This is a genomic window from Microcoleus sp. Pol11C3 (assembly GCF_036701485.1).
In the GTDB taxonomy this organism is placed as follows: Bacteria; Cyanobacteriota; Cyanobacteriia; order Cyanobacteriales; family Microcoleaceae; genus Microcoleus.
In genome coordinates this window covers 1-57,671 of record NZ_JAUBQW010000021.1, presented here as the reverse complement: position 1 = coordinate 57,671, position 57,671 = coordinate 1, and the positions used below count along the sequence as shown (strand labels likewise).

Below are 57,671 nucleotides of genomic sequence, written 5' to 3'. Positions count from 1 at the left end.
CTAGCTAATGACCGATGGCCTCCGATTTTTATATGCAATCCCTAAATTTAAGCTCGAAATCCGCGTCGCAGCAGCAAAGAATTTGTAACCACGCTAACAGAACTAAACGCCATAAATGCTCCGGCCGCTGCAGGACTGAGTAGAATTCCGGTTGCAGGCAGCAAGATACCCGCTGCCACCGGAATTCCCAGAGTATTGTAAGCAAAAGCCCAAAATAAATTTTGGCGAATCTTATTAAAAGTAGCGCGCCCCAGCTCGATCGACTCAACAACATCCATCAAAGCATTTCGCATCAGCACAATTTGAGCAGTCTCAACTGCGACATCCGTGCCGCAGTGCAAACCGATACCGACATCAGCTTGAGCCAAAGCCGGCGCGTCATTGATACCATCACCCACCACAGCCACTTTACAGCCTTGGGCTTGCAAAGTCGCGATCGCCCTCGCCTTCCCCTCCGGCCGCACCCCGGCCAAAACATCAGCCGCCGCCAAATCTAGCTGCTGCGCCGTCGTCGCCGCCGCAGACGCCGTATCCCCCGTCAGCATCATCACCCGCAATCCCATGCCCCGCAAACGTTCCACCGCCGCCTTAGCATCCAGCCTCAGAGTATCTTTTAGCCCAATTACCCCCAGCAAAACGCCCCCAGAAGCCACGTAAACCGCCGTTTTGCCTTTGCAAGACCCCGACAATTCCGTCGCCACTGCGACCCCCTGCTCCTTCATCCACTCAGCATTCCCCGCGAACACCCGCCGGCCATCCACCAAAGCAGAAACCCCGAAGCCCGGTTCCGTGCAAAAATCCTCAGCAGCTAGCAGCGGCAAACCTTGCTGTTGAGCTTCCAGCAAAATCGCTGCGGCGATGGGATGACAAGCGCCCCTTTCCACCGCCGCCGCAATTTGCAGCAGTTTTGAGTCAACTCTGCCAAAAACTCCATCAATTGTGGAACAGGCGTCTTGCCTGTTTCCACCATTAATATCTAAGTTCAAATCCAACTCCGAATTCTGGAAAATCGGCAAATAATCTGTGAGTGTGAGATTTCCGGTTGTCAGAGTGCCAGTCTTGTCAAAAACCACCGTATCTAATTGATGCACCCGTTCTAAAACATCACCACCGCGAATTAAAAGTCCGCGCTCCGCCCCGATGCCAGAACCGACTAAAATTGCTGTTGGGGTAGCCAGTCCCAAAGCGCAAGGACAAGCAATGACTAAAACTGCGATCGCCAATTTCAAACTTAACAGCAAAGGCGATTGATAATGGATAATTGGCAATTCATTTCCCATATTCATTGCCCCGTGTCCCATATCCATTGCCCCGTGTCCTAAAAGCACAGAAGGCCAAATATGAGTGCCGGCAAAATACCAAAATAGGAAAGTTAAAACCGATATCCCCATTACCCCATACACAAAATATCCCGCCACAGTATCAGCTAAATTTTGAATCGGCGCTTTGCGAGTTTGGGCTGCCTGCACCAAAGCCACCATTTGAGCTACAGTTGTTTCCTTACCGGTACGAGTTGCCCGCATCACAACTGCCCCGGATTTATTGATAGTTCCGGCGGCAACTGTATCTCCTGGTTGCTTCAAAACCGGCATTGATTCGCCAGTCAGCATCGACTCATCTATGGTTGTTTTGCCTTCGCAGACTTCACCGTCTACCGGAATTTTTTCCCCGGGAAAAACTTGCAGCCATTCTCCGACTCGGACGCGATCGGCGGGAATTTCAATGTATTGTGGATCGTAGACCGCAGATGTCGAATTTAAAGGCAATTCTTCCGATCGCAAATCTAAACTCGGGAGTTTAAAATCAACTAAGCGGGCTTTCGCCGGTTGCAATGCGATTAAAGCTTGCAAAGCTGATGCAGCGCGCCGTCTGGCTTGCTGTTCCAGAGTTTTCCCCAACAAAATAAAGCCCAGCAGCATCACCGGTTCGTCAAAAAAACATTCCCATCCCATCCGTGGAAACAGCAGCGCCGCGTTGCTAGCCGTGTAAGCTGTGACAGCGCCTAAAGCTACCAAAGTATTCATGTTGGGTGCATTTCGCCACAAACTGCGGCACCCGTCAACGATAATCGGGCGGCCCGGTAGCAGCAAAGCTAGGGTGGCGAGTCCCCAGTGAAACCAAATATTGCTGAGAATGGGGGCTTTTGTGCCGAGTACGTGACCTAAACCGGATAGAATAATTAGGATAAGGGCGATCGTCAATTGCTTGATTTGCTGTCGAATTTCTTGTCGCCGCCGTTCAATTGTTGCGGCTTCTGCTTCCTGCTGATTTTCACCTAAACGAGACTGAGAGGGAAATCCATTATCAGTCAACTTTTTCGCTAAAGCCTCTGCATCGACAGCCCCCGGTTGACACTCAACCGTCGCGACTTCTACGGCCAAGTTAACGCAAGCTGAAATTACGCCTGAATACTGCATGAGTTGGCGTTCCACAGCTTTCGCGCAGCCGGCACATTTCATCCCGCCGACATCGAAAGTAACAAGTTCTGGCGGTGATTCTTTAACTGGTAGGATTTCTGGTTGGATTTCGCGGATTGTTTTGGGGACAAATTGCATGGTTTTTTTGGTATTGATTAGAATATTTCGGTGTTTGTGAAATGGTTTAATTCACGGTTTAGACAAACGTCTATATTTTTATCATAAATAAATATTGTGGCATCTTCCGAAAGTGTTAGTTTTTTTTAATTCTTATTAATTCCCGGCGGTTAAATCTGCAGTCCGGCAGCGGTTGAAACAACTGTCGGACTGCGGGTTTAATGCTAAGACACGCTTGGGACAACGCATTGCCGTTTCCTTATTTGATATAATTATCCCCTTGCCTAGTTAGTCTCCAGCTTTTATTTGACGAATTTAGCTATGACAGAAACATCAAAATTTTATATTGTTAAACGTCCTGCCGGTAATTGCGAGATTTTGCCGTTGGCGGAGCCCTCGCAGAGGATCGCCCAACTCGAAGAACCAAACCCCAGTATTATTGAAAAGTGGGGCCCTTACGATTCTGCCGAAGATGCCATTGCCCGCCGCATCGGATTAATTCGCGCCGGCAAATGCCAGCCGCAATGACGGATTACTATTACTTTCCTCCGAATCGCGAAAGCTAACGTGATATCAAATCTGTTAGCCTCGGAATTCTGCATATCTCTCTTGTTTTCATCTGCGTGAATCTGCGTGAATCCATTGTCATTTGCGGTTAACACATTCTCTTTTTTTAACCGCAGATGAGGACAGATAAACACAGATTAACGCAGATTAATTATATAAATTTCGGTTGCACCGGACGCATTGCCAAAAATAGCGAAGCATTCGAGTTTAAAATCTTGGCTTTTAGCCGTAATTCTTCCCCCGAATGCTTTTTTTTACTGAAACCCTACACAGGTTTTCTACTTGGATTTAGAAGGTGCTGCACTCGGTTTTGCCTGCGCCGCAGTCGGCTTAGGTGGCGCTGCATTCGGTTTCGACTCCGCCTTCTTGTTCCCTGTTTTACCAGTAACTTGCTGTGTCAAAACTTCCATAGCTTTCGCGTACTGCGGATCTGCTGCCGTAGCAATTTTAGCGCGATCGCGCCTCAACTCCTGTTTTTGAGCGTCAGTGAGTTCAACCTGAAAATCCGGTTTAATTCCCATGTGGTTGATATCAGTGCCGTTGGGAGTAAAATACTTGGCAATTGTCACCGCCAAACCGGAACCATTTCCTACGCCGCGTACTGACTGAACTAAACCTTTCCCAAAGGTCTTTGTTCCCACCAAAACCGCGCGTTTGTTGTCTTGCAAAGCACCGGATAGAATCTCGCTAGCACTTGCTGAACCGCCGTCTACCAGTACAACTAACGGTTTGTCTGTGAGCTCTGCCTTATTTGCCGTTTGTTTATCGGCCTCACCGACTCGATCGACTGTCGAGACGATCGTACCTTCTTTGAGCCACATCCGAGCAATTTCAATACTTCCGTACAGCAACCCGCCGGGATTGGAACGCAAGTCTAAAATATAGCCCGTCACCTTCTTCTGTTCCAAATCCTTAATTGCCGATCGCATTTCCGATGCAGCATTCGCACTGAACTGATTTAAGCGAATATAGCCGACTTCTCCGATCGGGGTTTTCTGCACCGACTTCCGCACTGGATGAATTTCAATTTTAGCGCGTTTCAGCTTGAATGCTAATTCCTTGCTGTTCCGCAAAATCGTCAGCGTCACCTCAGTATTCGCCTGGCCGCGAATCAAACTTACCGCTTGATTTGTATCCATGCCTTCTGTCGTTTTGCCGTCAATCTTAGTAATGATATCTTTTGCCAAAATACCAGCAGTAAAAGCAGGGGTATCTTCGATCGGCGAAATCACTACCAACTTCTTAGTTTTCTCATCTTGAGTCAACTGAATCCCAACTCCTGTCAGTTCCCCAGAAGTCTCAACCTGCATATTTTTGAACTCTTCAGGGTCCATAAACCGCGTATAAGGATCGTCCAGCTTTTTCAGCATTTCCCGAATTGCTTTGTAAGCTTCCTCGTCGCTGGTATAAGTCCGATTCAAATAATCATTCCGCACCGCTTTCCAGTCAACCTGGTTAAAAGTGCCATCTACATAACTTTTGTCAATAATTTGCCAAACTTCATCAACCAACTCTTTAGGGCTTCCCCGAAAAGAAGCTAGAGATTTAGAACTGCAACCAGTGTTCGCAAGAGTTACAGCAGTGAGTACCACCGCTGCTGCACTTAGAACAAGACCTCGTTTTGTTATAACCATTTGTCTGACGCGCGGGAGGAAAAGAGTTCAGAATAATTACGCTCAATCTAACACAGGCAAGGCCGGCTCGCGTTTGGCCTACAGATATTATTCCACTTTGCCGAGTTTTGTTCCCTTTCGCCACAGGGAAGATGCCTGTGCCAACACAATAGTTGTGGGGTGGGCATGGAGACCCAAAAGCCACAGGCAAGATGCCTGTGCCACAAAAAACTCTTGTGGGGTGGGCATCTTGCCCGCCCCCAAACTTCAAAACTAAATCCAGCAAAGCCTACTCAGGCTCAACCCAGCGATCGTCCGATTTAATCAAGTCTATCAATTCTGCCACTCCTCGGTCTTCCGGCACTTTCTTAATTTCTTCCCGGCCGCGGTACAGCGAAATATAACCCGGTTGCTTCCCGACGTAGCCGTAATCAGCATCAGCCATTTCTCCTGGCCCATTGACAATACAGCCCATTACTGCAATATCCAAACCCGTGAGATGCTTCGTCGCCTCTCTCACTTGATGTAGCACTTCCTCTAAATTAAACAAAGTGCGACCGCAGGAAGGACAAGCGACATACTCAACCATCGTTTTCCGCAGTCCCAAGGCTTGCAGAATGCTGTAGCAAACGGGAATCTCCTTTTCTGGGGCCTCTGTCAGCGAGACGCGGATGGTGTCGCCGATGCCGTCAGTCAGCAGCGGTGCGAGCCCTGCGGTGGATTTGATGCGGCCGTATTCGCCGTCTCCTGCTTCCGTGACGCCGAGATGCAGCGGGTAATCCATGCCGAGTTCGTCCATCCGGTGCACCATCAAGCGGTAAGCAGCCACCATCACGGGCGCGCGGGAGGCTTTCAGGGAAAGTACGATATTTCGGAAGTCGAGGGATTCGCAAATTTTGATGAATTCCAGGGCCGATTCCACCATGCCTTCGGGGGTGTCGCCGTAGGTAAACAGCATCCGTTCGGCGAGGGAACCGTGATTAACGCCGATTCGCAAAGCTTTACCTTGATCGCGCAGGGAAATCACCAGAGGTTCCAGGGTTTCGCGGATTTTTTCGCCAATTTCGGCGAATTCGGAGTCAGTGTATTCGCTTCTGTCGGCTTTCGGCTTCTCGAACACGTAAAGTCCGGGATTGATTCTCACTTTGTCTACGTGTTTGGCGACTTCCAGGGCAATTTTCATGCCGTTGTGGTGGACATCGGCGACGAGGGGCACGGGTTGGTAGGTGGCGTGCAATTTTTGCTTGATTTCGGCTAAAGCTTTGGCGTGGGCCATGCTGGGCACTGTGACGCGGACGATTTCGCAGCCAATCTCGTGCAAGCGGCGAATTCCTGCGACTGAACCGTCGATGTCGAGGGTGTCTTCGTTAATCATCGATTGAACTACGACGGGATAGCCGCCGCCGATCGTGACGCTACCGACTTGGACGGGTCGGGTTTTGCGGCGTTTGATGGTGGTGTCGAAGATTGGTTCGGTGGTGGGGGTTTTAGTGGGGTTCGGCAGAGTTTGCATAACTGGTTGCTAGGGTTCTGTAATTAGAGTTTATAAAATTGTGTCTGCTGTTTTTTAGGTTTGCACAGAAAGGGTCTGTTTGGGCAAAGAGGTTTTGCAATTTATGATTCTTAATGAGATTGCTGCGAATTTGTCGATCGAATTATGTCGGAAAAGGGCGATCGAACTAAAGGCCAACCATCACCGGGAAAGCGCAATGAAGTTGGGCCCGTGGAACTAAACCCAACTTACAAAATATAGTTAAAATACAGGCTAGGCCGAGATAAAAATTAATATTGGTTGGCGGTGAGGAGAATGGTTTGGACACCGGGGCAGCGGTTAAATGGCGATCGGTATATCATTGAAGCCAAGTTAGGTGAGGGCGGCTTTGGGGTCACGTACCTAGCGCAGAAGGCGCAAAACAGGCAGCGGGTTGTCATCAAAACGCTGAAAGATGAATTATTGAGCCATCCAAATTTTTCCAGGTATCGGGACAAATTTCGCGATGAGGCGCTACTACTAGCTGTGTGCAAGCATCCCAATATTGTGCAAATATACACCTACTTCACTCACGATGATTTCCCTTGCATTGCGATGGAATATGTGGCAGGAGAAGATTTGTGGAAATGGGTGAAAAGGCGCGGTATTCTGTCAGAAACAGAAGCTTTAAACTACGTCCGTCAAGTAGGAGAAGCCGTAATAGTAGTTCACGACAAAGGTTTGCTCCATCGGGATATCAAGCCACAAAACATTATGGTGCGTGACAATCAAGATGCAGTTTTGATTGACTTTGGTTTGGCGCGTGGTTTTATTCCCAATCGCACTCAGGAAATCACTGTTGAACTGACACAGGGTTTTGCTCCTCCTGAACAGTACGGCCGAATTGGAAAATTTGCTCAGTACACAGATGTTTATGCTCTGGCGGCAACGCTATACTATCTGCTAACGAAAACATCGCCAACTGGTGCGGACTTGAGAGGCTTGAAGCATCCTTTAAAGTCGCCTCTTCAGATTAATTCCTGCATCAGCGATGAAGTGAATGAGGCAATTCTTCAAGGGATGGAAATGGATGCGATAAAGCGCCCTCAGTCGGTTCAAGAATGGTTGGCTATGCTTCCCCAACCTCCTATTCGCGAGACGCAAACAGGGGGTGTTTTGCCAACGATTCCTAGCCCGCAGCCCGCGTCACAACCTGTAAAATTGATTTCAGCACAAGGAGTCGATTATCGTCAACTCGATCGGCTGTTGGCTAGCGAAAAATGGAAAGAGGCTGATCGGGAAACGGCTAGAGTGATGTTGAAGGTGGCGGGTGAGAAGGAAGACGGATGCCTGAATAATGAACATATTGATAATTTTCCCTGCGAAGACTTGCGAACGATTGACCAACTTTGGGTAAAATACAGTAATGAGCGCTTCGGCTTTTCGGTGCAGAAGCGCATTTATCAAAGTCTGGGGGGAACCAGGGAATTTGATAGTAAAATATGGGAAGCATTCAAAGATAGGTTAGGTTGGCGTGTGAATAGTAACCAGTTGCATTATATAGATATCAAATTCAACACCAAAGCACCAGAAGGTCACCTCCCAGCCCGAGGACGTAAGGGGTTAGCTTGTGGCTTGTTAAGTCTCTTCTCTCGCGTCGAGACTTGCAAGGTGTAACATCTAAAAGTTTCAGAACTTTGTTAACTGCGGATAGATTAAAGCCACTCGCATAAAATGATAGAAAAAGGTGCAAAAAGTGGCAGACCCTTCAATCCCTCGAAAGCTAGTGGAAACCTCCTCAACTTATCTTATCAAAATGTTAAAATTACTGATAAAGGCGTTGCCTTAGTTGAAGCTCATGTTCGCAGATTTAATCCAGTTGGTGAACCTGAGCTAAGAATGGTTGAAAGGTTAAGAGGTATGACCACCCAAACCCTTGTAGCTGAGCCTCTTGATTTACGCTTTTATACTCACGAGTTACGCGAGTATCTCAGGTATAAAAAGCTTGGCTACCCAACTGGACAACCCGCTGACCCGGATGAGGCTTATGAACTTTGGAACAATGCTCACACAGCTACTCTTGAAGAATATAAATTAAAAGAAGGATTCGGCGTTTTATTTCATCCGAGCGTAGAGGAATTTTGATGAAAAACCTAACTCAATTAACCCAGCTTGAATTAGTGCTGCTGGAATTAGTAGCTAAAGGTCAAGGAAAGTGGAGTTGGTACGAACTCGCGAATGCACTTTCCCGTCGAGATGTACCGCGAGAACCTGACATGATGGTTGTCTTAAAAAAACTGGCTGCTGAGGGCTTGGTTAAACGATATGTAGAAACAAATTCGCCTCGCGACAGATGGGAATTGACGCCAGAAGGGTCTATTGTGTTGGCAAACCCAAAAGCAGATAGTCAAAGCAGAATTAGAATTTATGCAATTGGCATCCAGAAATCAGAAAGCAATTCTTCGACTTATTTTACCAGAGTTCCCGGGATGCCTAGCAAAATGAATTCTTCTGCTTATGGTCCCAGAGTTCCCCGGCTGCCTAGGAACAGGAAGAACAATCGAGGAAGTAGAACCGCAAATTAAAGCAGCCATAGTTTTTCATTTAGAAGAGTTGCGTCAATCTGGTTCGTCTATTCCTGAAGCCAGGACTTTATGCAAATATGTTGAGGTTTAATGTAATTAAAACTATCAATTAGTATGTGGATGGTGTTGTAGAAGTTATTGCAGGCAAGATTCGATCGCACTTTCCAATCATCCATCAAAAATCAAGGCGCGATCGCACTTCACTCAATAAATCTATCTCGCGGGTGATGCGATCGCCCCTCATCCCCAGCAAAACTAAAAAATGTACTGGCAAATCCCTTCACAAACCCAGGCTCAGCAATTAAATAATCTGAGGTTTTCCATTGGACGATCGCACCAACCCATCAACCACCGCAGCTAACAACCGCCGACCTCTCATTATCGCAGGAATTCTCCTCGGTATCGGTCAAGCCGGGTTTTTTGACGGCATTGTGCTGCACCAACTCCTCCAGTGGCACCATATGTTTAGCAGCCTTAAAACCGATGCTACTGTTGCCGGTTTAGAATTAAATACCCTCGGAGATGGATTGTTTCACGCTGCGGATTGGTTGGTAACAGTGGCGGGAATCTTCTGTTTGTGGAGTGCGGTGAAGCGCAAAGATGTTTTTCTGTCAACTCAAACTTTTTTGGGTTCAATATTAATCGGTGCTGGATTATTTGACTTTGTTGAAGGCATTGTTGACCATCAAATTTTGGGAATCCACCACGTCAAACCCGGTATCAACGAGTTAGCTTGGGATTTAGGATTTCTCGCTCTCGGTCTTATTTTAGCGTTGTTAGGTTGGATGGTGCTACAGAGTGAAGTTCCAGCAGATAGTAAAGTTTAAATGAATGCAAAGATTGGGAATTATACAAAATCCGCCTTAAAAATCCCTGACTCTCTGTTTAACTCCTCAGTTCATCCCGCCGCGAATCCAACCACGCGCTCAAATCCTCTTGACTCCTAAAATCTAACAAAGCCTCTCCTAAATCATCTAACTGTTCCCCAGATAATCCCTGAATGCGAGTTTGAACTTCCACTGTAACATCACCCACCCGCCGCACGAGGAGACGCATAATTAATCCTATTTCCCCCTCAATTTTACCCCTTTCGATTCCTTGTTCGATTCCTTGTTCGATTCCTTGTTGTATTCCCTGTTCAATCCCCTGTTGTATACCAATTTCTATCCCTTTCATCACAGACCCGATTTGGTCTTGGATAAACATTTCTCGTTTGTCTACATCATTCAATTCGTCTAGTGTCAAATTTGCTCGGTTGGCAATTCCCAGCGCGCTATTAATCTCTTCAATAGACCCCAATGTATCTGGTACTGCTTCCAAAGAGGGCGCGTTTTTCATAAAGTAAATCCATTTTTCCGGCAGAGTTTCGAGTTCATTCAATTCTTTTTTGAATTTCGGCAACTCGACAAACACTAACTTTAACTCGCAGTTAGGATAGACGAATTTCTCTTCGGTTTCTGTGAATTCAAAGTTAGAGATGAGTTTTTCGCAGTTTTCAAATAAGATAAAGTCGGTAATAGTTAAAGCAATGACCGGATTTAACTTTAAATAACCTTCTCCAGCTTTGAGTTGAGTAGAATAGGTTTTGGCTGCGTTGTACACGACTCGTTTTTCAAAGGCGGCGACGTTGAGTACCTGCATTTCCACAATCACGGTTTTGTTTCCGGTAATCTTGGCTTTGACATCCAGGTAAGTGTCTTTCAATCCTGTAACGCTTCCGGCTGAATAAGGGTCAATTATTTCTAATTCTTGGATGGTTGGTTCTCCGTTATACAGCATTGCATTTAGGAAGCTGATGAGAATTTCGGGATGTTCGGAAGAAGCGAATATTTTTTTGAATGCAAAGTCTGTTTTGGGACTGATGAAGCGCATATATTTTATAGGATTTTTTGATTAACCGCAGAGGGCGCTGAGGACACAGAGGAGGAGAAAAGAGAGGAAGATGGATATTGGCAAATATTGGAAGGGTTGGGTTTTGTTGTCTCAACCCAACCTGTTATCTGAATGCTTTTATCAGCCTGTGGCTTGAGTAGTAGTTGCAGCGGATATCACTAGCTTTCCAGTTATATCCATTGTTGCTAGCTTCAGCACTTCATTAAAAGCTAAACCCCGAATTTTGAGTTCCCACCGAATGCCTTTTGCTTTCATTCGCTTGGCTTTCCGCATATCGACATCAGCAGCTTTTTGATTCAAGAGCAAATATTTCATTGCTGCTGTAGCTTCTACTTTGGTGGAAAATGCAATATAAGTGATAAATCCGCCGTCCCAGTGATTGGCGTTGCGGACACTGCTGATAGTCGCGACTCTCGGACTAAAGCGGTTCCAGTAAAAGTCGCTGTAGCCGATCGAATGTGTATTAACTTGGAGTTTATTTGCCATCTGACTTAACTCCTATAACCTTGTGTGTGGGGTTAGCAGTACCAATTTGCTGCTGTTACTATTATAGCAAATTACTTAGAAATTGGTAACTGTTGGCTGCTAGCTTTTTGCTGATGCCTAAAACCTCAATTCATATTCAGCAGTGACGCGATTGTCTCCTTGAAAATTACTCGAACTCCTGAGTAAAATTTTATCGCTCAATCGATAGCGCACAGTAAATTCAGTTGGTTGATTTGCTGACAAAATTCGAATGATTGATGCTGAAATATTGCGCGTGATGTCAAACCCAACTTCTAAACCTAAACCGAGAGAACCCGCACCAGAACTGGAACTAGCAGTTTTTGCTTCGTTCCCTCTAACCCGAGTGGGAAATAAGCGAAATTCGCTCAATCCTGTGGCGTTAGTAATGGCAGATTGAAGGTTGTTCAATAAACCCGCACCCGCTAAATTTGCGATCGCCAGTGTACTGTCTCCCTGTCCCAAAGTCTGCACGAAACTGCCGCCTAATAGCGCTACAATCTCTGTTTCCGATCGACTCGGAGAGCTCCTTAACTCCAGACTTTCAGCCAACTGAGAAGCCCTTCCCTGCACTAACGCTTGAATTCGGACACTCCGCACATTGCCGAAACTTGTCGGTTGGTCTGCGATTTCAGAGGTTACAGATGTGCCGGGAGTGCGGAACCGCGTTACTTCCTGCACCGAAGTTGCTAATCTTACATCCAGCGTCGGATCGAGTCCTTGTGTTGGTATAAAGGTAGCAGTCTGCGGGTATCCTCGATCGAGTCTAAACTCTGTCGTAAACAAATTCACCGACCCGGAAGTCAACCGAATCGTACCCTCCGGGCGAAGGTCATCTAAAGTTCCATTCACCGTCAAGCCCCCAGTCGCCTGAAAACTCAATATCGGCGCACTTGTTACCCGAATTCCCCGCCCCAAATTCAGCCGCAAATCGTTCAATCCCACTTCAAAGGAAGGGGAAGGAGAAGGGGAAGTCGGAGTCTCTGCAGAAGGAGAAACGTCAGTTGTAGGGGAAGCAGAAACCTCAGTCGCAGGGGAAGCAGAAGGAGAAGATGTGGAAGGAGAATCAGAAGCAGAAGAGGAAGAAGCTAACTGAGTTGTGCCACCGCCGGGACTCCTGAGAAATACTTCACCGTTGTACAGTTCAATATTACCGCTCAACTGCGGACGCCTAGCCGTGCCCCTTGCCTGCACTTGACCAACAACGCCGCCGCTGTACAATCCTCTGAGGTTTACTGCCAACTTGTCGAGATTCACAGCCAAAGGATTAGCCGCATCGACATCGCCCTCCGCGAAGGGCACAGACAGCGGAATTACACCCTGGGCCACAACTTGTCCCTGACTCAACTTTCCCCGAATTCCTTCTACCCGAATACGATCGCCCTCAAAGCGCACCGTCCCAGTTAGCCCTGTCAGCGGTTCTGGGAAGGCTTGCGCGCGGACAGTTGCATTTTCAAAATTCGCAATTCCTTGCGCTACAGGCTGTTCCAGCGTTCCTCCCACGCGAATTTGCACCTGTCCCTTGCCACTGACCCACGCAACTTGCGGAGTCAATACATTAATAATTGCCAAACCTTCATTTTGCAAATTCGCCCTCAAATCAATTTGATTGCTATCAGCTTTTACCGCTGCAAACGGCAACTCAAAAGGCAAACTTCCCTGCACTTCAATCGGTTCGGTTTGAGTTACCAAAGCGCTGCCGCCAAAATTCAGGCGGGCGTTGCTGTAACTGAAACTGCCGTCGGCTTGTTTAATCGGTTCTCCGTTTAGCGTACCCTCAACCAAACTCAATTCTCCGGTGGCTTGCGGGTTTTCCAAACTGCCGGCCAAATTCGCCCGCAAATTCAAATTTCCGGTGACATCCACAAAAGGCAATTCCACCAGTTTTGCCAACTCTTCCACCGGGACATTTTCTACCCGCAACTGCCCGGATTGAGCTTTTTGCCCGAGTTGTCCCGAAAAGCCGATCGCACTTTTTCCCGATCGAATTTCAAGAGGCAAAACAGTTAAAATCCCGTCCTGAAAACTACCTTCAAGGCTGAACTGTTCGGCGACATATTTTCCCCACTGCCAGTTATCGCCTTTCACGTTAAATTGAGCTTGCACACCAGTTCGCAAAGAACCTGCGACAGCAATTTCCGCGCCAAAAGTGCCTTGCAATTGAGATAAGGGAGGCAATTTTTCTGATGCTTTTACTGCCTGCTGCTGCTGCAAAATAGTTTCAATTTCTGCCAAGCGGCGCAACTGTTCGATTAGCGGGGCTTCTGGTTCTCCCACTGCTACAGTTTGCACGTCGCCACTGTCACCGTAAACGGGAGGTTTTAGGCCTCTGGCCAAGTCGCCTAAATTGAAATATTGCAAAGCGGTTAAAATCTGCTGCAAATTGCCTTGCTGGACGCTAACTTTCCCGGCAAATTGCGGGTTGGCGCCTGTTTGAACATTACCGGAAATTAAGTATTGACCGCTGCCTTGGCGGAATATGCCATTTGTGAGAGAGGCGCTGCCGTTAGCGTAGCTAAATTCGCCTTGGAAACTGTCACCTTTAATGTAGCCGATCGCCGGTTGGGCGATCGCAATTTGTCCGCTTGCTTGCAAAGTCGCCGGATTTAACGGCATCTTCCAACCGGGCACATTTACTTGTCCCGAAACCGTACCTGTTATCGGCCCCAAACCAGCATCTTTACCGGGTGATAGATTCAAAGCAGCGAGGGGAAAATCGCTTAAATTGACTCGCAAAGTTTCTCCCTCGGTTTGGCCGCTAGCCACAGATTCCCCGCGTTGAATTAAGAAAGATGTCGGCAGAAAAGATTGATTTAAAGCTACTTGAATTTTGTCTTGGCGACCGGCCAAACGCAAATCTACACTTTTCCCAGCATCCGCATTCACACTCCCCGCCAGTACCCGGTCAAAAGCGACTTGATTTACTGCTAAATCCCGCACTTCCACGTCGCCAACTAAGCTGAGGGCGGCGAGGGTTCCGGTGAGGCTGCCGGTAAAATCGACATTGCCCCGCAGGGGCTGGTTTTTCTCTGAAGCATTTTTGACACCCATGGGTGTCAAAAATCCTAGTTGTTCTGCTGGTAAGGCTGCCAGGTTAAAGTTGGCGAGTCTGACATCCAAATCTAAGTTGGAAATTGAGGGCCCTCCTTTACCTGCGAGTTCTACGTTAACAAAGCCGTTTGCCGTCAAACCGGGAGTTGTGGCGTTCTCAATTTCCACCCGTTTGCCGTCCCAATTAAATACTGCCTCAAAAGGTTGTTTCAAAAACGGCAATTCCGAGATGCGGAAACTACCGCCGGCGCGAACATTTTGTAGGGGCGGTGCCCCCGTGCCCGCCCCAATCGGGCCGGACAAATTGACATTGCCGTTAAACAGTCCTGCAAGCTGGGGGAGATTTTGGGCACCAGAGACGACACCTTGGGCTTGCAAGCTTTGTCGCTGCGAGTCAAAAGCTTGCTGGAAGCGACTTAGAGCAATTTGCTGACCCTCAATGGACGCGCGCCAAGTCCCCGATGCGGCGCGGCCTTTAGCATTGACAATTCCTCCGCCGTTGGCGAGTCGAATTTGTCCGTCGCCGTTGGCGGTGATGCCGTTGGCGGTTAAATTATCTACTGTTCCCAAAATGCGGACTTGGCCGTCGAGGGTTCCGTTAATTTCTGGGGGTAAATTGGCTGTCAGCAAACCTGTTTGTTTGAGGGTTTGTTCTAAATTGCTGACGGCAATTCCGTTCGTTTCCAGCAATGCTTGCAAGTTGCCGTTTTCTAATTTGGCCGTAGTATCGATCGCCCCGAGTCGATCGACCAAAATCCGTCCTTCTCCACTAGCACTAATTCCCTTCGCTGTCAAGTTATCCAAACTACCCGCTGCTTGGAATTGACCGTTAACTCTGCCGTCAAATCCTTTAGGCAAAGTCGCCGTCAGCGGAAACAGTTGGAGATTGCGAACAGTTTGTTCTAAGCGGCTGAGAATAACTCGATCGGCATCGGCGAAAGCTTGCCAGCGTCTGTCTTCTAATTTACTTCTAAAAGCAAGAGTACCGTCCCCTATATTGAGTTTGCCACTGCTGCTGACGCCTATGTCGGCGACGGTTGAATTATCAAGGCTGCCACTGGCTTGAATTTGATTCGATATTTGTCCGTCAAGCGATTTGAGATTTTGGATTTTGGATTTTAGATTGTTGATGTTGGCGACTGTTTGGGGATTGTCAGCAGCGAAAGCTAAGCCAACATCTAACAGCGGCAATCCTAAATCTCCTAAGCGCCTGATGGAAGTGCGATCGGTTTCTGCCGTTCCCCGCCACTTTCCTGCTGCCAATTCTCCTTTTAAATTAACATTGCTGCCGGCAAGATTGAGTCTGCCACTGCCGCTGACATTAATGCTGCTAGCAGTCAAATTGTCAAGACTTCCCGATGCTGTAAATTGACTCGATAGCAGTCCGTCAATCGATTTGAGATTTTGGATTTTGGATTTGAAATTTGCAGATTGCTGATTTTCGGGATTGAATGCTGAAGCCACATCTAATATCGGCAATCCTAAATCTACCAAGCGGCTGATGGAAGTGCGATCTGTTTGGGCTGTTGCTTGCCAGTTTCCCGCTACCAATTCTCCCTTTAAATTGACATTGCTGTCGGCAAAATTGAGCCTGCCGTTGGCATTAACATTAATTCCGCCAGCAGTCAAATTGTCAACATTTCCCGCAGCTTTAAATTCACCTGCTAACTGTCCGCCGAGCGATTTGAGATTTTGGACTTTGGATTTTAGATTGTCGATATTGGCGGTCGTTTGCCGCGTTAAAAACGGTAAGCCAATATCAATCAATTGATTAACAGCTACTTTATCAGTGTTGCCAATAACTTGCCAGTTACCCGATTCTAGTTCCCCATTAACATCAACAATACTGTCAGCAATATTCAGCGTTCCTTTGCCAGTCGCAGCGATCGCATTTAAACTCAAATCGTCTAGAGTTCCCGCCGCTTCGGCGGTTCCGCTGAAAAAACCTGCTAGTTTAGGAGGCAAATTAAGCCCCGGCAGGACTTGCTGCAAACTGTTGAGGGCTACGCGATCGCCCTCCATCAAAGCTTGCCACTGACGGTCTTTTATCGCAGCATCCACCTTAACAGAAGCGTCGCCAATCTTCACAACAGTATTTTGCAAATCCGCCGAATTCCTTGCGGCTCTAATTTCGCCGGCAGCCGGGAAAGTCCCTTGCGGTGCTTGCCATTGAACTCTAGCTTGAATGTTGTCTAACGGGCCGAAAATTTGAGCTTTTGCGGAGACACTGCCAATTGTAACAGTAGCAGGAATCGGGAGAGCGTAAATTTGGGCGATCGCGTCTCCGGGTACATTTTCAACTTGGAAATCAAACACCAAACCCGATCGCGAATTCTCCTTAGATAAAGCAATATCAACTTGACCTTTGCCGCCAATTTTACCCCCCGCCGCCGGCACTACCAACATATCGCTCAAAGTCAAACCTAAAGAGGAAAACGGGGGAATAGAAGATTGAGAATTGGGAGTTGGGGTTTGAGCCATTCTCCCGCGTTGCAATTTGAAATTAGTGCTGATATTGTTTAATTGCAGTCGATCGACCGTAGCGGGTTTTGTCGAGGCGATCGTACCTGTCAGCACCGGCATTGCAAGTGTTCCAGTCAGCTTGGCATCCGCCTTCACTTCCCCGGCAACAGCAACGGGTAATACTACTTTCTGCCCTAACTCTGTTTCCACCGCACTGACAACACTTGCAAAAGCCACTGGTTGCACGTTAGTTGTCAGATTGAAGTTAGCTTGTTGGAGATTAAAATTAGTTCCTGTTGCCACTGTTCCTGCTATTTTAAGCGGAATTAGACCGTAATTAGCCGCCAGACTATCAACAATCACATTAGTTCCCTGGAACCGCAACTGACCGCTGCTATTTTGTACGATTTGTTTCAAGGGATAAATACTCGCTTGCACTCCTCCAAAACTAGCCGCTCCGGTAATTCCAGATAGTTTATTGTCTCGCAATTGCACGGTCAAATTCCCATTAGCAAGACCTTTTTGTAAATAAATGCCGGGAAGCTTCAGCAAGCGAGCCAGGTCGGGTAAAGGCAAATTTTGACCTTGCAACTGCACGTTAGTTTGAGCCGCCGGCAAGAGAGAATCCGCTTTTACTATAAAATTATCACTGTTAGTAAACTGACCGTTTAGTTCGTAAAGAACACGCTGATTTTGCTCGCGAAATAGAACACTGCCCTTTTGCAAATTTACCGAAATCGGAGCCGAAGTTTGCTGTCCGACTGCGGGACTCGGCACCAAAACAGCAGCGACATTTTCAGCTCGAATTGCCTCAACTTCAGTTTTAAATAAACCTGGAGATTTCTGCTCCGCAGTTGGAATATTAACCCAGCGCCCTGTAGCATCCTGTTCGATATAAGCGCTGGGTTTAACTAAGGTAATATCTAATTTGAGAGTGCGGGTGAACAGCAGTTGCAAAACCGAAAACTTTACTTCCACTGCTTCTGTAGAAGCGTAATCCGGATCGGTAGGAGTTGCAGGTAAAGTCGATCGGCCAAACCGCAAACTTGTCGGAGAAAATCTCTCCAAACTTCCGAGTTGCACAGGCCGCTTCAGCAACTGACTGACTTCAGTTTCCACCAAAGGAGCTAACTTTTCCCGCACCCACTGGTATCCTAGCGCCGCCCCCACCAAGGCGATAATGCCCAATCCCGTACCGCTAAGCAGCAGCAGACGCCACCAGCGGCGGTGGGGACGGGGTGCGAGTTGATTTTTCTTATCGTCCGAGTTAGTCATGGGTGTTTCTCAGAAATCAGAGAATTCAGTAATTAAGGGAATCAGCCGATTTTAGACAGGTAGAATTTCTGTGATTCGCCAGGGTGCCTTCTGCCTTTGGTAGACTCAGAAGTGAGGCGGGAAGTGCCGATCGGGCCCAACGAAGGCCGAAGGCACGCCCCTACTCCAGGGTAGACTCCAGAAACCTTTACCGAACTTAATCCAAACACGCAACATCACCTAAAACCAAGTCCTCCAACTCCCCCAAATCCTCTAGGTTTCGCCCGCTGTGCAGGATCGGTGGTCAATCTAAAATCTAAAATATCAAACCAAGTCGTCCAAATGCCCCAACTCCTTTCGATCGCGCCAGTGCCGGATCGGTGGTCAATCTAAAATGTAAAATATAAAATTTAAAATCGGTTGCCCGATCGCTTCTAAGATAAAAAAACGGTGGTTAAGAAGGTCTTTAAAACTTATGCGAGTGTTCGTCTTACTCTTCAATGCCCGCACCGAGAATGAGGGAATTCATACCATTCAACTCGGCGATCGCAACAAAGTTCTGATGTTTGAGTCAGAAGACGACGCCACCCGCTTTGGCGTGATGTTGGAAGCCCAGGATTTCCCTGAACCCGCTGTCGAGGCGATCGACGATGAGGAAATTAAGGAGTTCTGCGAGAGTGTTGATTATGATTGGGAACTGGTACCGGCGGGCGCGCTGGCGATCCCGCCAGAAGACAATGTAACACAGACTCAGTGGCAGGCGGAGCTTGACCCAGAGCCGGAGCCGGATTCTGACGTTTCCCAAAATGAACTGGATTCTATTCGCCGCCGACTCGAAGGACTTTTGTGAGAGTCAGCAGTCATTAGTCAGCAGTCATTAGTAGACTCCAATTGCAAAAATTGCTCTCCAATCTTGAAAAGCATCTGCGTTTATCTGCGTTTATCTGCCGTTTCCCTCTAAATCAATGACCAATGACCAATGACCAATGACCAATGACCAATGACCAATAACGCAGAAAAAATCATGAAGAATTTGGAAGAACGGGGGCATCTGCTGACTGAACAGGTGAATGCCAACAGCGAGAATTTAGACCAACTCAGTTCGATCGAATTAGTGGACTTGTTCAACCGGGAAGACGCCCAAACCTTAAGCGCGATCGCCCGCGCCCGCGAAGATTTAGCCCAAGCGATCGACATTGCAGCCGAGGCTCTGCGTCAAGGAGGCCGCCTGTTTTACGTCGGTGCGGGTACTTCTGGGCGTTTGGGGGTGCTGGATGCGGCCGAGTGTCCCCCCACCTTCTGCACGCCGCCAGAACTCGTACAGGGCATAATTGCCGGGGGTGCGGGGGCTTTGGTGCGGAGTTCGGAGGATTTGGAGGATCGGGCTGAGGATGGGGCTGAGGCGATCGCCCACCGTCACATTACCAACTTAGATGTGGTTGTCGGGATTACGGCTGGAGGTACGACGCCGTTTGTCGCGGGCGCTTTGCAGGCGGCGCGCCAGCGGGGGGCGAAGACTGTGTTTATGGCCTGCGTACCCGTCGAACAAGTGAATTTTGAGGCTGATGTTGATATTCGGTTGTTGGTTGGCCCGGAGGTAGTGGCGGGTTCGACGCGCTTGAAAGCCGGTACAGTAACAAAAATGGCTTTAAATATCATTTCGACTGGGGTAATGGTGAAGCTGGGGAAGGTTTACGGCAATCGAATGGTTGATGTAGCAGTGACTAATAAGAAATTGCGTGATCGGGCTGTGCGGATGTTGCAGGATTTGACTGATTTGAGCCGGGAGGATGCGGGTTTTTTGCTGGAAAAAAGTGGCAAGTCTGTAAAGCTGGCTTTGATGATGCACTGGACTGGTTTGGAGAAGGAAGAGTGCGATCGAATTTTGGGAGAGTTTAAAGGGAATTTGCGATCGGCTGTGGCATCAATTAGTCAGTAGTCTGCACCGTCAGCAGTCATTAGTCATCAGTCATTAGTTATTAGTGAGTGGTGATTTGTTAGCACAATGCCTTTCGGCGATGATGCCCCATGCCCCATGCCCCATGCCCCCTTCCCCCTTCAGTTGTCAACTGTCATTTGCGATATCGATTCCAAAAATTGTGCAATCTCTTTAGTGGATCTGATGTGATAAACACTTTTGGTATTTTGAGCGCGATCGACATACTCGCGATATCTGGGAGTCAAATACTTGTGACACAACCAAAGAGCGCGGTAACTATTAATTGAACTCTTCAATATCGGACTGTTTTCAGACCAGCCTTCTGACGATATAAAGCTACCTGAAATCAGCCGTTTAGTCACCCACCAAAAATGCACGTATAGTGGTAAATCGACCCAAACCAGACTATCCGCCTCATTGAGTCGAAGCCAGACGGTTTCCATGCAACCAAACCCGTCAATAATCCATCCGTCAGTAGCCCAAATTTTCTCATGGGTATGCTTATATTATTCATTTGGAACCTCCCCGCCCCTAGATTGATATTGAATCTTATCCAAGGCGTAAAGTGGCAAACCAGTGATTTCCGATAATCTCTTGCTGAGAGTTGATTTACCGCCTCCAGCATTGCCAAACACAGCTACTTTTTTCATAGTTACCCTTTTAGTAATTTAGTTATTAGTTATTAGTCATTAGTTATCAGTAGCGGACTAAAACCTGAAGGTAGATATAATTTATAGCTTTCAAAAAACTCAATTTCGGTAATTTTTGGCGCGGATCATTGACGTTTTTGAGAAAGGCGATTAGGGTCAGTATATATATTTGTTGTTTGGCGATCGCTGCGATATTTTATCAGATAAGCGAGCGCGGCCCAGTATTGTCTGTCGATCGATTTGTAAAATATCTGTCAAATGTAAGGCGATCGCTCCTTAGTTAAAAAAGCCGTTTCTGAAGCCAACGTACCTAGTACGAGACTGCTGGATACTCTACCCACTTTGAAAGTTCAAACCGAGTCCTATGCAACCAAAGCCTAACCTTAACCTATACTCATCCTTGGGGCATCTCCCCTGGCTTAAAAAAAGCTACACTGCCAAAATTATGCTGGTTGCATTTTTAGGCACGCACGTTCCTTTGCTAACCTTACTGGTCTGGTTTCTTACCTCAAACGCTTACTCTGTAGAGACATCAGTCCGGGTTCTCCTGATTGCTCTGGTGGCGACATTAGCGGGTACGGCAGCAACGCTTTCTACGCTACGCTACCTCCTTGTTCCGGTAATCTTAACCTCGGAGGCTCTACAAAACTACCTCGATACAAGAACATTGCCGAACTTACCCACAGAGTTTACTGATGAAGTCGGTACGCTGATGGCAAATTCCTCACAAACGCTTTACAAACTAGATGAATTGATTGATTACATTACCCACTACGATGAACTGACTGGATTGCCAAATCGTGACTTATTCTGCGATCGCCTGAATCAAACCCGATCTCAAAATGACTCACCCTTGGTCGCAGTGCTGGTATTGGGTATCGATGATTTCACAGGGATGCGCCATGCGTTGGAGCCTGAGATATGCGACTTACTAATTAGAGCCGTTTCCCAACGGGTGGTACAGTGCATGGATCGATCAGATGTCTTGGCGCGTTTGGGCGACGGTGAGTTTGCGATCGCTCGCAGCGAACTCCCCTCGCTGGAGAGTGTGGTCAAGCTATCCCAACTGCTGCTGAGTACGCTGACCAAACCTTTCTCTATCAAGGGCAACCCGATCCACATCACCGCCAGTCTTGGCATTACATTGAACCATCTAGAAAATACTAATTCTGTAGATAAACTTCTTCAGCAAGCCGACTTCGCACTTCATCAGGCAAAGCAGCAAGGGCGGAGCCACTATCAGTTTTATTCACCCGAAATGAACGTTCACTTACAGGAGCGACTGGCCCTAGAAAATAGCCTGCGCGGAGCGCTGGAGCGTAACGAACTACTGGTTTACTATCAACCGCTGATCGACCTGCACAGCGGACAGGTGACAGGAACGGAGGCGCTGGTTCGCTGGCAGCATTCTACAGAGGGTTTGGTCCCTCCGGTAAAATTTATTCCGATCGCCGAGGCCAATGGCGAGATCGTGCCCATTGGTGAATGGATATTGCGAACGGCTTGCGCTCAAACCCGTCGCTGGCAACTGGCTGGGCTGCCAGCCCTGCGGATTTCGGTGAATCTGTCGGCTCGACAATTTGAGCAGCCGAATCTGGTTGAGATGGTTCGCCAAATTTTGGCCCAGACGGAACTCGAAGCTGCGTATTTAGAACTGGAAGTGACTGAAACTGCCTTGATGACTGACATCGATCGATCGGTCAAAATCTTAACGCAACTGCGAGAACTTGGCGTGTCCCTCGCCCTAGATGACTTTGGCACAGGTTATTCTTCCCTCAATTACCTGCAACGGTTTCCGGTTAATATGCTCAAGATCGATCGATCCTTTGTCAAAGATGTACTGTCTAACCCGGACAGCGCCACCATTACTGATGCGATCATTGCTCTGGCCAAAAGTCTGCGGTTAACGATCACCGCAGAAGGCATTGAAACCAAGGAGCAGCGTGACTACCTGCAAGCGCGAGGCTGCCATGAAGGTCAAGGGTTTTACTTCAGTCGCCCTGCTAACGCTGATACAATCACCAAAGTGCTAAACGACTCGTTTCAGTCTGATGCAGCATCTATCCCTATTGCCACCCACTTTTAAGCTGAACCAGTCAAGAACTTGCCGTCAACCCGAAGGGTATGACGGGAGCTTGCAAAAAGCTCTGACTTGACCGGATTAAGTTGGCTTTTACTGATAATGCGATCGTCAACTCAGTACCCATGCCGACGGTTGAGTTGACAGAAAGCATCCATGATACAAGCCCCCGGATTCATCCGTCCAGAAATAAAAAACCTGTATCCGATAAAGGCGCCCCCGAATTTATCCGTGGGGTCAATGCTTCAATTCTTTAATCTAAAATCTAAAATCGATTGACTTCTTCAAGAAGTCGGGAATCTGGGTATGCTGTTTTTTAGGTGTTGACAAAAACAGAAGATGTAAGCTGACTTTGACTTACACCCTGCACGATTCCCAAATAACTATTGCCCGACTTAATCGCCGTAGAAGCGATGCTTGCACCTCCATCCAATTGCAAACTCACAGATTCAAAAGTCAAGTTGGCAAATCCCATACCGTCAGTCAAACCAATATTATCCCCGATCGCAAAATCGGCTATTACATCAGCACCGATTAAACTAGCCGAAGCAGACAAACCTCCTGCTAAAATAAACGTATCATTTCCCGCGCCGCCCGTCAGAATATCTTGCCCGCGATCGCCCGCCAACAAATCGTCGCCATTACCGCCAATCAAGACATCATCTTCTTTGCCGCCGCGAATAGTATCGTTACCGTCAGATCCGATTAGTCGATCGTTATCGTTGTTGCCGCTAATAAAATCATTGCCAACACCGCCATCAATTGAATCAGATTCTTTGCCGCCCGATAAGCTGTCATTGCCGCCTGCGCCATTAATTGTATCCGCACCTTGCATTCCATTAATGCTATCAACCTCTTCTCCCCCGGTGATATTGTCTTTGCCGGAAAGGGCAAAAATTGGCAATCCCGCAGCATTTGGCGGTATTTGAGTATCGGCACTATCTGATAGGAAATAATTGCCCCCGCTGGCTGTATTTTTGGGTGCTGTTGTCGGGCTGCCATCCCCTATAGCATTGGGTATTGGCGAAGTAATCGATATAGTATTTGGTGTGGGAGTCGGTGTGGGAGTTGGTGTGGGAGTCGGTGTGGGAGTTGGTGTGGGTGTAGGTGTCGGTGCGGGATTGACACTACCGTCAAGAGAAGTAGCAAAAACTTGCGTCCAATAGTGATTGAAATTTTCTGTGCCAGTATCGTCGGCTAAGAAATAGTAACCGATGCCAATTTCTTTGAGATTGGGGTTAAGAATGTTAGCGCGGTGGCCGCTGCTGTTCATCCATGATGATACAACTTGTTCGGGTGTAGAAGAGCCAGCAGCGATGTTTTCTGCTGCCGCTGAGAATTTATAGCCCGTTGCAGTAATCCGGGTTCCTAATGACGAACCATCTTTTCCGATATGGGAAAAGAAGTCTTGCAGTGCCATGTTTTGGGTGTGATTTTCCGCCGCATTTAGTAACTGAGTATTTAAGGTTAGCGGGGACAAACCTAATTTGCTGCGTTCTATGTTAGTAAGCTCTAAAACTCTATAAATAAAGTTTTGATTGGTTGAAGGTGGTGCGACTTGAGAGGCCGATCGCTCTCCTGTTAAAATGTCCAACGACTGAGAACCGGAATTTTGTAAGTGTTCAAGCATGGGGATGATAAACAGTTTTAAGACTTGGTTTTGCTGGTAGATTGCTTACCGTCTTAACGATAGTTTCCCCGATCGCTATTTGGCTGGGCACAATTCAATAATTGTGTAAATCGCTGCCGCTGCTGTATTTATTCTAATTATAGCTGTTGTCAAAGTGCGGATGTCAAGAGGCTGGTTCTGGTTGGAAAATGGAAGAGTACGCTCGAATTTAAGGATAGTTTCAAAGGAATTTGCGATCGACCGTGGCATCAATACAATTTGAGATTTGAGATTTGAGATTTTTCCTGATTAGTAAGGTTTGCGCTGGGCACCCATCCTGCTGGCGGGCGGGCTAGAAACCCGGTTTCTACGAGTTTTGCGGACAGGAACGAGAAATATAGGAAGAAACCGGGTTTCTGAATTATGTGTGCGATCGCGATCGGAGTTTTTAGTAGAATCTTCAAAAAAAATTCTAAATTAATTCAAAATTCATACCTAAAAACTCACAACTTTAAACTATTCTCTTGTCCGCCTCTAGCCTCCTGAGCGACTTGTTCAACCTCATCTTTGGCGAGAATTTCCAAAGCCGCCTCTGCTTCTTTACCGCCCAACCGCCCAAGAGCTTGAGCTACTCTGTAACGGATCTGCCAATCTGCATTGGAAGCGTAGGGAAGCAGCAGCGGCAGCGCCCGTTTATCTCCCAATTCACCTAATGCGCTGATGGCAATGGTTTGGATCAATTCATTTTCAGAAGTCAGGGCATTTTCTAACATCGGAAAGGCTTTCGGATCTCCCATTTCTCCCAAAGCCGCGACGATGCTCAGTTGCACCAGCCATTCAGATGTACTGCTATAAACTTGCTGCAAATCTTCTAAAGCATCGGTTAATTTCAATGCGCCCAAAGCATCGGCTGCTGCTGCTTGCACGTCGGGTTCGGGGTCGTTGTTCAAGCTGTTTCGCAGTACCTCTAAAGCGTTCTGCAGATTCTGCGTGCCGAGGGTTGATAATTGGCTGACTGCTGCGTAGCGAACCCGGACGTTTTTGTCGCCGATCGCAATTTGAATTAGTTTATAGGCGATCGCGGGTTCTAGTTGTCGCAGTTGGTTGACTGCTCGCAGTCTTTCGCCAAAATCCTCGGAATTCAGCAATTGTTCGACAGACTCAGGGGTAATGCTCATTCGATTTTAAATTTGATAATTGGTAATTGGTAATTGCCAAAAGTGAGCGAGATTGAAAGAGCGATTCCCTACGGGATAGCTTCGCTTCACGGCTCATTTTCTGATACAGTCCTGCAACTGCAACAGTTAATTTAAGATTCGGCAGCCATCGAGCGGATAATATCTCCCCTAGTGAGGATGCCGATTACTTTGCCTGCAGTATCAAGCACCGGCAATCGATGGATACTGCGATCGTGCATCAGTTTGGCCGCTTCTTGGACAGATTTGTCGGGTCCGATGGTAACTGGATCTGTACTCATCGCTTCTCCTACTGTTTGTCCTAAAGCCTTGTGGAGTTCTCGCTCGTAACGAGATGGATTTTCCAAATAAATCACGCTGTCGAGCACCATGATATAAGCGGGGGGAGTTACGCCGGTTTCCCGCCACATCAAGTCGGTTTCGGAGATGACTCCTACCAACAAGTCATTCTCATCTACGACAGGAAGACCGCTAATGCGTTTATCGGCTAAAATTTTAATCGCTTCGTTCAAGGGCATTTCGGGTCGCGCCAAAATCGGCTCGCGGCTCATTACATCGGCTACTGTTTTTGGCATGATTAGCGGTTGATTGAGTTGTTGCTCTAAATCGATCATATAGGGAAAGCGTGACACAGACTGAAGAAAGGCAGCTCTGCTGAAGGGATTCGTTAGAAGGTAGAAGGAAGGAAAAAGTTTGAATGCCAGAATTTTGCTGTTTTTTTCGATCGCAGTGTAAAATTCTGCCGTTTGCCTCCCTCCGCCGAGCGATCAACCTGACAAGATTGTTAAGATATATTAAAGAGCGGATAAATCCTTACCAATGCCAGAATCTCCAGCCCGAGAACCAGAATCCCAACCAGAAGCTCGCTGTGTATTGGTTTGCCAGTATCAATCTTGCCTGAAAAATGGTTCAGCAGCAGTGCTAGCTGCTTTTGAAGCTCAACAAGTTCCAGGGGTAATAGTTGAGGCCAGTAGCTGTCAGGGACAGTGCAACACTGGCCCGACTGTACGAGTTACTCCAGACGAAATTTGGTATTGTCGAGTTAAACCGAGTGATGTACCGTTAATTGTGGAAGAGCACCTCAAAGGGGGAAAACCTGTAGAGGCGCTGTTTAATCCGAGAATTCATGCGCGTTATTATTATTAATATTGACTTGATTCGGTGAAACTTCCAAGCTCTGGCGCATCTAATTTTAATAGTTATTGTTAAGGAACTGCCACTTTGAAAATCCAAGGAATTGCGCTTAGTTTGTTAGTGCTGGTGCTGGGGCGTCCGTCGGCGGTTGCTGCTCAAACGTCGGCGGTTGCTGGAGATATTTGTCCTGGGGAATTGGGGGCACAAGTAGATGCGATCGCCAATCGTCCCGAATTTAGTCGATCGCGCTGGGGCATTTTGATTCAACCTCTATCTTCTACTACTACTCTTTACAGCCGCGACGCCCAAAAATATTTTATTCCAGCATCAAATGCCAAGCTGCTAACTACAGCCGCTGCTTTGCAGAAACTCGGTGCAGATTTTCGGATTAAGACATCGGTTTACAGCGGAGAAAATGGGAGTTTGTACGTTGCCGGCAGGGGAGATCCGAGCATTGCTGAGCCTCAGTTGAAATCCTTGGCGCAGCAGTTGAAGCAGCGGGGAATCACTCAAGTTAACCAGTTGATTGGCGATGACAGCTATTTTCAAGGCAGTTCAGTCAATCCGAATTGGGAATGGGAAGACGCGCAAGCTGGCTACGGAGCGCCGATTAACAGTTTAATTTTCAATCAAAACGCGATCGACCTTCTCTTGTCCCCACAGGCGTTCGGGCAACCTCTGAAAGTTACTTTTGCCGAACCAAAGCTGGCAAATCAGTGGCAAATTCAGAACAATTCAGTAACAGTCGCTCAAAGCGAATCTGAGTTTATTGAAGTTGGCCGGGAGTTCGATCGACCTATAATTCGAGTGAGCGGACAGTTGAAAGTTGGTGGCGAACCTGAATCAGCTTATGTCGCAGTTGTCAACCCCGCTAATAATTTTTTGCAGTATTTTCAACAAGCCCTAGTGGCTGAGGGAATTCCTGTTAAACAGGCTTTAGTTGCCTCGGCTTCTCGCAATTTAAATCAAGAATTAGCGACCGTTGAATCGCCGCCGCTAGCGGAATTGGTGAAAGAAACTAATCGCGAAAGCAACAATCTTTATGCAGAAGTTTTATTGAGATTGCTGGGAAAAGTTACAGACAAGATGCCCCTGCCACAAACACTCACAGGCAAGATGCCTGTGCCACAAGAGGATACAGGTGAAATCGGTTTGAAAGAGTTAAAGACAGTTTTAACTCAATTAGGAGTAAATCCAAACAGCTACATATTAGCCGACGGTTCGGGAATTTCCCGCCACAATTTAATTAGCCCTGAAGCCTTGGTGCAAACTTTGAGATTTATGGCCAATTCACCTGCTGCATCTATTTACCGCCAGTCACTGCCGATCGCTGGCGAGAACGGCACTTTGAAAACTCGCTTTAATAATACACCAAACCGCGTAATTTTGCAAGCTAAAACAGGAACTTTGAGCGGAGTTTCGGCGCTGTCGGGATATATCGAAGTTCCGAATTACGAGCCCCTGGTGTTTAGCATTATCGTCAATCAATCTGACCTATCGGCTGCAAAAATGCGATCGGCAACTGACGAAATTGTGCTATTATTGAACCGCCTGCGTCGCTGTTAAAACAACAGATTTAAGGTGAGAAAGTTAAGCTCAGTAGTTACACCTAAAACACAGGACACCCAAAAAGCCTACAAGTTTTAAGTTTAATTAGATTGCAGCGGCGGGGATCGAAAAGCAGCTACAATAAAAGTAGAAAAATTAACACCATTGGGACGTTTTAGCCTGCTACCAGTCGGCGGGTTCTGTACTTCCCGAAAATAAGTCTAACTTTCCAACTATGAATTCTTTCAATTCCGAACAGCAACACATCTTTGTCGAAACCAATAACATCCGCCTGCACTGCGTTTCTCAAGGAGAAGGCGAGCTCGTTCTCCTCCTGCATGGGTTTCCAGAGTTTTGGTACTCTTGGCGTCATCAAATTCCTGCTTTAGCGCGTCATTTCAAGGTGGTAGTGCCGGATTTGCGGGGCTACAACGATTCCGACAAGCCGGAAAGCGGCTATGATTTAGATACGCTAAGCGCGGACATTCGCGGTTTGATTGCGAGCCTAGGTTATACAAAAGCTCACGTTGTAGGTCATGATTGGGGAGGGGCGATTGCGTGGCACTTAGCTCAAAAATTCCCCGAACAACTCAACCGCTTGGCAATTTTAAACGCTCCGCACCCGCAGCGATTCATGCAGGAAATGGCGAGCAATTTAGATCAAATCCGCCGCAGTTGGTACGTTTTGGCGTTTCAGGTTCCCGGCATTCCCGAATGGTTTATCCGGCAAAACTTGAAAGATTTTGTTCACAATGTTTTCCAAGGACAAGCTGTTCGCAAAGGAGCTTTTAGCGCTGAGGAAACTAAGATTTATCAGACTGCTTTGGAAAAGCCGGGAGTATTAGCAGCCGCTATCAATTATTATCGGCAGATGTTTCATCCGCAGAGGCTTTGGAATTTGGGGCAGAAATTAGAACCTGTGACAGTGCCTACTTTGGTGCTTTGGGGAGAGGAAGATGCGTTTTTGAGCCACAAACTTGTAGAAGGTTTAGACAGATTAATTACGGCTCCGTTTAAGTTGAAATTAGTTCCTCACTGTGGTCACTGGATTCAGCAGGAAGCGCCGCAAACGGTGAATCGAGAATTGCTGAGTTTTCTAAGAAATTCTTCTGGTTCGGTGGCTTTGGCATAGAAAAAAATTAACGCTTGTAAATAAGAACGGGCAAGATGCGCGTTCCACAAGAACATTGAATTTTTGTGGAACGCGCATCTTGCCCATTCTTAATATCTGACGCACCCTACTTATTTATTAGTCCCAAAGCAAATTTTCTTGGATCAGCAGTGCAATCATCGCAGTTCTGGAACAAACACCGAGTTTGATAAAAATCCGCCTCACGTAAGTAGCAACCGTCCAGTGACTGATATTTAAATTTTTGGCAATACATTTGTTGGGCAGGCCTTGGGCTACTAATTGCGCGATCGCTCTTTCGCGTGGACTCAGGCTAATTTCCGGTTTGTAACTTTTGCTTTGCATACTTTTGCAATGAGGTAACGACTTAAAATCTAATCAATTAAGGGTAGAATTCCGAGTTTTTCTCGAACTTCAGATAAAGGAGTTTCCCAATCAGATGCAACGTCCCAGTCAATTAGCCGAGTGGCTAATTTTCCATGTTTTAAGCCTTTGATAATTTGTCCGATCGCGCAACTTGACCCGCTGATCAGTCCAACGAACACTAAAATCGCACAGGAAGGGCGAAAGACTTGAGCGCGAGTAAACGCTTGAAGTACAAATTCATCTTCTGTTGAAGCGGAAAGACCCGTCAGAACCGGTTAAACGTCGTGGTTTCGCTGAATCCAGTCTCCCGAGGCGATCGGCTCAAAGCCTTGTTCGTCTAGAAACCGCGCCACTGAGCACCCTAATGTTCCTGCTGGCAGTTGGCGCAATTTTGCCAAGTCTATTTCAAAATGTCGATCACTCTCAATTTGAGGATTAATTGTTCGAGCCATCTTTAATATAACTTCTAATTGACCGTCAGCCATGATTGATTCTCCCTTCAACAATGATTTAAGTTTCGGGCAAATTAATTGGTGTTTGTCAAGTTCATTTTTGCGCTAAATCAAGACGACTTTTTTTTACCTACTCAGCTTAGAAACCGTACTTTCTGTCACAGCAATTGGGTTTCAGGAGCTTTTACATTTCTTTACACACAGCCTCAGAGGTGAAATCTGCCAGTTGCCAAAATCTGGCTAGTGTTACTTGCGGCAACTTGACCCACCCGGAGGTAGCCGTAAAATCCACAGTATCTAGCGTTGATTGGAACTCCCTTACTTACGTATATAAATTTATTCTGCTGCTAATTATTGGAACTTGCAATGAGTCAGAAGTGGAACCTCGCAGGCATGGTGATGCAGGTGCATACAAGTGAAGAGACTTGAAGCGAGCTGAAGCAAGGTGAAGTTATACAGAGTTGATTTTTGGGAATTACGCAGTAGTGCCAATCCCCCGTGGTTGCCGAACCGAATTGGTAGTGCCAATCATGGGGAATTGCCCGTATGTCGTTAGAATGTCGCTCAAATGAGTGACACTCATTTGAGCGACTGGCTAAGTATTTTCACCAACAGCTATAAATAAAGTAGAGATTCATACAAGGTGTTGCTGTGAAAAAACTTTACATTTGGTTATCCACAGGAGTTGTGTCATTAATTTGGTGCGCGGCTGCTAGCGCTACCACTTATGTTAATCCTAACGGTAAAACTACTTTAAATCTGTCAGAAAAAGGGAACAATCCCAGCGGTTTTTACTTGACCAAAGTAGGCAATCGGGAATTTTTGGGCAATATTCAAATTACCCGTTCCGAAGGAGCAGCAGGCTCTTACTATTACAATGGGACTTTCAAAGACAGTGCGACCGGCCCTGGCAGAAAAATTGTTTGTTCTGGAGATATTGCCATTGTCAGGCGTCAAGTTGGAAGAAGCAGCCAATTGGGAGCCGAAGTTACTTGGAAGGTGAAAGCAGGAGAAAATTGTCCTTCTCTTGGCCAGACATTTAAAGTAAATTTAGTCGAAGCTTTACCGCGTCCTAATGCAAGTGGCGACTATACTTCTAGCAATGCTAATACTTGGTCGAGTCAAACAAATGGTTTTGTAACTTGGCCTGCTTGGCGAGTCACCTCGCCAGATGGACAACTCAACTGCCGCAAGACCGCAAACGGAGCAATTCAACAAGTTTACCGCGCGGATAAAGATACAGTTGCGGCTGAACTCAGGGGAGCAAATGCTATTACGATGGCGAACGGTCAACCCTGGTTGCTGACAAGACAAGGCTGTTATGTGCGCGCTAATTCTCAATACATTCAGCCCGTTTCTATGCCGCAGTAAGTGACAAAAGTGATAAATAAGCTGCTGCTTATCTCAAAGCCTGACTTCTTAAATAAAGAAGTCAGGCTGCGGGGTTTTCTCTTGTTTTAAGTTGTTCTGATTAAAACTTGATTTGCGATTTAGTGGCCGAGCAGCATAGCTTCTTCTGCCAAATCTTTGCTTTCAATAACCTTCGGTTCCTTCAGGATAAAAACACAAAGGAAGCAGACAACTAAAGCAGCAGTTCCGAGTACCTCAAAGAAGCTGCCGTTGGCTGCAACTGTTCGAGGCAGAAAGCTATAAAGGGTGGCGTAAATTACAGAGCCGACACTGCCGTAAGCACCGATATTGCCGGCAATTTGACCAGTTACTTCTCGTTTAATTAAGGAGGCGATGCCAAAAGTTGCGCCTGCTGCGGCAAAGACAAAGAAGGCACATAACATGGTCACGACAATCACAATTGCTAAATACCAGCTTGCCGTAATTTGGCTCATAATTAAATACCCCAATCCCACTCCGCCGGTCATGACTGTCAGCGTCCACTTGCGGCTGCCGATTTTGTCAGAAATTAAGCCTCCGGCTGGACGGCTGACCAAGTTCATCAGGGGATAGGTAGCAGCCATGGGCCCGGCGATCGCATGATTTAGATTGAAGGTGTGTTCAAAAAATTCCGGTAACATGGAAACCACAGCGAGCTCTGAACCAAAGCTGACTGCATAAGCTAATTCTAATACGAATACTTGACTGATTTGATAGCGTTCTTGAGGTGGGTAATGTTTTTGACCTGTGACAACTTCTCGGTTAACTTGCCAGGCTTTGTAAGCCTGAATTAAATACAGTGCTGTCAAACTAATCCAAATAGCGTACATCACATTTGCAGTCAGAAAATTTGCTTTGTGCAAGCGCCACACAATCAAAGCTAAGGCACCAAATAGAGGAATATTGGCCATCGACAGTGCCCAAAAGCTTTTGGCGCTGGTGACTTCCATTGCGCCGTTGCGGGCCGGGCGCTGATAGACTTTGCCGGGAGGAGTGTCTTGAACGTTGCAGTAAAAAATGACTCCGAAAACTGCTGCGGCAATCCCAGTAAGGGCGATCGCCAGTCGCCAATTTGTGTGTCCGACTGAGAGAAAGGCTGTTCCTGCCGCGATTGCGGGTAACGCCGCTTCTGCGGCAAAAGAGCCAAAGTTGCCCCAGCCGCCATAGATACCTTGAGCGAAGCCGATATCTTTTGGGGGAAACCATTCTGCAACTAAGCGAATACCAACTACGAATCCACCGCCAACAATTCCCATTGCCAAACGGCTCAAAACCAATTGATTGAAGTTTTGGGCAAAGGCGAATGCCAGAGTGGGAAATGCTGCATATACCAGGAGTGAAGAGAAGGTGATGCGAGGTCCGAAGCGATCGAGCAACATCCCGATAATAATACGTGCAGGAATTGCGAAAGCTAGGTTGCACAGACTGATGATTCTGGCTTGCCCAACTGTCAGTCCCAAATCGTGCTGCACCGTTGTGCTGAAGGGTGCGTAGTTGAACCAAACTACGAAAGTTAAGAAAAAAGCAAACCAACTCAGGTTCAGAATCCGAAAAGGCCCTCTGAACGATAAAAGCCCTTGAAGCATATATAACTTGTCCTCATAAACAGATTATTAATTTCGAGTTGACTTTCTAACTGTTTGGGGTAACGGTTTATTTACTATCGCGCTTTTATGTTGCGTTCCCATTCAAGTGGATGTCCAGAGGAAAAATTGTATACAAAGTTACTGTTTGTGCTCAAAACCCCAACTGGGGCATGGAATTAATGCAGATATTGCATTTAAACCTAATTTTAGTAATAAATACTTATTGCGTTAAAATTAAAAAAACAGTATATTTGAATACAGAAATTAAATTTATTTTAATGACAGGTAAGTAAAAATGCTTGTACGCTTAACCGAAAGAGAAACTCAGCAAGGCGATCGCCACTCAACCAGTGCCATGAACAACGGATTAAAGGTTAAATCAAGACTTTTTAGTTTTCTGACAGTATGTGTGGCAGTGGCTGGATGCCTGGGAACTGCTTCTGGGGCGATCGCCCAGGAAGCTCAACCGCAAGTAAAAGCACAGGCGATCGAGCAATCCACTCAGCAGCCAGTCAACAGCGCGACAAGTCAACCTACTGCTGTGCCTCAATTCGATGCAGCAGCCCAAGAAGAAATTGCTCAGATGTTGCTGGGATTTATCTATTTTGTTTTGCCAGTGGGTGTGGGCTTAAGTATTTTTCTGCACGACAAATATGCTCAGAAGCGCTCTGCTACTCTCAACCAGCAGATAGAAGTTTTAGAGATTTCCTTGCACCAAACTCCTCAACATTAGACAACGTGGTGAAATACTCTTATTTTAGAACCCCGACTTCTTCAATGAAGTCGGGGTTCTTTGTATTCTCTCCAATGCTTTACCCCTAGATATTAAAAAAACAGAATAAACAGAGCCCCGACTTATTTAAAAAGTCGGGGCTCTAACAGCTATCGCATTTATTGACTAAAAGATTTAGATTTCTTCCAAATCCTCTACATCTTCTACATTATCTAGATCTTCTACATTGTCTAAATCTTCTGCATCCTCATCGTCATTATTGTCAACCGGGGCAACAGAATTAGCAGAAACCACAGCACCAGTCTCAAGTTTCTTTTTAACTAGTTCCTCAATTTCATTTTTGAAATCGATGTTTTTCTCCATGTGCTGGATCACTTTGTCTCGTCCTTGAGCTATGTTCTCTCCGTTGTAGCTATACCAAGAACCTTTCTTAGTAATTACTCCCATTTCGTCGGCCAAGTCAGTCAGACAGCCTAAAGTAGAAATGCCTTTGCCAAATACAATGTCAAATTCGGCAATACGGAAAGGCGGAGCAACTTTATTTTTAGCAACTTTAACTTTCGTGCGGTTGCCGTATTCTTCGGTACCTTTTTTCAAGCTTTGAATGCGGCGAATATCGAGCCGCACGCTGGCGTAGAACTTGAGTGCGTTACCGCCGGTTGTGGTTTCAGGGTTGCCGTAAGTTATGCCGATTTTCTGCCGCAATTGGTTGAGGAAGATGACGGTACAGCCGGATTTGCCGATGTTGCCGGTGATTTTCCGTAAAGCTTGGCTCATTAAGCGCGCTTGCAAACCCATGTGGGAGTCGCCCATGTCGCCTTCGATTTCGGCGCGGGGGACGAGGGCGGCTACGGAGTCAATTACTACGATATCGACGGCGACGGAACGCACGAGTTGATCGACAATTTCGAGGGCCATTTCGCCGGTATCCGGCTGGGAAACTAAGAGATTTTCAATATCGACGCCTAAAGCTGAGGCGTAGGTGGGATCGAGGGCGTGTTCGGCATCGACGAAGGCTGCGATTCCGCCGGATTTTTGGACTTCGGCGATCGCGTGGAGGGCTAGAGTGGTTTTACCGGAACTTTCGGGGCCGTAAATTTCAATGACTCGGCCTTTTGGCAAACCGCCGCCCAAAGCAATGTCCAGTGTCAGGGCTCCGGTGGGAATGGTTTCTACCCTCATGCGAGTGGAGTCTCCCAATCGGACGATCGCCCCTTTGCCAAAGCTGCGCTCGATTTGGGCCAGTACGGAAGTTAGAGCTTTTTGCTTTTCTGAGTTTTCAGTGGAAGTTTTTATAGACGTTTCTTTTTTTGCCATTTGCGGTACGCGGGTAGACCCCTTGCGGAGCTTGTTGATTAACTGTACAACACGTATGTTAGCAGTTATTTTTGGGGTCTGGAGGTTCTGGGAGGATCTGGTTGAAGATTCTTGATTTTGGGGGTGGTTCAGCCTGAGCCAGCTTTCAGAAGGCACTGATGTAGAGGTATTCGGCATCCAGCAGAGGGTAGAATGATCGTCTGTTGGGGTATGTACTGCGTATCGATCGCTCTCGGAGTGCGGTTTAGGATGGTCTACAGTTCCAAATTCCGTCAAGCGTAGCTATCCCGGAGGGAATCGCCACAAATAGGACAAGCATGGGATCTACAACACATCCAGACACATCTGTTAATACCAAAAATTCCCGCTGGCTGATGAGCTTATTGGCGATCGGCATTTTACTAGGTATCGGATTTCGGTTTTTTGAGATCGATCGCAAACTTTACTGGCACGACGAAGCTTACACATCAATCCGCGCCGCTGGTTTCACCCGCCAAGAAATCGACGAAAAACTATTCCAAAACCGAATTGTTCCCGCACCAGAATTGCAAAAATATCAGCGGATTAAATCGGGAAGTACAGAAGCAGACACAATTCGTTCTTTAGCACTAGAAGATCCGCAGCATCCGCCTTTATACTTTCTCATGGCTCGTTGGTGGATGCAGGAATTTGGCAGTTCTATAACAGCATCCCGCAGTTTGCCGGCACTATTGAGTTTGCTGTCGCTGCCTTTGATGTACGCTTTAGCTCAGGAACTTTTCGCCTCGAATTTGACGGCTTTATTAGCAACAGCACTTTTGGCTTTATCACCCTTTGATATATTGTTTGCTCAGACAGCAAGGCAGTACAGTTTGCTAACAGCGACAGTTATTGGCAGCAGTTGGCTGCTGCTAAGAGCAGTGCGGTTGCGGGATTGGCAAAATTGGGCGTGTTATTCCCTGGCGCTCGCCCTTGGTTTCTACACTCACCCTTTCTTCAGTTTAACACTCATTGGACACGGAGTTTTTATAATTTCTTACTGGTTGTTTGTCAAAAAAACAAAATTGCGAGGTCACGTAACTAATTCCCAATTTTTCTTAGCCGTAACCGCAGCTTTAATATTGTATTTTCCGTGGATTTACGTGCTGGCAACCAACCTGGGACAAGCATCAGCTACGACAGATTGGACGCGAGTATCTCCGGGTTGGCTGTATCTTGTCAAATTGTGGACGCTCAGCTTTACCTCATTATTTTTTGACTTAGACTTTGGCTTTAATAATATCTGGACTTATCTGCTGAGAGTGCCATTTTTGCTGTTAATTGTTGCAGCAATTTACAAAATCTGCAGCCGGACTAGCAGTTCAACTTGGCTGTTTATTTTAACATCAATTTTTGTACCTTTTTTGCTCCTAGCGTTACCGGATATAATCTTAGGCGGAAAACGTTCCGCCGTCAGCCGCTATCTGATTTCCTGCTTTCCGGGAGTGCAGCTAGCAGTTGCTTACTTACTCGCCAGTAACGTGAAAACTCAGCAGCGGTTTTGGCAAGTCATTTTAGCCTTGGTATTTACAGCAAGTGTAGCCTCCTGTACAGTTAGCACTTTTTCTGATACTTGGTGGAGCAAAGACTTGAGCTATTTTAATGCTGAAGTTGCGAAAATTATTAACAAAGAAGCGATAGCTAATCGGTCGATTAAAGATACAATTGTAATTAGCGATCGCGGCAACGATTTTACGAACATGGGAGATTTGCTTTCTCTGAGTTATTTGCTCGACAAAGACGTGCGGTTGATGCTGCTGAGCCAGTCGCCAGAAATCGAGATGCTGAACAAATATTCGGCTCCCCTGGTGTTCCGCCCTTCGGAAAAATTGCGATCGGCACTCAAGCAAAATCAACGCCGCTTAGAGCCTATATTGGAATATGCTAGACTTTTTCGAGTGCGACGAGCTTCTTAGAGCAATTATGAAAAGTAGTGAGACAGATAGATTGTACGTAAGCATCTGTAGGGAGATGGCAAGGCCTTGTCCGGCGGGGGGATTAGGGACACGGCAATACCGTGTCCCTACTGTTCGCTTTGACTTTTAATAATTGGTATAAGATTGAGGATTGTAGTCAGAACAAACTGTTTGAGTTGTCTCAGGTATCTGGGCTGACATACCCGACATAATCAGCAATAATTATTTGAATAATTAGGATTAAACGCAATGCAAAAGTTAAATAATTCATCTTCCGAATCCGCACAGCAATTTCGCAATCTTCAGACAGAATTACGCGAACGTTGGGGAGCAATAGAAGAATTCGACAGCGGAGATTGTGACATTATTATCATTCCTTCTGTCAGCTTAGATCAGCAAGAAATGCGGAAAATTGAGGGTGCTTACCACTACGAAGAGCGACATTTATTTTCATTGATTCGCCTGCGAAATCCCCGCACGCGCTTAATTTACATTACCTCGGAACCCTTGCACCCGATGATTGTGGATTATTACCTGCAATTGCTGCCGGGAATTCCATTTTCTCACGCGCGCGATCGGCTTTTGCTGTTCAGTGCTTACGATGCTTCTGCCAAATCCCTCACCCAGAAAATTTTAGAGCGCCCTCGCTTGATGGAGCGCATTCGTCAAGCAGTACGGCCGACAAAATCTTATATGGTTTGTTATAACTCGACACCCTTAGAACGCGAGTTATCTGTTAAATTGGGGATTCCTTTGTGGGCCAGCGATCCCGATCTGTTATACTGGGGAACAAAAAGCGGCAGCAGGCAAATTTTCCAAGAATGTGGCGTGCCTTATCCTGACGGTTCCGAGTTGGTTTGGAATGCGGAAGATTTAGCAGAAGCGGCCGCTCAATTGTGGGGACGGCAGCCGGATTTGCAGCGGATGGTAATTAAGTTAAATGAAGGTTTTTCGGGGGAAGGAAATGCAATTCTAGATCTGCGTTCCCTGGCAAGTAAAGCGCCTCAAGAAAGAGCGAAGGCAATAGGGGATTGCTTCCATAATTTGCGCTTTCAATCCACAGGCGAAACCTGGGAAAATTTTAGCAGCCGCATTCCCGAATTAGGGGCAATTGCCGAAGCATTTATTGAAGGAGAAGAAAAGTTCTCGCCCAGTGTTCAAGGCAGAATTATTCCCAGCGGCGAAGTAGAAATCCTCTCCACTCACGACCAGATTTTAGGAGGCCCAGACGGTCAAATTTTCTTGGGTTGCCGATTTCCTGCGGACGAATCTTACCGGCTGGCCTTGCAAGAATTGGGATGGAAAGTCGGGCAAAACTTAGCTAAAAAAGGGGCTTTAGAGAGATTTGGAGTAGATTTTCTCGCTGTAAAGCAATCCGATGGGAAATGGGATGTTCAAGCAATAGAAATTAACTTACGAAAAGGAGGCACAACTCATCCGTTTATGGCTTTGAAGCTGTTAACAAACGGTCGGTACGAGCGTACTACCGGATTATTTTACAGCCAGCAGGGCCGTCCGAAATATTATGTCGCTTCGGACAATTTGAAAAAAGAGCGCTATCGGGGATTATTACCGAACGATTTGATGGATATTATTGCTGATAATCAACTGCACTTTGACACCGGTACTGAGACGGGGAGTGTGTTTCATTTAATGGGTTGTTTGTCGGAGTTTGGCAAATTGGGGTTGACGAGTATCGGCAATTCGCCGCAAGAAGCAGAGGATATGTACAACAAAGTGGTGAAAGTGCTCGATCGCGAAACGTCTTACTAAATATGCTGGAATGATATCAATTCCGGTTGTATCGGAATGATTAAACCGCTCTTGACGCAGAGCAAGAGATGAATGATTCCGATCTCAGAGGAATTGATATCACCCATCAACCCACAAACCCCGGCGGTTGAAAACCGCGTCAACACAAACAAAACCCGCCTCCGCGGGTTGAAGAATCGTAGCGGGGCGTAAGCCATCGCACATTGCTCTCAAATTCCATATTTCTTAGTCCGCGGAGGCGGACATGGTTTGTGTAGATGCGGTTTCCAACCGCCGAGGATTTGAATGGTAACTAATTTTTAGTGGGATAAAGGGGCGTAGGGTCGATCGAACCTGTGCGGTTGAGTGGCCAAAAACGCACAATTGCCCTACCGATGATATTTTGCTTGGGTACAAAGCCCCAGTAATGACTGTCACAGCTTGCGTTGCGGTTGTCGCCGAGCACCAAATAAGAATTTGGAGCTACAACTACAGGCCCGTAGGGATACTGCGGAATTTCTTCAATATATTTTTCCTGTAGCGGCTGCTTGTTAATAAAAACTTTTCCCTCTTTCACTTCCACAGTGTCCCCTGGAAGTCCGATCACTCGCTTGATATAGGCATCTTTGATCGGGGGCGGCTGTCCCGTGCACAAACTAGCTGGGTCAGGAGGCATAAATACGATAATATCTCCTCGGTGGGGATCTTGGAATCGATAGCTCACCTTATCTATAATTAATCGATCGTTAATTTGTAAGGTTGGGAGCATCGAGCCGGTGGGAATGTACCGTGCTTCGGCAACCAGGGTGCGGATACCAAAGGCTAAAAATGCTGCTAAGCCGATCGTCTTAATTCCTTCGATCCAAGGATTTTCGGTGTCTTGCGGAGGTTTTTCGTCGGCTGACTTGTCTAGACGAGTCATAGGGTATTGTAGTGACTGAGCTGGATACGAATTATAAACTTAATAATGCTTCCATGCTAGCACGCTGTTTACTCAATTAATGATATCTTATGACTCCCAAATCAAGTTTGTTAATCCGTCGCGCTCGCATTCTTTTGCCCAATGGTGAGTTTTTGGTAGGAGATGTGCAAATCTGCGATCGCCAAATTGTCAAGGTTGCTGCGGAAATTGTCGAATCTGGCGATCGAGAAATAGATGCCAAAGGCTTAACTCTGTTACCCGGAGTCATTGATCCCCAGGTACACTTCCGGGAACCGGGTTTAGAACACAAGGAAGACTTATTTACCGCTAGCTGTGCTTGCGCTAAAGGTGGCGTGACATCGTTTCTGGAAATGCCGAATACGCGACCTCTCACCACAACCCAAGCTGCCTTAGATGATAAACTAAGTCGCGCTGCCGAGAAGTGTTTGGTTAATTACGGATTTTTTATTGGTGCAACGCCCGAGAATTTGCCGGATTTGTTGAATGCTAATCCGACTCCGGGAATTAAGGTATTTATGGGTTCGATGCACGGGCAGCTTTTGGTGGATGGAGAAGCAACTTTAGAGGCGATTTTTGCTGCAGGCGATCGACTAATTGCGGTACACGCAGAAGACCAAGCTAGAATCAATCAGAGGCGTCAGGAATTTGCCGGGATTTCCGATGTTGCCGTGCACTCCCAAATTCAAGACAATCAAGCAGCTTTATTGGCAACTCAGCTCGCATTAAAACTTTCTAATAAATATCAGCGCCGTCTGCACATTCTGCACCTTTCAACTGGGGATGAAGCTGAGTTATTGCGCCAGGAAAAACCGAGTTGGGTAACAGCAGAAGTGACGCCACAGCATTTGTTATTAAATAGCAGTGCTTATGAAACCATTGGCACTTTAGCTCAAATGAATCCGCCTTTGCGATCGGCACGAGATAACGAAATACTTTGGCAAGCTTTACTCGACGGCGTAATTGATTTTATCGCCACCGACCACGCGCCGCACACATTAGCAGAAAAAGCTCAAGAATATCCGAATACGCCGTCTGGAATGCCCGGAGTCGAAACTTCTTTGCCTTTGATGCTGACGCAAGCAGTAGAGGGAAAATGTACCGTGGCACAAGTTGCTAATTGGATGTCGGCAGCCGTTGCTAAGGCTTATAAAATTCCCAACAAAGGGGCAATTGCTCCGGGTTTTGACGCCGATTTAGTCTTAGTTGATTTGGAGAAGTACCGCCCGGTGGTCGGAGCAGAGATGGCGAGCAAGTGCGGCTGGAGTTCCTTTGAAGGTTGGAGCTTGACTGGATGGCCAGTTGTGACTGTTGTGGGAGGAAAAGTTGTTTTTGAGAATGGGAAATTGGATACAAATGTGAGGGGAGAAGCCTTGACATTTGACGCTGATTAAGCATGAATTTAACTCAAGTGTTATAATTGGGTATTCCTGCATCGCAAAGGCGATTTTACCCATGCTTCTCCAAGAACTAGAAACACAACTCCTGGCTTTAACTTCGACTGAGAAAGCTGAAGCCATCCGGCTTTTAACCCAAAGTTTAAACAATAGTTGGCCAGGAATTACAAAAACTCCCGACGTATGTGGCGGTGATGCTTGCATTGCCAAAACTCGCATCCCAGTTTGGCTGCTTGAAAGTTTTCGCCGTGAAGGTTCAAGCGATGGTGAACTTCTACAATTTTATCCCCATCTCAGCGCGGCAGATCTAGTCAATGTTTGGACTTATGCTGATGCACATCTGGAGGAAATCGAAGAAGCAATCTGCAAGAATGAGGAAGCCTGAGTCATGCTGAATTTGTATGCAGACGAACAATTTCCTTTACCCGTTGTGCAATTGCTGCGCGCTTTTGGTCACAATATCCTGACTGTTCAGGAAGCAGGAAAAGCAGGACTTGGGATTCCAGATCCAGAGGTGCTAGCATTTGCTATAAGCAAAGATAGAGCGGTCTTGACATTAAATCGGTTTGATTTTATCGGACTGCACAACCGACAGCCAGACCACTCTGGTATTATTGTTTGTACCAAAAATCGGAATGTAGAAATGTTGGCAATACGCATCAATGATGCTATTGCTGGTGAAGAAAGTTTGAGAGGCAAATTGATTCGTGTCAACCGTCCGCAGTAAGTACGCGCGAGCGAAGCTATCTTCCCGCAGAGGTTCCCGAAGGGTAGGGAATCGCCCTTTCTCACTTTTCCCATTGCCCATCCAATAACTCGCTATTACCAATTACTTCAGCTTGCCGCCCGTTATCGAGATAACTCAAAGAAATTTGCAAATAATTTTCTGGTTGGTACTGCAATCTTTCCGCCCATTCGATCGCCACAATTCCCAAATCCCTTTCTAACCCGTCCCAATAACTCTCTAAGTGCAAAGCCTCGGCTTCTTCGGGTTCCAGTCGATACAAATCTAGATGATACAGCGGAACTCGCCCTGCCAAATACTCGTTAATCAGTGTGAAAGTAGGACTTTCGATCGACTCTGAGATTCCTAAACCTTCAGCGATACCTTGAACTAAGGTAGTTTTGCCAGCACCCAAATCTCCTTGTAATAAGATTATAGTGCCGGCGGGGAGCGATCGACCTAACGCAACACCAAAATTGCGCGTAGCCTCAGAATCTGGAAGTGAAAGTATCATATTAGTCATTAGTCATTAGTCAACAGTCAACAGTCAGCAGCTTAAATGTTCTGGGCGCGACCGTACCAACGCAGCAACATCCCCGCCAACCTTTGAGAATTGTGGCGAATTAAACCCGTATTTTTATCTTCATCCATCACATTTGCGATGACAATTCGCCGCCCCAATTGCGTCACGCCTTCTCGATCGAGCACAACCGGATAAGAATCCTCCTGAGAATAGCGGATCAAAGCCTTTGCAGAAGGGACTTTTCCCTGAACTACTACAGCATCGAACAGTGGCCGGCCGCAAGCGCGATCGATCGCCCGAATGTGATCTGCAACACTGTATCCGTCAGTTTCCCCCGGCTGAGTCATAATATTGCACACATAAATGCGCGGAACTTCGCTGTTGGCGATCGCATCAGCAATTTCCGGCACCAACAAATTCGGAATGACACTCGTATAAAGACTCCCCGGCCCAATAATAATAAAATCCGCTTCCCGAAGACCTTCCACAGCCCTAGGTAATGCCGGAGGATTAGCAGGATTACAGCCTATTTTGAGGATTTTCCCGTTAGCTTTTGTAATGCTGGACTCCCCCTCAATTCTCCTGCCATCAGCGAGTTCTGCCCACAAAGAAACATCGCTCAGAGTAGCCGGCAGCACCTCTCCCCTCACTGCTAAAACTTTAGAACTCGCGGCGATCGCCTGTTCCAAATCTCCAGCAATATCGCTCATCGCCGTCAAAAACAAATTCCCAAAACTGTGACCCACCAAACCGTCACCAGCCCGGAAACGATATTGGAATAACTCAGTTAATAACTTTTCCTCATCTGCCAAAGCAGCCAAACAATTGCGAATGTCTCCCGGCGGCAATACCCCAATTTCCCGCCGCAGCCGCCCGGAAGACCCGCCATCATCCGCCACCGTGACAATAGCAGTGATTTTGGCGCTGTAATCCTTCAATCCTCTGAGCAAATTAGAAAGGCCCGTACCGCCCCCAAGTGCCACAATTTTCGGGCCACGGTGTAAGCGACGGTGGTTGAGGAGTCTATCGACCAATTCCTCATTGCCTTCGGGCATCAGCACTTGGGTAATAGAGTTCAAACTGCGAGTTTGTCCCCACAGAATTAATAAAATCCCGCCAGCAATGATGATTGGCCCCGACACGTAATTGGGAACAACTTCCGCAATCCATGCCAAAAAATTTCTCAACAATTGCAATAAGAAGAAAATGGGAGTCATCCCAGTCCAAATCGCTAAACCCAAAGTGGCAAGTACCACGCCGCTGGCACTGATCAGCAGCCACCTTTTCACTAACAGCCCGGGGGCTAACCACTTAAACCACTGGTGAACTCGCCCGTTCCGCAAAGAAGGGGGGTAAGGATTTCTGGATTGGGCAAAAACCTGCTTGGCTTTAGCCAAGACGCGGAGTGCTTTAGGAAGTGAACTAATTGACATGGTTAATTAGTCTTAAGGGTATTGGAACAGCTCAAGCTGACAAATTTACAATACAAGAGAGTTTTGATTCTGGCAGTCAATTTAAGTAATTGATGATTAGTCATGAGTCATGAGTCATTAGGTAGACTGATGACTGAGGACTGACAACTTATTGATAACATCCTATGGCTGAGCCACTAATCGAACTCAAGGGGGTAAGTAAGTCCTTCGGCCAGAACCCGATCCTCGATCAAGTCGATCTGAGGATTTATCGGGGAGAGGCCCTGGCAATTATTGGCCCTTCCGGGACGGGGAAATCTACGATTTTGCGGATAATTGCGGGTTTGTTGGCCCCGGATGCCGGTGAGGTTTTTGTTCAGGGACAGCGCAGGGTCGGATGGGTGGACGACGTGGCAGATCCGATCGGAATTGGGATGGTGTTTCAGCAAGCGGCTTTGTTTGATTCGCTGACGGTGGAGGAGAATGTCGGTTTTTTACTTTACCAGCATTCTAAGCTGCCGCGCCGCCGCATTCGGGAATTGGTGGAGGAAAAGTTGGAGATGGTGGGTTTGCCGCGAATTGGCGAACGCTATCCGGCGCAGTTGTCTGGGGGAATGCGGAAGCGGGTAAGTTTTGCCCGTGCTATCATGGCGAATCCTGATAATGACAGGGATAATCCAGAGGTTTTGCTGTACGACGAACCGACGGCGGGTTTAGATCCGATCGCTTCTACGGTAATTGAAGATTTAATCCGCGACTTGCAGAAAGCTCAAGGGGTTTGCAGCACTTATGCGATCGTCACTCACCAAGACAGTACCATCCGCCGCACTGCCGATCGCATCGTGTTTCTCTATCGAGGCAAGGTGCAGTGGGAGGGAACTGTCAGTGACATTGCATCGACAGATAATTTGCTGATCAGACAATTTTTTAGCGGCAGTGTTACTGGGCCAATTCAAGCGCTTGGATAGTCAGCCAATTTTAGATTTTAGATTTTAGATTTTAGATTGAAATGACCGATGACCCATGACTAACGACTAATAACCAATGACCAATGACTGAGGAGAAAATATGCGATCGCGAACTGTAAGAGAAGGTTCTGTCGGGTTCTTAATTTTAGTAGGAATCGGTTTATTTGGCGGCTTAGTGCTCTGGCTGCGGGGCGTGCAGCTAGGGAACCGCAGCTACAAATTCGCCGTAGAATTTGGCAGCGCCCAAGGAATGCAAATAGGCACGCCCATCAAATATCGTGGGGTTGCAGTCGGTAAAATTACCGCCCTCAAACCGGGTTCCAACGGCGTAGACGTGACGCTGGAGATTGCCCCCGGTACTTTAGTGATTCCCAGGGATGTTACGATCGAAGCGAATAAATCCGGTTTAATTGGCGAATCGTCGATCGATATTACCCCCAACTCGATTTTGCCAGAATCGTTACTTACCGCCAATCCCGTTAGTGCCGACTGTCCGCCAGAAATTATCTGCCAAAATTCGCGCTTAAAAGGTCAAGCGGGAGTCACTATCGACGAACTTATTCGATCCACAGTCCGCCTAGCTAATTTCTACACCGACCCCGCCCTGTTCAACAATATTAAATCTCTGGCAGAAAATACAGCCAACACAGCTAAAGGTGCAGCTAAACTCACTCAGGATTTGTCTAATTTAACTCAAACTGCCCAAGGCGAAATAAAAACTTTGAATCAATCTGTAAGGGGAGACATTGGCAACTTAAATCAATCGGTAAAAACCGAAATAGCAGGTTTGAATCAATCATTAAAAAAAGAAGCGAGCAGTTTGAATCAATCATTAAAAGGAGAAGCGAGCAGTTTGAATCAATCATTAAAGGTAGAAGCAAGCAGTTTAAATCAATCGCTCAAAGGGGAGATATCAGGAGTTGCCGCTGATGTTTCTCACGTAGCAGCTACGGCGGATACTTCCACAAAAGCCGTATCTTCTGCTGTAATAACTTCTGCTAATTCAGTAACTCAAGCAGCCAATCAAGTTACATTAACAGCCAACCAACTCAATTCTTTAGTAGCCACCAACCGCGCCAGTTTAGTCTCAACTCTGAATAACATCAATCAAAGCAGTCAGGAACTGCGGGTAGCTGTCAGCAGTTTGAGTCCGACAATTAATCGCATCAACCAAGGACAATTGCTGAACAATTTAGAAGTTTTATCAGCGAATGCTGCCCAAGCTTCTGGTAGTTTGCGAGATTTATCCAGCCAGGTCAACAATCCGGCCACTTTGCTATTATTGCAGCAAACTCTAGATTCTGCACGAGCTACATTTCAGAACGTGCAGAAAATTACTTCCGACGTGGATGATTTGACAGGAGATCCGGCTTTCCGCAACAACATTCGCAGGTTGTTCAACGGATTGGGAGGTTTATTGGGTTCAACAGAACAACTGCGACAGCAAGTTAAAGTCACACAAACATTAGCTCCCCTTTCTGAAAAAGTAAATGCCAGTAAACCTGCGGTAAATCAATCAGTAGAACCAGGATTTCCCAGCTTGCATAAACAGCAAAAGTTGCCTGTTATACCTTCTAAAAATGCCAGGTCAGCAGAATCAGTAGAGCCATAAAATACCATTAAAACAGGGTATCATTCAATAAACGCAATTGCACAACAAGATTCGCGAGCTACTCTAGTTAGTAACCAGCGCAATATGCACCAAGATTACAGCTAGTTAATAAGGTGCGGTTTTCGCACCAGGCATTAAAGTTATTGTCCCAATCCTATTAACAAAAAACTCTTTTTCTCAAAACAAGGAAAACCAATGACGCAAACATTATCGAAACTGGACAAAACCAAAACCCAGTATACTGTAACTTGGGAAAAATTGCCAGATGACTTTAAATTACCCGATGATCCCGTGGAAAACATCGACCAACCACTTTTAGCCGCGGCCCTGCGAGAAGCCTTGGATCTCGCAGGATTTATCCTAGCTTCAATGCTAATAGCTTCCAATTTTGGACTCTGTGCCAAAGTCAACGATAAAACAGTAGTAAAAGCCCCAGATTGGGTGTACGTTCCCTCGGTATTGCCAGCAGAACCAGGAGAAGTTCGCCGCAGTTATACGCGGAATGCTGAGGGAGAAGTACCCGCAGTAGTGATGGAATTTTTATCGGATACAGACAGCAGTGAATATTCAAATAAACCGACCTATCCTTACGGAAAATGGCGGTTTTACGAGCGAATTTTGCAAGTACCGACTTATGTAATTTTCGAGCCTAAATCAGGAGTATTAGAAGTGTACAGACTCTCGAATCCTGGAGAGTACGAACTACAAGAACCGGATGATAATCAGCGATTTTGGCTAGAATTAATGGGTTTATTTCTGGGGGTTTGGGAAGGTGAAAAATCTCAGAGAACGGGTTATTGGTTGCGCTGGTGGGATGAGAATGGCAATTTGCTGCTGTGGGGTGCCGAACGGGTGGAACAGGAACGCCAGCGTGCCGAAGAGGAACGCCAGAGGGCAGATCGACTAATGGCATACTTGAGAAGTCCGGGCATCGATCCTGATGGCATTTGAACCTGTGGGAGGTCGATCGATTTTAGATTTTAGATTGAATAATTCGGAATCAAGGAGCCAGAGCGATCAATTTTAGAGTTTAGAGTTTAGATTTTCGATTGGGAATTAAGGAGCGCCATGACTGCAACAACATTAGAAGAGAAATTAGATCGGCCGTTGCTATTTCCAGGGTTAACTTGGGAACAATTCAAAACCTTAGAACCGATGCTCGATATTCCAGGGGTTCGGCTGTCCTTTTTAGATGGGGTACTGCTGATTCAGAAAATGCCTGGAAGAAAAGACGAAACAGCCAAGGGACGTATCGGTGCGTTGGTAGAAATTTACATGATGGTGGCAGGAATCGATTTCACCCCTACGGAGTCTCTGACTTTAGAAAATGAATCGGTAAGAGTGAAGTGTGAAGCAGACAAGTCTTACGAATTGGGTACTGACAGAGAATGTCCAGATTTAGCGATCGAAGTAGTCGTCACTAGCGGCGGAATTGATAAGCTAGAGGCTTACAAACCGCTGCAAATCCCTGAAGTCTGGTTTTGGGAAAACAGCCAACTGTCTCTGTATGCTCTCAGACAGCAAGCATACGAAGAGATTGCAAGTTCCCAATTGCTCCCAGATCTCGATATTGGTTTACTCGTCAGGTGTGTTAATATGCCGAGTCATGTTGAGGCAATTAAGGAATTCACAAGGGCGAGCGAGCGATTTTAGATTTGGGACTTTAGATGGGCGATTTTTGGGGATTTTCGAGTTAAGATTGGATATCAATTCGCAATCATTGTGCAACTCTAGGCAAGCTTCGATCGCAGAATAATTGGCAACAGCAAAAAGATTTATAATAGAGCTACAACTCATAGGAAGCACGACCATGACAGCAGTCGTTCCCACCCTCAAATCATCTGAAATTGTCTACCCCAGTGCGGATGGAAAACCCGTGGCAGAAACCTACGACCACCTCTATGCAATTTTAAGCACTTTAGAAGTCCTAAAACAATACCTCGCGGGACAGCGGGCTACTGTTTTGGCCAACCAGTTTTTATATTATGCTGAAGGTTTCCCAAAATTGCGTACTGCACCAGATGTGATGGTAATTTATGATGTCGAACCCGGAGGCAGAGATAATTATAAAATATGGTTAGAAGGGGAAGTTCCAAAAATAGTTTTTGAGATTACGTCATCGAGCACGCAGTCGGAAGATAAAGTTAGGAAAAAAGACCTGTACGAAAGTTTAGAAGTTCAAGAATATTGGTTGTTTGACCCCAAAGGACAATGGATACCGGAAAAATTGCGGGGATATCGACTGTGGGAAGATAGCTATCAATTAATTACTGACAGTCGCAGTGAAGTGTTGCAACTGCGTTTAGAAGTAGAGGGCAAACTCATCGTTTTTTATCGGGAAGATAATGGAGAAAAATTACTGCTTCCTGATGAATTAGCCTCAGCATTAGAAGCGGAACGCCAGCGCGCAGAAGCGGAACGCCAGCGCGCAGAAGCGGAACGCCAGCGCGCAGAAGCGGAACGCCAGCGCGCGGAAGCAGAAAGTCAGCGTGCTGCTGAACTCGAATCTTTGCTAGCACGTTACCGAGATCAGTTTGGCCAATTGCCTGATGGTAACAGCTAAAAAATCAGCGGGCGATCGTGCTTCACCCATTTCGCTCGCCCGCGTGTTATCGTTACCTAAATGTCCTTGACAAATTTCTGGTGTTGTGTGGTGGGCTAGAATAGCTCTCAAATTTTAAATGGCGAAGGGCGATCCTTTTGCGATCGAACTTGGGCAATCTAAAGATAGGTGCTTTGCGAGTGCCTGGAAAACAGCGAGGCCAAAAGTTAGCAATGGAAAGTACACAGAAAAAATTTAGTGTTCGTCCGGTTCATCGGAGCGATCGCATTAAGCAGATTTTTGCGTTAGTATCGATGGTGTCGTTTGGTGGTTCTGCGATTTTTGGTATTGTGACTCTGTTCAGCAGCGGTTTGAGCAGCCAGCACCAACAAAAACCGGCTGCTGCTGTTTCCCAGGAATCTCTGCTGGCGGCGCAGGAACGGGGATATCAGACGGTTTTGCAGCGGGAACCGCAGAATCAGACGGCTCTGGAGGGGTTGGCAAATGTGCGGTTGCAGATGAATAATAAGCTGGGGGCGATCGAGCCTTTGCAGAAGTTGGTGAAGCTAAATCCCGATCGAGTGGATTATAAGGCGCTGTTGGGGCAGGCTAAGGGGAAATAGTAGACGATCGGTCAATTTTGTTAGTAAGAGAGATTGAAAATGATTAAATTGTTGTATGTAACTTCCTAATTAAAATACCAGACTTAGTTTCACAAAACGAAGGATTGAATATGGGCATAGTACGCATGGGACCACCAATAGAAATCATCTCCCAACTAAAAGCAGCTTGCGGGATTAATAATTTTATTGAAACAGGAACCTATCAAGGTCATACAGCATACTGGGCAAGCCAAGTATTTGAACAAGTTTTTACAATAGAGTATTCTCAAGACCTTTATCAAAAAGTTACCGAAAACTACGGTCATATCAAAAACATAGACTTTTTGTACGGTGATACCAGAAACATTCTTGAAAATACACTCTCACAACTTCAAAGCCCAAGTTTATTCTGGCTAGACGCTCATTGGAGCGGAGGGCAAACCTATGGAGAAATCGATGAGTGTCCCTTACTCGCTGAAATCGAAATAATCAACAGCTCCGATTGCGAACACTTTATTTTTATTGATGATGCCCGATTGTTTTTATCTCCTCCACCGCGGCCACATTCACCTCAACATTGGCCGGATATTAGCGCAGTCCTAAATTTTTTGAATTCAGGAAAAAACAGCAGGCATATTGTAATTATTGATGATGTTATTATTGCTGTTCCGGCGCTGGCAAAAGAACTAATTGTTCAGCATTGCCAAAATTTGAACACAAGTTTAGGCAATACACCCAGCGGGAAACAGGAACAAAATCATCAAAGCACTGCGGTGTCTGCTAATAATATTAATCAGGGAGAGTCTATCAATAACTATGAATTAAAGATTATAGAAAATTTTATTGCTTCCGGTAATGTCGTTTTCGATATTGGCGCAAACATAGGTAGCTGGACAAATCAAGTATTAAACATATGCCCCGACGTTCAAATCCATTTGTTTGAGCCAGCACCGCCAATATATCAAACACTTCTACAGAACATGGCTGAACCGATTAAAAGCGGTCAACTCGTGTTAAACAACTTGGCAATAGCACACCAACAGGAAATCAGGGAATTTTATTATTACGAGAAATTTTCAGGGTGGAGTACATTTCACCGCCGATTTGAAAGCGAAAAACAGTATAATATTCATTCACCTAAGCCATTTCAGGTTTTAACAGCTACTCTTGATGATTATGTCCAAACAAGGGCTATAAAGCGAATTAATTTCTTAAAAATTGATACAGAAGGCGGCGAATTAGAAGTTATTCACGGAGCAAGTAACCTCTTGCAAAAAGGCAAAGTAGATTATATTCAGTTTGAGTATGGCGGAACATTTGTTGATGCCAACATCACATTAAAACAAGTATTCGAGCATTTACAAAGATTTCGTTATACAATCTTTAAAATACTGCCCAATGCTTTACAACCCTTACCCGAGTTTTTACCAGAATATGAGAATTACGAGTATAGCAACTTTTTAGCAGTGAACGAGAGGTTCACAGATTTGATTTTTAGTCAAGCACCAAATCTGCTCGATTTGCAGCAGCTTTGCGGAAAACATTCGGTTGCACCGCGCGGCATTATTCACATTGGGGCACACGAAGGCAAGGAAATTGCAAGATACCGAGAAATGGGGGTGCAAAGGGTACTGTTTGTTGAAGCCAACCCTGTTGTGTTTGAACGTTTGAAAACGAATATAGCGGGTTCTCCTCACGTGCGAGCGGTGAATTGTGCAGTTAGCAACATCAACGGCACAAGCACATTGTATGTAACTTCTATGGATCAAAGCAGTTCTATCTTACCATTGAAGGAGCATCAAAAGTTTTATCCAGAAATCAAGGAAGTTGAGCGTGTAGTTGTGGAGTCGAGAACTCTGGATACACTTCTAGAAGAACTTCAAATTGATGCTGCGGAATTTAATATATTAAATATTGATATTCAAGGTGCAGAGTTGTTGGCCTTGCAGGGAGCAACGAATGTTCTCAGATACATAGAAGCAATAAACACGGAAGTTAATTATGAAGAACTCTATGAAGGCTGCGCTTTAATTGACGAAATGGATGATTTTCTGGAGATGTGCGGTTTCGATCGCGTAGCAACGACAACACCGTTCCATCCATCTTGGGGCGATGCGTTTTATGTGAAAAAGCCCGCAGTCACAATGTCCACCCTGGGTAGAAACGGACGGTTGGCCAATCAAATATTTCAGTATGCCTTCTTGAAAATTTATGCCAAAGAACATAAGTTGAAAGTAGAGACGCCAGCTTGGATTGGTCAATATCTCTTTGGTTGCAATGATTCGCCCATTTCTCAAGAGTTACCGGTAGTTATCGAACCCACAAATAAATTGTCAGCAGCTAGCATCCCTAATGCGAAAGAAATATTTAAAAATGTGAACTTTTGGGGTTATTTTCAATATCACACAAAGTATTACAAACCCTACCAAGAGTATTTCCGCTCCCTGTTCAAACCTGTACGGGAAATAGAAACGAAAATGAAGGAAGCGCTCGCTCGTCTGCGATCACGCGGCAAAACCATCGTCGGTTTGCACTTGCGGCGGGGAGACTACGGCTACGAAGATTTTTTTATAGCACCGAGCGGATGGTACAAGGAATGGCTACAAGGTTTGTGGGAAACCCTCGACGAACCAATACTATTTATTGCCAGCGATGAACCGGAAAAAGTTTTAAGGGATTTTGAGGAGTATAATCCCGTCACGACGAAAGATTTAGGTTTGGAGTTACCGGAAGCAGAATTTTATCCAGATTTTTATTTGTTGAGCCAGTGCGATATCACAGCAATTTCCAATAGCTCATTTTCCTTTGCAGCTTGTATGCTCAACGAAAAAGGCAAATTTTTCTTTCGTCCGCACTTGTCGTCCCAAAAACTCATTCCTTTCGATCCGTGGAATAGCGAACCAATTTTTCGGAAATCTATGCCAATTAACTTTTTGACAATCGTCCTCAACGGCCAGCCTTTTATCCGCTACCACATAGAAGTATTTAAACAACTGCCCTTCAAATGGCACTGGCATATTGTTGAGGGTGTAGCTGAGCAAAAACACGATAGTGCCTGGATGCTTAAATTCGGCGGGCAGATTACCGATGAGCTTCATGCTAACGGTCGCAGCAAGGACGGGACAACAGAATACTTAGATGAACTCGCCCAGCTCTATCCAGATAATGTAACAATTTATCGGAAACCAACGGGAGTTTTCTGGGATGGAAAACTAGAAATGGTCAATGCACCCTTGGAAAGGATTAATCAGGAGTGCTTGCTGTGGCAAGTAGATGTAGATGAACTGTGGACGGTTGAGCAGATTTGTACTGTCCGGCAGATGTTTACAGATTATCCAGAAAAAACAGCAGCTTACTACTGGTGCTGGTTTTTTGTCGGAGAAAACCTGGCTGTCAGCACGCGCAACTGTTATTCTCAGCATCCGCAGCAGGAATGGTTGCGGACCTGGAGGTATAAACCGGGAGCGAGGTGGAAAAGACATTCGCCCCCCAGCTTAGTTGAGCCTTTTGCAGACGGTGAAGTTAGGGATATTGCTACTCTCAATCCTTTCCTTCACGAAGAAACAGAAAAACAGGGCTTGGTATTTCAACACTTTGCTTATGCGACACCTGAGCAACTCCGCTTTAAGGAACGGTATTACGGTTACAAAAATGCAGTGGCAGAATGGATGTCCCTGCAAACTGCAACGAGTTTTCCCGTGCGCCTAGGCAATTATTTTTCCTGGGTGTCAGACGGGACGCTGGTTAATACCGCAGAGGCACTGGGAATATCACCGATCGCGCGACGACAAAAGGATAGTAATGAGTGGCATTTCCAGCAGCCACAAAAGGTGCAGAGGCAAACTATGCTTGCCCACCAACAGCCTCCCAGGATTATTGTGGACGGCGTGTTTTTCCAGCTTTACAATACGGGAATTGCTCGCGTGTGGCGATCGCTCTTAGAAGAGTGGGTGACGCAGGATTTTGCCAAACATATTATTGTCCTCGATCGCGCGGGAACTGCACCCAAAATTCCAGGCATTTTCTATTGCCCCGTTCCTGCTTACGACTATGAGAAGACGGATGGCGATCGCGAAATGCTCCAGCAAGTCTGCGACGAACTAGAAGCTGACTTATTTATCTCAACTTACTACACAACGCCACTATCAACACCTTCCGTCTTTATCGCCTATGACATGACTCCTGAAGTCTTTGAGACAAATCTTGATGAACCCATGTGGCGCGAGAAACATTACGGCATCCGCCACGCATCTGCATACATTACTATTTCCCACAATACAGCATCAGATTTATTAAAGTTTTTTCCTGATATTGCCCCAGAGTTAGTAACAGTCGCTCATTGTGGAGTTCCCAAAAATTTATCGCCAGCTAGTCCAGAGGAGATCGAGAGTTTTAAGATTAAATATAATCTCTCAAAGCCATACTTTATGATGGTAGGTGCCGCAGGCGGTCATAAAAATGCACCATTATTCTTGGAAGCTTTCGCGCAACTCCCCAATCAACCAGAATTTGATATTGTCTGCACAGCTCACAGCGCTTTAACAAAAGATGAGTTTGAACCTTACACTTCAGGGAGTACAGTGCATAAGCTGCCCCTGAGCGATGAAGAGTTAAAAGCAGCTTTTTCGGGTGCTGTTGCGCTGGTCTATCCCTCCCAGTATGAAGGCTTTGGCTTGCCGATTTTAGAGGCAATGGCTTGCGGATGTCCAGTTATTACTTGTCCCAATGCTTCTATACCTGAAGTGGCAGGAGAAGCTGCACTATATGTTCAGGATGATGATGTTGAAGCAATGACGATCGCACTTGTTAATATTCAACAGCCGGAAGTACGCCAACCTTTGATAGCTGCTGGGTTCGAGCAAGCGAAAAAATTCTCATGGTCAAAAATGGCAAAAACGGTTAGTGATGCTTTATTACTTGCCCTTCCCCTCTATTCTCAAAAAAGTTCTCTGATAAGCTCTGGGAAAGTAGATGCTAACTCAATGGATTCTTCTCGCGAATTTAAAGATAAATATATCGACTACATTTATCATAATTGTCCTAGTTTGGATGCAAATTCTTTAGCTCGTGTAGCGATAATCCTTGAAAGCACTTGCTGGGAAGAACCTACCTCTTGCTTAGACTTAAACAACGTTGCAGTATTAGCTTTGATCCTAGCAGAACAGTCTGAAGACTTATTAGATCGCCAACTGTACCTGAATATGGCTTTAGAAGCCTTAAACCAAGGAATAGAGAAAGATAACTGTCCTCTCTGTATGGCTCATCTAGCTCTCGTCTTGACTATGACTGGAGAAATGTCGCAAGCTATAGAACTTGCTTTTCCTGCTTTTATCAACACAATCCCTAATGTTTACAGCAATATAGAGAAACCTCCCTCTGCACTGGTTTACCTACCTTCACCGCGCAACAGCTTGTCTAATACTCTAGCTGAGCAATTGACACATTTACTTCAAGCAAGAGATGCTTATACTCAGGCATTTTTCCTTTTAAGTGAAGTGCTATGTCGAACTCATATTGTATTTTATGGAGCAGGTGGACTCCGACTACTGAATCTAGCAGAAAACGTTTTAGCAGATTCGAGTTTTATCAAGTTTAAACTAGGAGTATCGTGCATGGGTAACAATTTAAGGGAAGGACTTTTATACCTGCACCAAGCCAAGCAGCTAGCGCCACATTCGTCACAAATTTTTCAAGCTCTCTACCTCGCTTATCAAGATATACAGGATGGAAATTCAGCTAACTACTGGCTAAATGAGGCTCGTGCATTTCACGATAAAAATCCTGCTGATCCTGAGTGGAAATGGGCAAAATTAGCAGCAAATTCTTCTGTCACTTACCTACCTGTTGAAAAAAAATTATTATTAGCCGTTGAGCCAAGTTTTCGGAGTATTGTAACAGGTGTCCTACTGGCAGAGGGAGATTGGTTTGAACATGAAATGGAATTTTGGCGAAACTCTGTTAAAGTGGGCATGACGGTGATAGATGTTGGCGCAAATGTCGGGGTTTATACCTTTACTGCTGCGCGACGGGTGGGGGCTACAGGTCGTGTACTAGCAGTTGAACCTTTTTCAGGTTGCTTGCGCTGCTTAGAAGAAACTTGTAAAATCAATGAGTTCGATTGGGTAACAATATGTGCTGGAGCTGCTAGCGATCGCATTAGTACAGCACGATTGCAGCTTTACGCAGCTACCGAATTGAACGAAATTGTTACTGGCGATGCGGCACAATCACTGCAAATTGGTTCCTTTGAAGAAGTCCCGTGTTTTACTTTGGACAGTTTAGTTGAGCAGGAAAACGTCAACCGAGTTGATTACCTTAAAATAGATGCAGAAGGACACGAAATGTCAGTTCTAATAGGTAGCGAAAAAATGTTATCGGAATTTTGTCCTATCATCCTCTATGAAAATATCGCTATGAGCAAAGGCAGTAATTTACCTGTTGCTGATTATCTTAAAAGCAAAGGGTATAAACTCTTTCGCTATCAACCTTACGTGCAGGAACTAATTCCTATCAACTCATCTGACGAGTTGGATGGAAACCTAAATGTAATCGCTGTTCCTGATAGCAAAATACACCTTCTTTCTCAATCCTAAAAGTACATTTGTACTAAAATCAAGTAAGGCAACTTTAAAGCTATGTCAGTATTTCTCCCCTGTTTAAAGAAAAGTGGTCATTTAGATAAAATTCACATGACACTTTGTAACGTTGGCTCTCGCAAAATTAGCAGTCAAGATGACTACAGTCAGAAAGGCTGGGAAATATTTGCACCAAATCTGACTATCTATGGATTTGATGCTGATGCTGATGCTTGTGAGGCTAGCAATACTGCTCTGGAAGCTCAACACATAAATTGGACAGAAAAGCATATTCCTCTAGCGCTAGCAAATTCTGTAGGCGAATCTACACTTTATGTAACTAAGCATCCCATGTGTAGTTCTCTGTACCCACCCAATGAACCTTATCTTAAGCGGTTTTCAGGCTTGTCAGAATTAGTCAACTTAGATTTTTATATGGGAATAGAAACAACTACATTAGATGAGTTTTGCCAAAGTGAAGGCATTGAGGAAATCGACTTTTTGCAAATTGACGTTCAGGGCGCAGAATTACAAGTATTACAAGGTGCTTCTCAAATCTTAGGACACTCTATTCTTGCGGTGCAGGCTGAAGTCGAGTTTTCACACCTCTATAAAAATCAGCCTTTATTTGCGGACGTTGATATTTATCTCAGGGAACAAGGATTTACTTTGTTCGATTTAGATAGAGCTTATCGCTTGCGGAGTATATCTCCAATTCGTTCAACAGTTCGTGATGGACAGTTATTATATGGAGATGCTTTTTACTTGCGGGATCTGATAGAAGACGGCTTGGAAAACAATCTAAAAACACCCGATAAAATTCTCAAATTAGCTTGCATTGCTGATATTCTCAATTTCCCTGACTATACTCTCGAATTATTAGAGTATTTAACTTTACACTATGGCAACAACCCTGACTATAATTTTGCCAACAATATCGTTGAGAGTTTGGCTCAATTTCCAGAGCTTGTCAACAAAGGAATAACTTCTCTGCCTGCTGTTTCCCGAATTTTGGATTACGTTGATGGTTTATGATATCGAGTCTCTCATCCCCAGTCAAGCTGATGTTACCATTAAAGACCAGCAGGAACCACAAATCGATTCTATTACGGTATTCCACTGCGATGGATATCTGCGACACAACCAGAGAAAATTAGAACATTTAGCAAGCTTAGGATTAGATATTGTAGGGAAAACTGTATTAGAACTTGGAGCAGGAATTGGCGATCATACAAGCTTTTTTCGGGATAGAAGCTGTGAAGTAATTGTCACTGAAGGTAGACCGTAAAAGATAGAAATAATTAGATTGCGCTATCCCGATATTGAGACAATACAACTAGATTTAGACACACCAGATTTAAAAATAAATCAGCAATTTGACATTGTTTACTGCTACGGGTTGCTGTATCACCTGCAAAAACCTACTCAAGCTATCGAGTTTATGGCTCGCCGTTGCCAAAAGATGCTGCTGCTGGAGACCTGCGTCTCGTTTGGGGAAGAAGAAGCTATCAATTTTTGCCAAGAACCAGCAGATTTTCCATCGCAAGCTATATCATACGGAATCCGGTTGTCATAGGTCTGTTATAATTGCTGAAAAAATCGAGCAAAAATAGCCATGCCAAAAAAA

At 46.0% G+C, this 57,671-nt stretch carries 51 protein-coding genes; 30 read left to right on the top strand and 21 right to left on the bottom strand.

All coding sequences use genetic code 11. From position 1 onward, the window contains the following. Nucleotides 1–47: 47 nt before the first annotated feature. Complete coding sequence (locus tag QUA40_RS07885; RefSeq protein ID WP_333123659.1) at nucleotides 48–2,555, bottom strand: heavy metal translocating P-type ATPase; 2,508 nt, start codon at nucleotides 2,553–2,555, stop codon at nucleotides 48–50. A gap of 300 nt (nucleotides 2,556–2,855) precedes the next feature. Here QUA40_RS07885 and QUA40_RS07880 point away from each other — a divergent pair, with 300 nt between their 5' ends. Continuing rightward, complete coding sequence (locus QUA40_RS07880) at nucleotides 2,856–3,062, top strand: DDE transposase family protein (protein ID WP_333123657.1); 207 nt, start codon at nucleotides 2,856–2,858, stop codon at nucleotides 3,060–3,062. Between the two features lie 317 nt (nucleotides 3,063–3,379). Here QUA40_RS07880 and ctpC read toward each other — a convergent pair whose 3' ends face one another. From ctpC to ispG, 3 genes are all read right to left on the bottom strand, one after another. Continuing rightward, nucleotides 3,380–4,735, bottom strand: a complete 1,356-nt coding sequence (gene ctpC, locus QUA40_RS07875) for a carboxyl-terminal processing protease CtpC (RefSeq protein WP_333123655.1) — start codon at nucleotides 4,733–4,735, stop codon at nucleotides 3,380–3,382. A gap of 87 nt (nucleotides 4,736–4,822) precedes the next feature. Continuing rightward, the gene (locus QUA40_RS07870; protein WP_333123653.1) at nucleotides 4,823–4,963 is read right to left on the bottom strand and encodes a hypothetical protein; all 141 of its coding nucleotides are present in this window, start codon (nucleotides 4,961–4,963) and stop codon (nucleotides 4,823–4,825) included. Nucleotides 4,964–5,003: 40 nt separating this feature from the next. Continuing rightward, entirely contained in the window at nucleotides 5,004–6,227 is a 1,224-nt protein-coding gene (gene ispG, locus QUA40_RS07865; RefSeq protein WP_333123650.1) for a (E)-4-hydroxy-3-methylbut-2-enyl-diphosphate synthase, read from the bottom strand. Between the two features lie 294 nt (nucleotides 6,228–6,521). On the opposite strand from ispG, the gene QUA40_RS07860 reads away from it, so the two are divergent. From QUA40_RS07860 to QUA40_RS07835, 6 genes are read left to right on the top strand one after another with little or no spacing between them, the layout of a single operon-like run. Beyond that, nucleotides 6,522–7,862, top strand: coding sequence for a serine/threonine-protein kinase (locus QUA40_RS07860; protein ID WP_333123647.1), 1,341 nt, complete (start codon nucleotides 6,522–6,524; stop codon nucleotides 7,860–7,862). 57 nt (nucleotides 7,863–7,919) lie between these two features. Further along, nucleotides 7,920–8,330, top strand: coding sequence for a hypothetical protein (locus QUA40_RS07855; protein WP_333123644.1), 411 nt, complete (start codon nucleotides 7,920–7,922; stop codon nucleotides 8,328–8,330). Further along, a complete protein-coding gene (locus QUA40_RS07850; protein ID WP_333123676.1) occupies nucleotides 8,330–8,770 on the top strand; it encodes a hypothetical protein in 441 nt (146 codons plus the stop codon). Before QUA40_RS07855 ends, QUA40_RS07850 begins: the two co-directional genes overlap by 1 nt. Then, nucleotides 8,703–8,861 (top strand): type II toxin-antitoxin system HicB family antitoxin, encoded by a 159-nt coding sequence (locus QUA40_RS07845; protein WP_333123641.1) that lies wholly within the window; start codon nucleotides 8,703–8,705, stop codon nucleotides 8,859–8,861. The genes QUA40_RS07850 and QUA40_RS07845 overlap by 68 nt, the downstream gene beginning before the upstream one ends. A 25-nt stretch (nucleotides 8,862–8,886) precedes the next feature. After that, nucleotides 8,887–9,075 carry a hypothetical protein gene (locus tag QUA40_RS07840; RefSeq protein ID WP_333123638.1) on the top strand — a complete coding sequence of 63 codons (189 nt, stop codon included), beginning with the start codon at nucleotides 8,887–8,889 and terminating at the stop codon, nucleotides 9,073–9,075. A gap of 18 nt (nucleotides 9,076–9,093) precedes the next feature. Continuing rightward, complete coding sequence (locus QUA40_RS07835) at nucleotides 9,094–9,597, top strand: DUF2243 domain-containing protein (RefSeq protein WP_333123635.1); 504 nt, start codon at nucleotides 9,094–9,096, stop codon at nucleotides 9,595–9,597. A gap of 58 nt (nucleotides 9,598–9,655) precedes the next feature. Here the strand turns inward: QUA40_RS07835 and QUA40_RS07830 are convergent, their stop codons facing one another. The 3 genes from QUA40_RS07830 to QUA40_RS07820 all read right to left on the bottom strand — a co-directional run bounded on the left by QUA40_RS07830 (nucleotide 9,656) and on the right by QUA40_RS07820 (nucleotide 17,956). Next, on the bottom strand, nucleotides 9,656–10,642 hold the full coding sequence (locus QUA40_RS07830; protein WP_333123632.1) for an Rpn family recombination-promoting nuclease/putative transposase: 987 nt from the start codon (nucleotides 10,640–10,642) through the stop codon (nucleotides 9,656–9,658). Between the two features lie 141 nt (nucleotides 10,643–10,783). Next, nucleotides 10,784–11,149, bottom strand: coding sequence for a hypothetical protein (locus QUA40_RS07825; protein WP_333123629.1), 366 nt, complete (start codon nucleotides 11,147–11,149; stop codon nucleotides 10,784–10,786). Between the two features lie 117 nt (nucleotides 11,150–11,266). After that, nucleotides 11,267–17,956: a translocation/assembly module TamB domain-containing protein gene (locus QUA40_RS07820; RefSeq protein ID WP_333123628.1), complete on the bottom strand. Its 6,690-nt coding sequence runs from the start codon at nucleotides 17,954–17,956 to the stop codon at nucleotides 11,267–11,269. A gap of 454 nt (nucleotides 17,957–18,410) precedes the next feature. Between QUA40_RS07820 and QUA40_RS07815 the strand changes: the two genes are divergently transcribed. Together QUA40_RS07815 and murQ are read left to right on the top strand one after the other, a co-directional pair. Further along, nucleotides 18,411–18,785, top strand: coding sequence for a DUF3110 domain-containing protein (locus QUA40_RS07815; RefSeq protein WP_333123625.1), 375 nt, complete (start codon nucleotides 18,411–18,413; stop codon nucleotides 18,783–18,785). 174 nt (nucleotides 18,786–18,959) lie between these two features. Continuing rightward, complete coding sequence (murQ, locus tag QUA40_RS07810) at nucleotides 18,960–19,874, top strand: N-acetylmuramic acid 6-phosphate etherase (protein ID WP_333123674.1); 915 nt, start codon at nucleotides 18,960–18,962, stop codon at nucleotides 19,872–19,874. A gap of 119 nt (nucleotides 19,875–19,993) precedes the next feature. On the opposite strand, the gene QUA40_RS07805 is transcribed toward murQ, so the two are convergent. After that, entirely contained in the window at nucleotides 19,994–20,317 is a 324-nt protein-coding gene (locus tag QUA40_RS07805) for a hypothetical protein (protein WP_333123622.1), read from the bottom strand. A gap of 63 nt (nucleotides 20,318–20,380) precedes the next feature. Continuing rightward, nucleotides 20,381–20,524: a hypothetical protein gene (locus tag QUA40_RS07800; protein ID WP_333123618.1), complete on the bottom strand. Its 144-nt coding sequence runs from the start codon at nucleotides 20,522–20,524 to the stop codon at nucleotides 20,381–20,383. Nucleotides 20,525–20,969: 445 nt separating this feature from the next. Here QUA40_RS07800 and QUA40_RS07795 point away from each other — a divergent pair, with 445 nt between their 5' ends. Further along, a complete protein-coding gene (locus QUA40_RS07795) occupies nucleotides 20,970–22,610 on the top strand; it encodes an EAL domain-containing protein (protein WP_333123615.1) in 1,641 nt (546 codons plus the stop codon). Nucleotides 22,611–22,620: 10 nt separating this feature from the next. Here QUA40_RS07795 and QUA40_RS07790 read toward each other — a convergent pair whose 3' ends face one another. From QUA40_RS07790 to QUA40_RS07775, 4 genes are all read right to left on the bottom strand, one after another. Next, nucleotides 22,621–22,758: a hypothetical protein gene (locus tag QUA40_RS07790; protein ID WP_333123613.1), complete on the bottom strand. Its 138-nt coding sequence runs from the start codon at nucleotides 22,756–22,758 to the stop codon at nucleotides 22,621–22,623. Between the two features lie 162 nt (nucleotides 22,759–22,920). Next, the gene (locus QUA40_RS07785; protein ID WP_333123610.1) at nucleotides 22,921–24,234 is read right to left on the bottom strand and encodes a CAP domain-containing protein; all 1,314 of its coding nucleotides are present in this window, start codon (nucleotides 24,232–24,234) and stop codon (nucleotides 22,921–22,923) included. Between the two features lie 482 nt (nucleotides 24,235–24,716). Beyond that, nucleotides 24,717–25,391 (bottom strand): phycobilisome degradation protein NblB, encoded by a 675-nt coding sequence (gene nblB, locus QUA40_RS07780; protein WP_333123608.1) that lies wholly within the window; start codon nucleotides 25,389–25,391, stop codon nucleotides 24,717–24,719. 131 nt (nucleotides 25,392–25,522) lie between these two features. Beyond that, on the bottom strand, nucleotides 25,523–25,984 hold the full coding sequence (locus tag QUA40_RS07775; protein ID WP_333123605.1) for a CBS domain-containing protein: 462 nt from the start codon (nucleotides 25,982–25,984) through the stop codon (nucleotides 25,523–25,525). 244 nt (nucleotides 25,985–26,228) lie between these two features. Between QUA40_RS07775 and QUA40_RS07770 the strand changes: the two genes are divergently transcribed. The 3 genes from QUA40_RS07770 (at nucleotide 26,229) to QUA40_RS07760 (ending at nucleotide 29,223) form a co-directional block, all read left to right on the top strand. After that, nucleotides 26,229–26,555 (top strand): (2Fe-2S) ferredoxin domain-containing protein, encoded by a 327-nt coding sequence (locus QUA40_RS07770; protein ID WP_333123603.1) that lies wholly within the window; start codon nucleotides 26,229–26,231, stop codon nucleotides 26,553–26,555. Between the two features lie 81 nt (nucleotides 26,556–26,636). Beyond that, complete coding sequence (gene dacB, locus QUA40_RS07765) at nucleotides 26,637–28,109, top strand: D-alanyl-D-alanine carboxypeptidase/D-alanyl-D-alanine endopeptidase (protein WP_445301133.1); 1,473 nt, start codon at nucleotides 26,637–26,639, stop codon at nucleotides 28,107–28,109. A gap of 217 nt (nucleotides 28,110–28,326) precedes the next feature. Beyond that, the gene (locus QUA40_RS07760) at nucleotides 28,327–29,223 is read left to right on the top strand and encodes an alpha/beta hydrolase (RefSeq protein WP_333123597.1); all 897 of its coding nucleotides are present in this window, start codon (nucleotides 28,327–28,329) and stop codon (nucleotides 29,221–29,223) included. A gap of 117 nt (nucleotides 29,224–29,340) precedes the next feature. Here QUA40_RS07760 and QUA40_RS07755 read toward each other — a convergent pair whose 3' ends face one another. The 3 genes from QUA40_RS07755 to QUA40_RS07745 all read right to left on the bottom strand — a co-directional run bounded on the left by QUA40_RS07755 (nucleotide 29,341) and on the right by QUA40_RS07745 (nucleotide 30,071). Then, the gene (locus tag QUA40_RS07755; protein ID WP_333036912.1) at nucleotides 29,341–29,565 is read right to left on the bottom strand and encodes a helix-turn-helix transcriptional regulator; all 225 of its coding nucleotides are present in this window, start codon (nucleotides 29,563–29,565) and stop codon (nucleotides 29,341–29,343) included. A 29-nt stretch (nucleotides 29,566–29,594) separates the two neighbouring features. After that, entirely contained in the window at nucleotides 29,595–29,765 is a 171-nt protein-coding gene (locus tag QUA40_RS07750) for a hypothetical protein (RefSeq protein ID WP_333123594.1), read from the bottom strand. Nucleotides 29,766–29,861: 96 nt separating this feature from the next. Further along, entirely contained in the window at nucleotides 29,862–30,071 is a 210-nt protein-coding gene (locus QUA40_RS07745) for a hypothetical protein (RefSeq protein ID WP_333123592.1), read from the bottom strand. 618 nt (nucleotides 30,072–30,689) lie between these two features. Here QUA40_RS07745 and QUA40_RS07740 point away from each other — a divergent pair. Next, nucleotides 30,690–31,409, top strand: a complete 720-nt coding sequence (locus QUA40_RS07740) for a hypothetical protein (RefSeq protein WP_333123590.1) — start codon at nucleotides 30,690–30,692, stop codon at nucleotides 31,407–31,409. 119 nt (nucleotides 31,410–31,528) lie between these two features. Here QUA40_RS07740 and QUA40_RS07735 read toward each other — a convergent pair whose 3' ends face one another. Further along, nucleotides 31,529–33,013, bottom strand: a complete 1,485-nt coding sequence (locus QUA40_RS07735; protein WP_333123587.1) for a NarK family nitrate/nitrite MFS transporter — start codon at nucleotides 33,011–33,013, stop codon at nucleotides 31,529–31,531. 295 nt (nucleotides 33,014–33,308) lie between these two features. Between QUA40_RS07735 and QUA40_RS07730 the strand changes: the two genes are divergently transcribed. Then, entirely contained in the window at nucleotides 33,309–33,746 is a 438-nt protein-coding gene (locus tag QUA40_RS07730; protein ID WP_333123584.1) for a hypothetical protein, read from the top strand. 174 nt (nucleotides 33,747–33,920) lie between these two features. On the opposite strand, the gene recA is transcribed toward QUA40_RS07730, so the two are convergent. After that, nucleotides 33,921–35,063, bottom strand: a complete 1,143-nt coding sequence (gene recA, locus QUA40_RS07725; RefSeq protein WP_333123582.1) for a recombinase RecA — start codon at nucleotides 35,061–35,063, stop codon at nucleotides 33,921–33,923. Nucleotides 35,064–35,380: 317 nt separating this feature from the next. Between recA and QUA40_RS07720 the strand changes: the two genes are divergently transcribed. Continuing rightward, entirely contained in the window at nucleotides 35,381–36,997 is a 1,617-nt protein-coding gene (locus tag QUA40_RS07720) for a glycosyltransferase family 39 protein (protein WP_333123581.1), read from the top strand. A 249-nt stretch (nucleotides 36,998–37,246) separates the two neighbouring features. Further along, a complete protein-coding gene (locus QUA40_RS07715; RefSeq protein ID WP_333123578.1) occupies nucleotides 37,247–38,770 on the top strand; it encodes a peptide ligase PGM1-related protein in 1,524 nt (507 codons plus the stop codon). 292 nt (nucleotides 38,771–39,062) lie between these two features. Here the strand turns inward: QUA40_RS07715 and lepB are convergent, their stop codons facing one another. Next, the gene (gene lepB / locus QUA40_RS07710; RefSeq protein WP_333123575.1) at nucleotides 39,063–39,671 is read right to left on the bottom strand and encodes a signal peptidase I; all 609 of its coding nucleotides are present in this window, start codon (nucleotides 39,669–39,671) and stop codon (nucleotides 39,063–39,065) included. 89 nt (nucleotides 39,672–39,760) lie between these two features. On the opposite strand from lepB, the gene QUA40_RS07705 reads away from it, so the two are divergent. From QUA40_RS07705 to QUA40_RS07695, 3 genes are all read left to right on the top strand, one after another. Further along, nucleotides 39,761–41,083 (top strand): dihydroorotase, encoded by a 1,323-nt coding sequence (locus tag QUA40_RS07705; protein ID WP_333123572.1) that lies wholly within the window; start codon nucleotides 39,761–39,763, stop codon nucleotides 41,081–41,083. Nucleotides 41,084–41,144: 61 nt separating this feature from the next. After that, nucleotides 41,145–41,471 carry a DUF433 domain-containing protein gene (locus QUA40_RS07700; RefSeq protein WP_333123569.1) on the top strand — a complete coding sequence of 109 codons (327 nt, stop codon included), beginning with the start codon at nucleotides 41,145–41,147 and terminating at the stop codon, nucleotides 41,469–41,471. Nucleotides 41,472–41,474: 3 nt separating this feature from the next. After that, nucleotides 41,475–41,813 carry a DUF5615 family PIN-like protein gene (locus QUA40_RS07695; RefSeq protein WP_006633191.1) on the top strand — a complete coding sequence of 113 codons (339 nt, stop codon included), beginning with the start codon at nucleotides 41,475–41,477 and terminating at the stop codon, nucleotides 41,811–41,813. A 61-nt stretch (nucleotides 41,814–41,874) separates the two neighbouring features. Here QUA40_RS07695 and tsaE read toward each other — a convergent pair whose 3' ends face one another. Both tsaE and QUA40_RS07685 read right to left on the bottom strand, forming a co-directional pair. Continuing rightward, nucleotides 41,875–42,324, bottom strand: a complete 450-nt coding sequence (gene tsaE, locus QUA40_RS07690) for a tRNA (adenosine(37)-N6)-threonylcarbamoyltransferase complex ATPase subunit type 1 TsaE (RefSeq protein ID WP_333123671.1) — start codon at nucleotides 42,322–42,324, stop codon at nucleotides 41,875–41,877. Nucleotides 42,325–42,365: 41 nt separating this feature from the next. Then, nucleotides 42,366–43,766, bottom strand: a complete 1,401-nt coding sequence (locus QUA40_RS07685) for a gluconeogenesis factor YvcK family protein (RefSeq protein WP_333123566.1) — start codon at nucleotides 43,764–43,766, stop codon at nucleotides 42,366–42,368. 164 nt (nucleotides 43,767–43,930) lie between these two features. Here QUA40_RS07685 and QUA40_RS07680 point away from each other — a divergent pair, with 164 nt between their 5' ends. The 10 genes from QUA40_RS07680 (at nucleotide 43,931) to QUA40_RS07635 (ending at nucleotide 57,620) form a co-directional block, all read left to right on the top strand. After that, entirely contained in the window at nucleotides 43,931–44,713 is a 783-nt protein-coding gene (locus QUA40_RS07680; RefSeq protein WP_333123563.1) for an ATP-binding cassette domain-containing protein, read from the top strand. Between the two features lie 100 nt (nucleotides 44,714–44,813). Continuing rightward, the gene (locus tag QUA40_RS07675; protein WP_333123559.1) at nucleotides 44,814–46,325 is read left to right on the top strand and encodes an MlaD family protein; all 1,512 of its coding nucleotides are present in this window, start codon (nucleotides 44,814–44,816) and stop codon (nucleotides 46,323–46,325) included. A gap of 195 nt (nucleotides 46,326–46,520) precedes the next feature. Further along, nucleotides 46,521–47,276 (top strand): Uma2 family endonuclease, encoded by a 756-nt coding sequence (locus QUA40_RS07670; RefSeq protein ID WP_333123557.1) that lies wholly within the window; start codon nucleotides 46,521–46,523, stop codon nucleotides 47,274–47,276. A 117-nt stretch (nucleotides 47,277–47,393) separates the two neighbouring features. Continuing rightward, nucleotides 47,394–47,978: a Uma2 family endonuclease gene (locus QUA40_RS07665; RefSeq protein ID WP_333123555.1), complete on the top strand. Its 585-nt coding sequence runs from the start codon at nucleotides 47,394–47,396 to the stop codon at nucleotides 47,976–47,978. Nucleotides 47,979–48,135: 157 nt separating this feature from the next. Beyond that, complete coding sequence (locus QUA40_RS07660) at nucleotides 48,136–48,888, top strand: Uma2 family endonuclease (RefSeq protein WP_333123552.1); 753 nt, start codon at nucleotides 48,136–48,138, stop codon at nucleotides 48,886–48,888. Between the two features lie 212 nt (nucleotides 48,889–49,100). Beyond that, nucleotides 49,101–49,490 (top strand): tetratricopeptide repeat protein, encoded by a 390-nt coding sequence (locus QUA40_RS07655; RefSeq protein ID WP_333123549.1) that lies wholly within the window; start codon nucleotides 49,101–49,103, stop codon nucleotides 49,488–49,490. A 125-nt stretch (nucleotides 49,491–49,615) separates the two neighbouring features. Then, on the top strand, nucleotides 49,616–56,062 hold the full coding sequence (locus QUA40_RS07650; RefSeq protein WP_333123546.1) for an FkbM family methyltransferase: 6,447 nt from the start codon (nucleotides 49,616–49,618) through the stop codon (nucleotides 56,060–56,062). A gap of 42 nt (nucleotides 56,063–56,104) precedes the next feature. Beyond that, on the top strand, nucleotides 56,105–57,079 hold the full coding sequence (locus QUA40_RS07645) for an FkbM family methyltransferase (RefSeq protein WP_333123543.1): 975 nt from the start codon (nucleotides 56,105–56,107) through the stop codon (nucleotides 57,077–57,079). Continuing rightward, on the top strand, nucleotides 57,069–57,332 hold the full coding sequence (locus tag QUA40_RS07640; RefSeq protein ID WP_333123540.1) for a hypothetical protein: 264 nt from the start codon (nucleotides 57,069–57,071) through the stop codon (nucleotides 57,330–57,332). Before QUA40_RS07645 ends, QUA40_RS07640 begins: the two co-directional genes overlap by 11 nt. Before the next feature lie 18 nt (nucleotides 57,333–57,350). Next, on the top strand, nucleotides 57,351–57,620 hold the full coding sequence (locus QUA40_RS07635; RefSeq protein WP_333123537.1) for a hypothetical protein: 270 nt from the start codon (nucleotides 57,351–57,353) through the stop codon (nucleotides 57,618–57,620). The last annotated feature ends 51 nt before the right edge of the window (nucleotides 57,621–57,671 follow it).

What these genes read in the sequence shown, in the direction of transcription:
- QUA40_RS07885 (WP_333123659.1), bottom strand. Translation starts at nt 2,555, where the DNA reads ATGCAATTTGTCCCCAAAACAATCCGCGAAATCCAACCAGAAATCCTA.
- QUA40_RS07880 (WP_333123657.1), top strand. Translation starts at nt 2,856, where the DNA reads ATGACAGAAACATCAAAATTTTATATTGTTAAACGTCCTGCCGGTAAT.
- ctpC (WP_333123655.1), bottom strand. Translation starts at nt 4,735, where the DNA reads ATGGTTATAACAAAACGAGGTCTTGTTCTAAGTGCAGCAGCGGTGGTA.
- QUA40_RS07870 (WP_333123653.1), bottom strand. Translation starts at nt 4,963, where the DNA reads ATGCCCACCCCACAAGAGTTTTTTGTGGCACAGGCATCTTGCCTGTGG.
- ispG (WP_333123650.1), bottom strand. Translation starts at nt 6,227, where the DNA reads ATGCAAACTCTGCCGAACCCCACTAAAACCCCCACCACCGAACCAATC.
- QUA40_RS07860 (WP_333123647.1), top strand. Translation starts at nt 6,522, where the DNA reads ATGGTTTGGACACCGGGGCAGCGGTTAAATGGCGATCGGTATATCATT.
- QUA40_RS07855 (WP_333123644.1), top strand. Translation starts at nt 7,920, where the DNA reads ATGATAGAAAAAGGTGCAAAAAGTGGCAGACCCTTCAATCCCTCGAAA.
- QUA40_RS07850 (WP_333123676.1), top strand. Translation starts at nt 8,330, where the DNA reads ATGAAAAACCTAACTCAATTAACCCAGCTTGAATTAGTGCTGCTGGAA.
- QUA40_RS07845 (WP_333123641.1), top strand. Translation starts at nt 8,703, where the DNA reads ATGGTCCCAGAGTTCCCCGGCTGCCTAGGAACAGGAAGAACAATCGAG.
- QUA40_RS07830 (WP_333123632.1), bottom strand. Translation starts at nt 10,642, where the DNA reads ATGCGCTTCATCAGTCCCAAAACAGACTTTGCATTCAAAAAAATATTC.
- QUA40_RS07825 (WP_333123629.1), bottom strand. Translation starts at nt 11,149, where the DNA reads ATGGCAAATAAACTCCAAGTTAATACACATTCGATCGGCTACAGCGAC.
- QUA40_RS07820 (WP_333123628.1), bottom strand. Translation starts at nt 17,956, where the DNA reads ATGACTAACTCGGACGATAAGAAAAATCAACTCGCACCCCGTCCCCAC.
- QUA40_RS07815 (WP_333123625.1), top strand. Translation starts at nt 18,411, where the DNA reads ATGCGAGTGTTCGTCTTACTCTTCAATGCCCGCACCGAGAATGAGGGA.
- murQ (WP_333123674.1), top strand. Translation starts at nt 18,960, where the DNA reads ATGAAGAATTTGGAAGAACGGGGGCATCTGCTGACTGAACAGGTGAAT.
- QUA40_RS07805 (WP_333123622.1), bottom strand. Translation starts at nt 20,317, where the DNA reads ATGGAAACCGTCTGGCTTCGACTCAATGAGGCGGATAGTCTGGTTTGG.
- QUA40_RS07800 (WP_333123618.1), bottom strand. Translation starts at nt 20,524, where the DNA reads ATGAAAAAAGTAGCTGTGTTTGGCAATGCTGGAGGCGGTAAATCAACT.
- QUA40_RS07795 (WP_333123615.1), top strand. Translation starts at nt 20,970, where the DNA reads ATGCTGGTTGCATTTTTAGGCACGCACGTTCCTTTGCTAACCTTACTG.
- QUA40_RS07790 (WP_333123613.1), bottom strand. Translation starts at nt 22,758, where the DNA reads ATGCTTTCTGTCAACTCAACCGTCGGCATGGGTACTGAGTTGACGATC.
- QUA40_RS07785 (WP_333123610.1), bottom strand. Translation starts at nt 24,234, where the DNA reads ATGCTTGAACACTTACAAAATTCCGGTTCTCAGTCGTTGGACATTTTA.
- nblB (WP_333123608.1), bottom strand. Translation starts at nt 25,391, where the DNA reads ATGAGCATTACCCCTGAGTCTGTCGAACAATTGCTGAATTCCGAGGAT.
- QUA40_RS07775 (WP_333123605.1), bottom strand. Translation starts at nt 25,984, where the DNA reads ATGCCAAAAACAGTAGCCGATGTAATGAGCCGCGAGCCGATTTTGGCG.
- QUA40_RS07770 (WP_333123603.1), top strand. Translation starts at nt 26,229, where the DNA reads ATGCCAGAATCTCCAGCCCGAGAACCAGAATCCCAACCAGAAGCTCGC.
- QUA40_RS07760 (WP_333123597.1), top strand. Translation starts at nt 28,327, where the DNA reads ATGAATTCTTTCAATTCCGAACAGCAACACATCTTTGTCGAAACCAAT.
- QUA40_RS07755 (WP_333036912.1), bottom strand. Translation starts at nt 29,565, where the DNA reads ATGCAAAGCAAAAGTTACAAACCGGAAATTAGCCTGAGTCCACGCGAA.
- QUA40_RS07745 (WP_333123592.1), bottom strand. Translation starts at nt 30,071, where the DNA reads ATGGCTGACGGTCAATTAGAAGTTATATTAAAGATGGCTCGAACAATT.
- QUA40_RS07735 (WP_333123587.1), bottom strand. Translation starts at nt 33,013, where the DNA reads ATGCTTCAAGGGCTTTTATCGTTCAGAGGGCCTTTTCGGATTCTGAAC.
- QUA40_RS07730 (WP_333123584.1), top strand. Translation starts at nt 33,309, where the DNA reads ATGCTTGTACGCTTAACCGAAAGAGAAACTCAGCAAGGCGATCGCCAC.
- recA (WP_333123582.1), bottom strand. Translation starts at nt 35,063, where the DNA reads ATGGCAAAAAAAGAAACGTCTATAAAAACTTCCACTGAAAACTCAGAA.
- QUA40_RS07720 (WP_333123581.1), top strand. Translation starts at nt 35,381, where the DNA reads ATGGGATCTACAACACATCCAGACACATCTGTTAATACCAAAAATTCC.
- QUA40_RS07715 (WP_333123578.1), top strand. Translation starts at nt 37,247, where the DNA reads ATGCAAAAGTTAAATAATTCATCTTCCGAATCCGCACAGCAATTTCGC.
- lepB (WP_333123575.1), bottom strand. Translation starts at nt 39,671, where the DNA reads ATGACTCGTCTAGACAAGTCAGCCGACGAAAAACCTCCGCAAGACACC.
- QUA40_RS07705 (WP_333123572.1), top strand. Translation starts at nt 39,761, where the DNA reads ATGACTCCCAAATCAAGTTTGTTAATCCGTCGCGCTCGCATTCTTTTG.
- QUA40_RS07700 (WP_333123569.1), top strand. Translation starts at nt 41,145, where the DNA reads ATGCTTCTCCAAGAACTAGAAACACAACTCCTGGCTTTAACTTCGACT.
- QUA40_RS07695 (WP_006633191.1), top strand. Translation starts at nt 41,475, where the DNA reads ATGCTGAATTTGTATGCAGACGAACAATTTCCTTTACCCGTTGTGCAA.
- tsaE (WP_333123671.1), bottom strand. Translation starts at nt 42,324, where the DNA reads ATGATACTTTCACTTCCAGATTCTGAGGCTACGCGCAATTTTGGTGTT.
- QUA40_RS07685 (WP_333123566.1), bottom strand. Translation starts at nt 43,766, where the DNA reads ATGTCAATTAGTTCACTTCCTAAAGCACTCCGCGTCTTGGCTAAAGCC.
- QUA40_RS07680 (WP_333123563.1), top strand. Translation starts at nt 43,931, where the DNA reads ATGGCTGAGCCACTAATCGAACTCAAGGGGGTAAGTAAGTCCTTCGGC.
- QUA40_RS07675 (WP_333123559.1), top strand. Translation starts at nt 44,814, where the DNA reads ATGCGATCGCGAACTGTAAGAGAAGGTTCTGTCGGGTTCTTAATTTTA.
- QUA40_RS07670 (WP_333123557.1), top strand. Translation starts at nt 46,521, where the DNA reads ATGACGCAAACATTATCGAAACTGGACAAAACCAAAACCCAGTATACT.
- QUA40_RS07665 (WP_333123555.1), top strand. Translation starts at nt 47,394, where the DNA reads ATGACTGCAACAACATTAGAAGAGAAATTAGATCGGCCGTTGCTATTT.
- QUA40_RS07660 (WP_333123552.1), top strand. Translation starts at nt 48,136, where the DNA reads ATGACAGCAGTCGTTCCCACCCTCAAATCATCTGAAATTGTCTACCCC.
- QUA40_RS07655 (WP_333123549.1), top strand. Translation starts at nt 49,101, where the DNA reads ATGGAAAGTACACAGAAAAAATTTAGTGTTCGTCCGGTTCATCGGAGC.
- QUA40_RS07650 (WP_333123546.1), top strand. Translation starts at nt 49,616, where the DNA reads ATGGGACCACCAATAGAAATCATCTCCCAACTAAAAGCAGCTTGCGGG.
- QUA40_RS07645 (WP_333123543.1), top strand. Translation starts at nt 56,105, where the DNA reads ATGTCAGTATTTCTCCCCTGTTTAAAGAAAAGTGGTCATTTAGATAAA.
- QUA40_RS07640 (WP_333123540.1), top strand. Translation starts at nt 57,069, where the DNA reads ATGGTTTATGATATCGAGTCTCTCATCCCCAGTCAAGCTGATGTTACC.